54 protein-coding genes and 1 riboswitch (2 of these 55 cut by a window edge) are annotated in these 56299 nt (G+C 57.6%); of the genes, 22 read left to right on the forward strand and 32 right to left on the reverse strand.

Going from position 1 to position 56299, the window contains the following annotated elements:
- Positions 1-2907, forward strand: the 3' portion of a protein-coding gene (locus ACQQZ8_RS15165) for an ATP-binding protein (protein ID WP_431710633.1). Its footprint begins 471 nt before the window's first position; only the last 2907 of its 3378 coding nucleotides appear in the window; the start codon falls outside the window, past its left edge; its stop codon occupies positions 2905-2907.
- 18 nt (positions 2908-2925) lie between these two features.
- Positions 2926-4068 carry a DUF3322 domain-containing protein gene (locus tag ACQQZ8_RS15170; RefSeq protein WP_431710634.1) on the forward strand — a complete coding sequence of 381 codons (1143 nt, stop codon included), beginning with the start codon at positions 2926-2928 and terminating at the stop codon, positions 4066-4068.
- A 975-nt stretch (positions 4069-5043) separates the two neighbouring features.
- Here ACQQZ8_RS15170 and ACQQZ8_RS15175 read toward each other — a convergent pair.
- The 3 genes from ACQQZ8_RS15175 to ACQQZ8_RS15185 all read right to left on the reverse strand — a co-directional run bounded on the left by ACQQZ8_RS15175 (position 5044) and on the right by ACQQZ8_RS15185 (position 9374).
- On the reverse strand, positions 5044-6729 hold the full coding sequence (locus ACQQZ8_RS15175) for a formate--tetrahydrofolate ligase (protein WP_431710635.1): 1686 nt from the start codon (positions 6727-6729) through the stop codon (positions 5044-5046).
- A 135-nt stretch (positions 6730-6864) separates the two neighbouring features.
- On the reverse strand, positions 6865-8601 hold the full coding sequence (locus ACQQZ8_RS15180) for a hypothetical protein (protein WP_431710636.1): 1737 nt from the start codon (positions 8599-8601) through the stop codon (positions 6865-6867).
- Positions 8602-8663: 62 nt separating this feature from the next.
- Positions 8664-9374: a plasmid pRiA4b ORF-3 family protein gene (locus tag ACQQZ8_RS15185; protein ID WP_431710637.1), complete on the reverse strand. Its 711-nt coding sequence runs from the start codon at positions 9372-9374 to the stop codon at positions 8664-8666.
- Between the two features lie 144 nt (positions 9375-9518).
- Between ACQQZ8_RS15185 and ACQQZ8_RS15190 the strand changes: the two genes are divergently transcribed.
- A complete protein-coding gene (locus ACQQZ8_RS15190) occupies positions 9519-10754 on the forward strand; it encodes an integrase catalytic domain-containing protein (RefSeq protein ID WP_431710638.1) in 1236 nt (411 codons plus the stop codon).
- Between the two features lie 121 nt (positions 10755-10875).
- On the opposite strand, the gene ACQQZ8_RS15195 is transcribed toward ACQQZ8_RS15190, so the two are convergent.
- The 5 genes from ACQQZ8_RS15195 to ACQQZ8_RS15215 all read right to left on the reverse strand — a co-directional run bounded on the left by ACQQZ8_RS15195 (position 10876) and on the right by ACQQZ8_RS15215 (position 16525).
- Positions 10876-11007: a hypothetical protein gene (locus ACQQZ8_RS15195; protein ID WP_431710639.1), complete on the reverse strand. Its 132-nt coding sequence runs from the start codon at positions 11005-11007 to the stop codon at positions 10876-10878.
- Between the two features lie 375 nt (positions 11008-11382).
- Complete coding sequence (locus ACQQZ8_RS15200; protein WP_431710640.1) at positions 11383-12216, reverse strand: bifunctional allantoicase/(S)-ureidoglycine aminohydrolase; 834 nt, start codon at positions 12214-12216, stop codon at positions 11383-11385.
- 10 nt (positions 12217-12226) lie between these two features.
- Positions 12227-13480: a DUF6986 family protein gene (locus ACQQZ8_RS15205; protein WP_431710641.1), complete on the reverse strand. Its 1254-nt coding sequence runs from the start codon at positions 13478-13480 to the stop codon at positions 12227-12229.
- Between the two features lie 2 nt (positions 13481-13482).
- On the reverse strand, positions 13483-15105 hold the full coding sequence (gene aceB, locus ACQQZ8_RS15210) for a malate synthase A (RefSeq protein ID WP_431710642.1): 1623 nt from the start codon (positions 15103-15105) through the stop codon (positions 13483-13485).
- 34 nt (positions 15106-15139) lie between these two features.
- Positions 15140-16525, reverse strand: a complete 1386-nt coding sequence (locus ACQQZ8_RS15215) for an NAD-dependent malic enzyme (RefSeq protein WP_431710643.1) — start codon at positions 16523-16525, stop codon at positions 15140-15142.
- 234 nt (positions 16526-16759) lie between these two features.
- Here ACQQZ8_RS15215 and ACQQZ8_RS15220 point away from each other — a divergent pair, with 234 nt between their 5' ends.
- A complete protein-coding gene (locus ACQQZ8_RS15220; protein ID WP_431710644.1) occupies positions 16760-17530 on the forward strand; it encodes an IclR family transcriptional regulator in 771 nt (256 codons plus the stop codon).
- A gap of 45 nt (positions 17531-17575) precedes the next feature.
- On the opposite strand, the gene ACQQZ8_RS15225 is transcribed toward ACQQZ8_RS15220, so the two are convergent.
- Positions 17576-19429, reverse strand: coding sequence for an ABC transporter ATP-binding protein (locus tag ACQQZ8_RS15225; protein ID WP_431710645.1), 1854 nt, complete (start codon positions 19427-19429; stop codon positions 17576-17578).
- Between the two features lie 507 nt (positions 19430-19936).
- Between ACQQZ8_RS15225 and ACQQZ8_RS15230 the strand changes: the two genes are divergently transcribed.
- The 4 genes from ACQQZ8_RS15230 (at position 19937) to ACQQZ8_RS15245 (ending at position 24452) form a co-directional block, all read left to right on the forward strand.
- Positions 19937-20731 (forward strand): carbon-nitrogen hydrolase family protein, encoded by a 795-nt coding sequence (locus ACQQZ8_RS15230; protein ID WP_431710646.1) that lies wholly within the window; start codon positions 19937-19939, stop codon positions 20729-20731.
- 57 nt (positions 20732-20788) lie between these two features.
- Positions 20789-21484, forward strand: a complete 696-nt coding sequence (locus tag ACQQZ8_RS15235) for a response regulator transcription factor (RefSeq protein WP_431710647.1) — start codon at positions 20789-20791, stop codon at positions 21482-21484.
- A 92-nt stretch (positions 21485-21576) separates the two neighbouring features.
- A complete protein-coding gene (locus ACQQZ8_RS15240; protein ID WP_431710648.1) occupies positions 21577-23001 on the forward strand; it encodes a HAMP domain-containing sensor histidine kinase in 1425 nt (474 codons plus the stop codon).
- A gap of 92 nt (positions 23002-23093) precedes the next feature.
- Positions 23094-24452: a glycosyltransferase family 87 protein gene (locus ACQQZ8_RS15245; RefSeq protein ID WP_431710649.1), complete on the forward strand. Its 1359-nt coding sequence runs from the start codon at positions 23094-23096 to the stop codon at positions 24450-24452.
- Here ACQQZ8_RS15245 and ACQQZ8_RS15250 read toward each other — a convergent pair.
- Entirely contained in the window at positions 24351-25232 is an 882-nt protein-coding gene (locus ACQQZ8_RS15250; protein WP_431710650.1) for an alpha/beta hydrolase family protein, read from the reverse strand. The two genes, ACQQZ8_RS15245 and ACQQZ8_RS15250, sit on opposite strands and share 102 nt — an antisense overlap.
- 151 nt (positions 25233-25383) lie before the next feature.
- On the opposite strand from ACQQZ8_RS15250, the gene ACQQZ8_RS15255 reads away from it, so the two are divergent.
- Positions 25384-26433: a Gfo/Idh/MocA family protein gene (locus tag ACQQZ8_RS15255; RefSeq protein WP_431710651.1), complete on the forward strand. Its 1050-nt coding sequence runs from the start codon at positions 25384-25386 to the stop codon at positions 26431-26433.
- A gap of 91 nt (positions 26434-26524) precedes the next feature.
- On the opposite strand, the gene ACQQZ8_RS15260 is transcribed toward ACQQZ8_RS15255, so the two are convergent.
- The 4 genes from ACQQZ8_RS15260 to uraD form a co-directional block, all read right to left on the reverse strand.
- Complete coding sequence (locus ACQQZ8_RS15260; protein ID WP_431710652.1) at positions 26525-28072, reverse strand: nucleobase:cation symporter-2 family protein; 1548 nt, start codon at positions 28070-28072, stop codon at positions 26525-26527.
- A 78-nt stretch (positions 28073-28150) separates the two neighbouring features.
- Positions 28151-29074, reverse strand: a complete 924-nt coding sequence (pucL, locus tag ACQQZ8_RS15265) for a factor-independent urate hydroxylase (RefSeq protein WP_431710653.1) — start codon at positions 29072-29074, stop codon at positions 28151-28153.
- A 4-nt stretch (positions 29075-29078) separates the two neighbouring features.
- The gene (uraH, locus tag ACQQZ8_RS15270; protein WP_431710654.1) at positions 29079-29435 is read right to left on the reverse strand and encodes a hydroxyisourate hydrolase; all 357 of its coding nucleotides are present in this window, start codon (positions 29433-29435) and stop codon (positions 29079-29081) included.
- A gap of 32 nt (positions 29436-29467) precedes the next feature.
- Positions 29468-29971, reverse strand: a complete 504-nt coding sequence (gene uraD / locus ACQQZ8_RS15275; protein WP_431710655.1) for a 2-oxo-4-hydroxy-4-carboxy-5-ureidoimidazoline decarboxylase — start codon at positions 29969-29971, stop codon at positions 29468-29470.
- A gap of 321 nt (positions 29972-30292) precedes the next feature.
- On the opposite strand from uraD, the gene ACQQZ8_RS15280 reads away from it, so the two are divergent.
- Positions 30293-30475 carry a hypothetical protein gene (locus ACQQZ8_RS15280; protein ID WP_431710656.1) on the forward strand — a complete coding sequence of 61 codons (183 nt, stop codon included), beginning with the start codon at positions 30293-30295 and terminating at the stop codon, positions 30473-30475.
- A 137-nt stretch (positions 30476-30612) separates the two neighbouring features.
- Here the strand turns inward: ACQQZ8_RS15280 and ACQQZ8_RS15285 are convergent, their stop codons facing one another.
- The gene (locus tag ACQQZ8_RS15285; protein ID WP_431710657.1) at positions 30613-31614 is read right to left on the reverse strand and encodes an AEC family transporter; all 1002 of its coding nucleotides are present in this window, start codon (positions 31612-31614) and stop codon (positions 30613-30615) included.
- 166 nt (positions 31615-31780) lie between these two features.
- Complete coding sequence (gene aceE, locus ACQQZ8_RS15290; RefSeq protein ID WP_431710658.1) at positions 31781-34603, reverse strand: pyruvate dehydrogenase (acetyl-transferring), homodimeric type; 2823 nt, start codon at positions 34601-34603, stop codon at positions 31781-31783.
- A 210-nt stretch (positions 34604-34813) separates the two neighbouring features.
- Between aceE and ACQQZ8_RS15295 the strand changes: the two genes are divergently transcribed.
- Entirely contained in the window at positions 34814-35581 is a 768-nt protein-coding gene (locus tag ACQQZ8_RS15295) for an SDR family oxidoreductase (RefSeq protein WP_431710659.1), read from the forward strand.
- Between the two features lie 82 nt (positions 35582-35663).
- Positions 35664-36068: a nuclear transport factor 2 family protein gene (locus ACQQZ8_RS15300; RefSeq protein WP_431710660.1), complete on the forward strand. Its 405-nt coding sequence runs from the start codon at positions 35664-35666 to the stop codon at positions 36066-36068.
- Positions 36069-36080: 12 nt separating this feature from the next.
- On the opposite strand, the gene ACQQZ8_RS15305 is transcribed toward ACQQZ8_RS15300, so the two are convergent.
- The 3 genes from ACQQZ8_RS15305 to ACQQZ8_RS15315 form a co-directional block, all read right to left on the reverse strand.
- Positions 36081-36533, reverse strand: coding sequence for an SRPBCC family protein (locus tag ACQQZ8_RS15305; RefSeq protein WP_431710661.1), 453 nt, complete (start codon positions 36531-36533; stop codon positions 36081-36083).
- Positions 36534-36581: 48 nt separating this feature from the next.
- Positions 36582-36746: a hypothetical protein gene (locus ACQQZ8_RS15310; RefSeq protein WP_431710662.1), complete on the reverse strand. Its 165-nt coding sequence runs from the start codon at positions 36744-36746 to the stop codon at positions 36582-36584.
- Between the two features lie 164 nt (positions 36747-36910).
- On the reverse strand, positions 36911-37366 hold the full coding sequence (locus ACQQZ8_RS15315) for a MarR family winged helix-turn-helix transcriptional regulator (protein ID WP_431710663.1): 456 nt from the start codon (positions 37364-37366) through the stop codon (positions 36911-36913).
- Between the two features lie 174 nt (positions 37367-37540).
- On the opposite strand from ACQQZ8_RS15315, the gene ACQQZ8_RS15320 reads away from it, so the two are divergent.
- From ACQQZ8_RS15320 to ACQQZ8_RS15335, 4 genes are all read left to right on the forward strand, one after another.
- Positions 37541-38569, forward strand: coding sequence for a tellurite resistance/C4-dicarboxylate transporter family protein (locus ACQQZ8_RS15320; protein WP_431710664.1), 1029 nt, complete (start codon positions 37541-37543; stop codon positions 38567-38569).
- A gap of 9 nt (positions 38570-38578) precedes the next feature.
- Positions 38579-39583: a pirin family protein gene (locus ACQQZ8_RS15325; RefSeq protein ID WP_431710665.1), complete on the forward strand. Its 1005-nt coding sequence runs from the start codon at positions 38579-38581 to the stop codon at positions 39581-39583.
- 27 nt (positions 39584-39610) lie between these two features.
- The gene (locus ACQQZ8_RS15330) at positions 39611-39943 is read left to right on the forward strand and encodes a GNAT family N-acetyltransferase (protein WP_431710666.1); all 333 of its coding nucleotides are present in this window, start codon (positions 39611-39613) and stop codon (positions 39941-39943) included.
- A 151-nt stretch (positions 39944-40094) separates the two neighbouring features.
- Positions 40095-40229: a hypothetical protein gene (locus tag ACQQZ8_RS15335; RefSeq protein WP_431710667.1), complete on the forward strand. Its 135-nt coding sequence runs from the start codon at positions 40095-40097 to the stop codon at positions 40227-40229.
- A 1-nt stretch (position 40230) separates the two neighbouring features.
- On the opposite strand, the gene dnaB is transcribed toward ACQQZ8_RS15335, so the two are convergent.
- Positions 40231-41595 (reverse strand): replicative DNA helicase, encoded by a 1365-nt coding sequence (dnaB, locus tag ACQQZ8_RS15340; RefSeq protein WP_431710668.1) that lies wholly within the window; start codon positions 41593-41595, stop codon positions 40231-40233.
- A gap of 829 nt (positions 41596-42424) precedes the next feature.
- Positions 42425-42925, reverse strand: a complete 501-nt coding sequence (locus ACQQZ8_RS15345; protein WP_431710669.1) for a flavin reductase family protein — start codon at positions 42923-42925, stop codon at positions 42425-42427.
- Between the two features lie 105 nt (positions 42926-43030).
- A riboswitch (SAM riboswitch) is annotated at positions 43031-43146 on the reverse strand.
- Between the two features lie 221 nt (positions 43147-43367).
- Between ACQQZ8_RS15345 and ACQQZ8_RS15350 the strand changes: the two genes are divergently transcribed.
- Complete coding sequence (locus tag ACQQZ8_RS15350) at positions 43368-44495, forward strand: PQQ-dependent sugar dehydrogenase (protein WP_431712206.1); 1128 nt, start codon at positions 43368-43370, stop codon at positions 44493-44495.
- Positions 44496-44501: 6 nt separating this feature from the next.
- Here ACQQZ8_RS15350 and ACQQZ8_RS15355 read toward each other — a convergent pair whose 3' ends face one another.
- Together ACQQZ8_RS15355 and ACQQZ8_RS15360 are read right to left on the reverse strand one after the other, a co-directional pair.
- A complete protein-coding gene (locus ACQQZ8_RS15355; RefSeq protein ID WP_431710670.1) occupies positions 44502-45002 on the reverse strand; it encodes a hypothetical protein in 501 nt (166 codons plus the stop codon).
- A gap of 156 nt (positions 45003-45158) precedes the next feature.
- The gene (locus ACQQZ8_RS15360) at positions 45159-46634 is read right to left on the reverse strand and encodes an acetyl-CoA hydrolase/transferase family protein (RefSeq protein ID WP_431710671.1); all 1476 of its coding nucleotides are present in this window, start codon (positions 46632-46634) and stop codon (positions 45159-45161) included.
- A 269-nt stretch (positions 46635-46903) separates the two neighbouring features.
- Between ACQQZ8_RS15360 and ACQQZ8_RS15365 the strand changes: the two genes are divergently transcribed.
- From ACQQZ8_RS15365 to ACQQZ8_RS15375, 3 genes are all read left to right on the forward strand, one after another.
- Positions 46904-47329, forward strand: coding sequence for a PaaI family thioesterase (locus ACQQZ8_RS15365; protein WP_431710672.1), 426 nt, complete (start codon positions 46904-46906; stop codon positions 47327-47329).
- A gap of 118 nt (positions 47330-47447) precedes the next feature.
- Positions 47448-47750: a PadR family transcriptional regulator gene (locus ACQQZ8_RS15370; protein WP_431710673.1), complete on the forward strand. Its 303-nt coding sequence runs from the start codon at positions 47448-47450 to the stop codon at positions 47748-47750.
- Positions 47751-47758: 8 nt separating this feature from the next.
- Positions 47759-48142: a hypothetical protein gene (locus ACQQZ8_RS15375; RefSeq protein WP_431710674.1), complete on the forward strand. Its 384-nt coding sequence runs from the start codon at positions 47759-47761 to the stop codon at positions 48140-48142.
- Between the two features lie 33 nt (positions 48143-48175).
- Here the strand turns inward: ACQQZ8_RS15375 and ACQQZ8_RS15380 are convergent, their stop codons facing one another.
- Positions 48176-48607, reverse strand: coding sequence for a hypothetical protein (locus tag ACQQZ8_RS15380; protein ID WP_431710675.1), 432 nt, complete (start codon positions 48605-48607; stop codon positions 48176-48178).
- Between the two features lie 371 nt (positions 48608-48978).
- Here ACQQZ8_RS15380 and ACQQZ8_RS15385 point away from each other — a divergent pair.
- Positions 48979-50162, forward strand: a protein-coding gene (locus ACQQZ8_RS15385; RefSeq protein WP_431710676.1) for an IS3 family transposase whose coding sequence is annotated in 2 segments (ribosomal slippage) — positions 48979-49243 and positions 49243-50162 — 1185 coding nt in all. Because the reading frame shifts where the segments join, the coding sequence is not laid out codon by codon here.
- Between the two features lie 182 nt (positions 50163-50344).
- Here ACQQZ8_RS15385 and rplI read toward each other — a convergent pair.
- From rplI to ACQQZ8_RS15410, 5 genes are all read right to left on the reverse strand, one after another.
- Positions 50345-50803: a 50S ribosomal protein L9 gene (rplI, locus tag ACQQZ8_RS15390; protein WP_431710677.1), complete on the reverse strand. Its 459-nt coding sequence runs from the start codon at positions 50801-50803 to the stop codon at positions 50345-50347.
- Positions 50804-50820: 17 nt separating this feature from the next.
- Entirely contained in the window at positions 50821-51060 is a 240-nt protein-coding gene (rpsR, locus tag ACQQZ8_RS15395; protein ID WP_013350683.1) for a 30S ribosomal protein S18, read from the reverse strand.
- Positions 51061-51122: 62 nt separating this feature from the next.
- Entirely contained in the window at positions 51123-51689 is a 567-nt protein-coding gene (locus tag ACQQZ8_RS15400; protein ID WP_431710678.1) for a single-stranded DNA-binding protein, read from the reverse strand.
- Between the two features lie 55 nt (positions 51690-51744).
- Positions 51745-52041 carry a 30S ribosomal protein S6 gene (gene rpsF / locus ACQQZ8_RS15405; RefSeq protein ID WP_431710679.1) on the reverse strand — a complete coding sequence of 99 codons (297 nt, stop codon included), beginning with the start codon at positions 52039-52041 and terminating at the stop codon, positions 51745-51747.
- Between the two features lie 240 nt (positions 52042-52281).
- Positions 52282-53562 carry a M18 family aminopeptidase gene (locus ACQQZ8_RS15410; RefSeq protein WP_431710680.1) on the reverse strand — a complete coding sequence of 427 codons (1281 nt, stop codon included), beginning with the start codon at positions 53560-53562 and terminating at the stop codon, positions 52282-52284.
- Between the two features lie 192 nt (positions 53563-53754).
- Between ACQQZ8_RS15410 and ACQQZ8_RS15415 the strand changes: the two genes are divergently transcribed.
- Positions 53755-54051, forward strand: coding sequence for a DUF503 domain-containing protein (locus ACQQZ8_RS15415; protein ID WP_431712207.1), 297 nt, complete (start codon positions 53755-53757; stop codon positions 54049-54051).
- Between the two features lie 24 nt (positions 54052-54075).
- Here ACQQZ8_RS15415 and ACQQZ8_RS15420 read toward each other — a convergent pair whose 3' ends face one another.
- The 3 genes from ACQQZ8_RS15420 to ACQQZ8_RS15430 form a co-directional block, all read right to left on the reverse strand.
- Positions 54076-54774, reverse strand: a complete 699-nt coding sequence (locus ACQQZ8_RS15420; protein ID WP_431710681.1) for a response regulator — start codon at positions 54772-54774, stop codon at positions 54076-54078.
- A 5-nt stretch (positions 54775-54779) separates the two neighbouring features.
- Entirely contained in the window at positions 54780-56069 is a 1290-nt protein-coding gene (locus tag ACQQZ8_RS15425) for a sensor histidine kinase (protein ID WP_431710682.1), read from the reverse strand.
- Between the two features lie 94 nt (positions 56070-56163).
- On the reverse strand, positions 56164-56299 hold the final stretch of the coding sequence (locus ACQQZ8_RS15430) for a hypothetical protein (RefSeq protein ID WP_431710683.1). It continues 704 nt past the right edge of the window; only the last 136 of its 840 coding nucleotides appear in the window; its start codon lies beyond the right edge, outside the window — the gene reads right to left on this strand; the stop codon is at positions 56164-56166.

Raw genomic sequence — 56299 nt, forward strand, 5'->3', positions numbered from 1 at the left:
TCCGAACTGGAACCCTACGCCACCAACGGGTTGAAAGTGCGCGAACTCAAGGCCGCTTTCCCCGACGCCAATGTGGATACCGAGCATTCAAGATTTTCTCGCAAAGTCGCCCGCACTCTCGGTTTAGCCGGGGAACGGGCGGCGCTGTTGCTACACAAAACTCAGTCGGCCAAAAACCTCGGCTCCTTGGACGAACTCTTCCGCAAGTTCATGCTTGACGAACCGGCAACCTTCGCCAAGGCCGATGCCGCCGTTGAACAGTTTACCGAGTTGAATGCAGCCCACGAAGCGGTACTCCGCGCCCGCCGGCAAGTGGAACACCTGCAACCATTGCGCGCCCAGAGTAGCGACTACGACCAAGCCAACGATGAAGCCCAACAGGTTGAGGTGCTCCTTGAGAATCTGGAGGCCTTCACATATTTTCGGCGCCGCGAATTAACCCGCAGCGCCATCGATGATGCCCTCGCCCGGCAGACCACTCTCCGCCAAGAGCTCAACCGCGCGACCGAGGCCCATCAGGCCGCGGTGCAACGCAGTGAAAACTTCCGCGCTCAGGTAGAAAAACGTGGCGGGCACCAGCTGTCCGTGCTGGAAGCGAAGATGCACTCCGCCGAGACGGACCTGACCCGCACCGACGCTGACCGTAGCGAACTACAACGCAAACTCAAAGACGCGCAACTGCAGATGCCCGAAGATGCCGCGCAATACGCCGAATTAGCTAGGGAATGCGCTCGATTATTAGCCGAAGCAGAGACCGAAAAGCAGTCCCTGACCGAACGCTATGCGCAAGCCAGCAATGGATGCCACCAGGCTCAGTCCGAACTCCAAGAAATCGACCGAGACTTGACCGCATTGCGCAAAAACCGCTCGAATCTGCCGCGGGACCTACTCGCTGCCCGCCAACTGATCTGCCAAGACACCGGTTTAGACCCCTCCACGCTACGCTTTGCCGGCGAACTGTTACAGGTCAAAGAGGAATTCGCGCAGTGGACTGGAGCTATCGAGCGGGTACTGCGGCCCCTTTCCCTCGTCATGTTGGTCCCGGCGGTCCATGCTTTGGAGGTCTCTCGGGCCGTAAATGCCCGGCATCTGGGTACCTCGCTACGCTTTGAAAGTATTGGCCGACAAAGCCCCAAACCCACTCGCGCCACTGCCGCGCATACCCTCGTACACCGGGTGGAGGTGGGCCGATCCCCCATGCACGACTGGCTCCAGTCCCGGCTCGCCGACCGCTTCGACTACAGCTGCGTGGACAGTGTCGAAGAGCTTATGGAGGTACCCCGCGGCGTCACCCTCACCGGGCAGGTCAAACGCGGTCCACAGTCCTTCGAAAAGAACGACCGTCACGAGGTCACGGATCGCCGGCACTGGGTGTTGGGCTTTGACACTGATGCCAAATTGGAACAGCTGCAAGATGACCGCAATCACGCGGCCGCCGTACTCGAACGCGCACTCAACGCTGAGAAGCAGGCCAAAGCAGCCATGGACCTGCACGCAACCCGTGCTTTCGTGGCCGCGGATATGGTCCACCGCCAGTGGGAGTGCTATGACACCGAACGCATCAGGGCGCAGCTCCAAGAGCTGCACGCAGCCCGGGCCACCTTACTGGCCGACGACGGTGACTTGCGCACGGCCCAACACGAACTGGACCAGTCCAAGAAGCATGAGGCCGAGGCCAACGACATTCGGCTTCGCGCACAACATGATGAAATCTCCGCCTCGGCCCAACTTGAGGCATTGCGTTTAGCCCTGACCCGGCTAGACGAACAGCCACAGCCCGCCGTCGCTCCGGAAATCGCACAGCAACTGCGCAGCGAATTCGACGCGGTCAAAACCCAACGCATTACCACCCACGAATCGGTAGAGACCGAGGCTCGCAAGGCGCAAGCTGCCCTAGCCCGGCGCAAAGAAACACTGCGCACCACCATGACAGATCTGCACCAGCTCATGTCCAGGGTGATCTCAGGGTTCAAGCTCCGCTGGCCTGAGTCGGCCCAAGATCTCACCGATTCGGTGGCGGATCGATCCGGATATTTACAGGTTTTGGGGTCCTTGCAGGCCGACCGGTTGCCGGAATTCGAAGACCGGTTCTTCGATATGCTGCGTACCCAAACTCAGCAGAACATCGCCCAGCTGCGCGAGCTCATCCAGCGTGCTGTCCGGGAGATCCGGCAACGGATCGACCCGATCAACTCATCGCTATTGCGTAGCTTCTACTCACCGGGGCACTACCTGCAGATCCGGGTGGAGGATTCGCGGCCGGCCATGGCCACCGAGTTCCTGCGCGATCTGAACACTGTCACCACTGGGGCATTGGCCGTAGAGGAAGACCGTGCCGCAGCCGAGGAACGTTTTGCGGTGTTGGCTCAGATGATGACCCAGCTCGGTTCCTCCGAATCGGCTCACCGTTCTTGGCGTCAACAGGTGTTGGACGTACGCAACCATGTGCGCTTCACCGCGATCGAAGTGGACGCCGAGCACCATGTTATGGATGTCTACGATTCGGGGGCAGGACGTTCCGGTGGGCAGAAACAGAAACTAGTAGTGTTCTGCCTGGCCGCTGCCCTGCGTTACCAGTTGGCCGGGGACGCCAAGCTGCCCAGCTACGCCTCAATCGTCATGGATGAGGCCTTTGACAAGGCGGACACCAACTTCACCAAGACCGCGATGGACATCTTTGCAGAGTTCGGCTTCCACATGATTCTGGCTACCCCGATGAAACTGCTGCGCACCCTCGAAGATTACGTGGGTGGCGTGGCTTTGGTCAGCTGCCAGGATTCCAAGGCCTCGCATCTCTCCGAGGTACCCTTCGAACCGATGGATGATCCGGCACAGGCAGAGCACGAAGCTACACATGCCGAGAATAACCAGCCAGATACTGACCCCGTTGTTGAAGCTCTGTTCTGATCACATGGAAGGCCCACTATGCTCACCGTTGCTCAGGCCAAGGACCGGCTCGAGAAACTCTATCACCGTAAAAGTGCCACCTGGAGTGTAGCGCCCTTCCCGTCCACCGAGGCCGTAATCTTGGGCCTACAACCGCCCAATGACCGCCAGGCGGCCGCCGATATGGCCGCTGTTGCCCGCTGGATTCAGTTGTGGAGCCGGGTGCAGGGGCAAGATTTGCACGTTGATTGGGAGCTGCGTCGGTGGCCGAACACCGGAACCCAGAATGTCCCGGTGCGGCTATCGGTCAGCAGTCCGCAGGCGATGGCGCGATTCCTCGGATGCAGTACCCACTGGACCCGGCGCAGGGAACGCGCGCAACGTCTCATGCGCTTAGCGGGCGAGGATAGTCCCGAATTCGGGCAGGTCGTGGCCAAGATTCTTCCCAAACTCGACAACCTTCCCGAAGCGGACTTTGAACGCATCTTTGATGTGTTGGCTTGGCTCGCCGAACACCCGCATTCCGGGCTCTATCCCCGGCAATTACCGGTATCGGGGATCGATTCGAAATGGTTAGAGCGCCATGCCAGCATCGTGCGGCCCCTTCATGTTGCCTCCGGCGGGGAGTCTGACCTTGGCCTCGTGACACCACCGAAAATGTATCGGGCGAAATTCCTAGACCCGGCTCTGGCACCGGGCGGTTTGACCGATCTTAGTGCTCCGCTGTCCGTGCTGGCCGCGTTGTCCGCTCCGGTGCAGTACGTGCTGATCGTGGAAAACCTCCAAACCCTGTTATCACTACCCGTCATGGAAGGTGTAATCGCCCTACACGGTGCCGGCTATGACGTGCGCTGGTGCGCACAGTTGCCATGGGTGCGCAGGAGCCAGGTCGTTTATTGGGGTGATCTGGATACCGATGGACTGACGATTCTGGCGGAATTACGCGGAGTATTGCCGCAATCCCGCTCAGTGATGACAGACTCCGAAACTCTCCAGCAATTTATCGACTTCGCGGTGCCCGACCCCAATGGTCTTGGCAAACAGGCGCCTCAGGGCCTGAGTGATTCGGAACGCGAGCTGTTCGAGTTACTTGGTGAACTCGGTGGGTTACGGCTGGAACAAGAGCGCATTACCTGGTCTCACGCCCTGAACGAACTATTCTGGGTGCTTTCCGCGCCCTAGACAGAGTTAAGAACCAGGCTCGTTCTATTCCAGCCGCCTTTTACTGGTGTCATTTCTTTCGATAGGTCCGCTGCGGGCTGGTGGGCGACCCGATGGAAACTCGCCAACAGGCCTCAACAAGTCAGCTCAGGTAACGTCTAACTATATTGGGATGGAGACCCGTCCGTGACGCGATCGTTCGCCTATTAAGTTCTTCATACTCACGCCATCGACCGGTTGGAGAACATCTTTACGTTGCTTTCGATTGCTTTGAAGTGCGTAGACTCTAAACTCATTGAGCCTATGATCACCGTCGTGTAGCCGCCGATAACTTCCACTCCTGGGTCCTTTGTCGGAGGCGAAACAAGGTTTCTGCTGGGGCTCAAGTTCGCTCACTTCGATAATTACAACCCTGCCGCTTTCAAAGGGAGCAATGTTCACATCCAATACCGGAGTCGGCGTTAGTGAGCCGCTTTCTTCTTTGAGCCTTCGCGACCGACCGATATCCATTGCCGCGTTGGCAATTGCTCCAGGGGCAAAGCCCTCGGCAAGAGTGAATCCGCTTCTTTCTTCGAGCCCCACCAGAATCAGCCCACCCCAGTGCTTTTGCTCAACGCACTGACGGTTTCCCGAATCAATTTGGGGAATCCACCTGAGACCGCCTTAACCTCTACGAATCGTGAATCCGAGCCAGTCGCGCAATCTAACCACGAGCTCATCCAGCTCGCTTGGGCAGGTATTCGTGGAAAGACTTATCTCGCAGCCACCACTTAAACTACTCACACTTTAACTCTGACTAGCATCCCATACTTGCACTCCTACTTTCACAATTTTGTTGAAGTTACCCCACATATTGTGAAAGTAAGAGTCAAATTTGTGAAAGTCGATGGTGGAGTTAGGCACTCTGCAATCAGCCCGCTCATACACAGTCAAAAGATCTAGAGCGTCCCTGCGGTGAGATGATGCGGGGCTCAGCAGAACCGAGCCCACCACTTATTACGCCAAACCGACCGCGTTGCCCTGCTCATCAATGTCCATGCGCATCGCCGCAGGGTTTTTGGGCAGACCCGGCATAGTCATGATGGCCCCGGTCAATGCCACGACAAAACCGGCACCGGTTTTCGGAATGAGTTCGCGTACCTGCAGCGTGAAGTCCTGTGGTGCACCCAACAAAGTGGGGTCATCGGAGAACGAATACTGCGTTTTTGCCATACACACCGGCAGGTTATCCCACCCATTGTCGTGGATCTGCTCCAGCATTTGTTCGGCTTTAGCGGAGTAATCCACCTCCACCGCCCCGTAGACTTCCGTGGCCACGCGACGAATCTTGTCTTCGGTGCTTTGGGTCATCCCATACAGTGGGGCAAAGTTCTTCGGTTCTTCCAAGGCCCGCAGTACTGCCGCAGCCAGATCGCCGGTTCCCGCTCCGCCCTGGCCCCAGACGTCTGCCACCTCGCAATCGATTCCCTGAGAGTTCGCCCAGTCGATGACTACCCCGAGTTCTGCCGCGGTGTCCGTGGTGAAACGGTTTAGCGCGATCACTGGGCGGATCCCGAATTTGGAAACAATCTGCGCATGATGCGCCAAGTTCGCCAGTCCGGCGCGGACGGCAGCAACGTTTTCTTGCGCTAGCTCGCTCTTGGGAACCGACCCGTGCATTTTCAGTGCCCTGATGGTGGCAACGATAACCACCGCGTCTGGGGCGCAGTCTGCGTAGTGGGCCTTAATGTTCATGAACTTTTCCGCGCCCAGATCTGACCCGAAACCAGCTTCGGTCACCACCACATCGGCTAAGGCCCGCGCGGTGTTGGTAGCAATCGCCGAATTACAGCCGTGCGCAATATTCGCAAACGGTCCACCGTGAATCAGAGCAGGGGTGCCACCGATGCTTTGGACGAGATTGGGTTTGATCGCTTCCTTGAGCAGCAGTGCCATAGATCCAGCAGCGCCTAGATCATCGACGGTCACCGGGACCTTGTCATAGGTGTACCCCACGGTCATCCGGCCTAACCGGGCACGCAGATCCGCCAAATCCGTGGCAAGGCAAAAGACCGCCATCACCTCGGAAGCTGCGGTGATATCAAAGCCGGTTTCGCGCGGCATACCCTGCGCGGGACCGCCTAAACCAATGACGATATTGCGCAACGCCCGGTCATTCATGTCCATCACACGTTTGAAGGTAATGCGGCGCGGATCAATGCCCAGCGCGTTGCCCTGTTGCAGGTGGTTATCTAATAGTGCCATCAGTAGATTGTTTGCACTGGTGATGGCATGGAAATCTCCGGTGAAATGCAGGTTGATTTCATCCATGGGCAACACCTGGGAGTAGCCGCCGCCGGTGGCCCCGCCCTTCATTCCGAAACTCGGCCCGACCGACGGTTCACGCAAGGCCATCATGGTCCGGGTTCCCGTGGCAGCTAGTGCATCGGCCAGTCCCACCACTACCGTGGTCTTCCCCTCCCCTGCGGGTGTCGGAGACATGCCGGTGACCAGCACGACCTTGCCTAAACCAGTGCCCTGTGTGGTGATTTGGGATGGGTCGATCTTGGCTTTGTACTTGCCATAAAATTCAACCGCATCAGCCTCAATCCCCGCCGCCTCGGCGATAACGGAGATGGGTTTGAGTGTGGCTCGCGAGGCAATGCCAAGGTCGCTCATATCTGGTTCGTGCATCACTGTCATCGGGTAATCCCTATCCGGTGTCCGCTCACTGGGTGAGGACGGAAAACCAAGGTCTTCGATTCGGCTAAAGCTACCCTCAAGCTATCACTGGGTTGCCAGCAAGTGTAGCTCTAATCCTCGGTTCGCTTCATACCTTCAGCGGTTAGCCGCGTCCGGGTTGAGCACGTGGGAGCGCCGGCGAGAATCTACCAGTTCTTGGTGAAAGGCCCGGTGCCGCGGAAATTTAGCGGCAAGGGTTGCAACAAACTGCTCGGCTTCCTCCGGCTGCCCGTTCAGGTATCCCAATTCGGCGCGGCAGTAAATGAGATTTGCAGCAAGCTCGTAGCTTGACCGGTTCTGGCCACCAACAATCCGTTGTACCACTGCTTCGATCTGTGTTTCTGCCGTCCGAGCATGCTGCGCACGCTGCGTTTCGCTGAAGTTCTGCCCGGCTATCCGTTGCAACAACAGCGAGGCGAGCCGGACCTCACCGGACTCGTTAGATGGCGAAATTTGTCGGCCCAGATCCGCGCTACGCAGATCCAGCCCGACGTATTCTCCGCCATCAGTCCCGGAAAGCAACAAAGCTAACCAGCTTCCGCGCTGCGGCAGCGCTAACGGCTTGTCCAGCCCAGAGACCAGTAAATACGGGAGTAAAACCATCAGTGCCTGACCGGCCACGGTCCCTGCAGTAGACGAACCCAAACCGAGCTTCATCGCTGCTTGCACTTCACCGGCGAATAAAAGCATCACTAGCTGAGATATGAGTGGGATCTTAGGTGCTTGCGGGCTGTTACGGAAGAACTCAAGCTCTCGGCACATGGACAACGTTGGATCAGCAAACTGTTGTTCGGCATTATAAAGGCTGGTAAGTCGATGAAGTTTCGGGTCAGAGCGAAAGGCTTGCCGGCGAGCTTCCAGCGCCTCTTCCGGGGTAGCGACCAGCAGCTCCGCCAGCTCATCGGCGATGCGCGCCCGGGTGGTCCCCGGCTGGCTAAGTCTGCTTAGGGCTTCTCGGGCGACTGTAATCCCTTGTTCTTGGTCACCAATTTCTAGTACGGTCACCAACCAGTCGAGATACAGGTCGGCCTGAGCTGCTGTGGCATTGCGCGCCAACTCACCTAACGCCTCTACACCACCGTGGTAGAGGGTTGCTTCAACCAGCAATTCGCGTCCGCGAGACGTGAACTGTCGTTCTAGGCGAACCTGTAGCTCGTGGATCCATCCTGGGAGGAAGGCCTCAAAGTCAGGCATCTGCTCTGGCCGAGCTTCGTCGATCATTCGTAGGGACAATTGATCGCTGCACTCACTGAGCGAAAACCATGCTTGGACGAAATCCGTGGCCCGCTGATCTTGTGCGCTAAGTTCGTAGACGCAGCGCAGATAGCGGGCCTGACTTTCGGAAATATCCTGATCCAACATATCAACAGGTTCCTCAGCTCCGGTGAAAACCCCAACCTCATCACCAAGATCCAGAATGTCGAAGAGCTGCTCATAGGCAGTTCGGGCACCCTGCAAATCACCGCCCATGAATACTGCATCGGTGTCGCTGAAAAGTTCGCTTAGTTCATCGGCCCAGGAATCATCCCCGAAGGAGCGCTCGTCATAAATCTCGTCATCCCAGCCATAGCCCTGAAAATAGTCTCCTCGTTCCAGACGTTCATGAAGCTCGGCGATGCTAGTCAATAGTGATTCAACGTCGATCTGACGAATCAGCGACTGCTCGATCGGAGTATTGCCGGGGATGAAATGTGAAAGAAAAGTTGCGCGCTGGGCCGCGGGTAGATGCTGAGCCCATCCCAGCACCGCCCGTCGCAGCTCTTCGTCTGAAAGCTGGGAGATCTCATCGGACAAGGCTTCGATAAACCGTTGCAGGCTGAGCTGTTGCGTCATGAGAGCACTTTCTGTCAGAGACCATGGGGAAACAAGAACAAGCTACCGAAGGTTTCCGACAGTTACCTCAGCAGACGAGCGTATTCGTCATCAATCGTTCGCGCGTTAAAGTATTTGGGGTCGAAAACCTCACCGGGCGCCAGGCCCAGGAAGTTACGATAGCGCTGATAATCGGGGTGACGCGGGTCGGCCAGAATTTCCACGGCGTGCTCCCACCCGGGAATCCCACCAATATCGTCGACCGGCGAACGCATTCGCCCACCAGTGCAGCGCATCAGCTGGCCGGGCGGGGTATCCACGATTTTCTCGAGGACCAGCTTCAACCGCCAGCTGTCACCGTAGTCGTAGTTGTAGTGGAAGGAATCTTTGGGCTGGCGTGCAAGCTGCCCGACGCTGACCTGAAACTCATCTTCGGCCATGTCCTCTTCCATTTCACCGTTGGAGAAGCGCAGCACGTGTAGGCCATCGGCGCTGCGTTGTTCAAAGTCATGCAGGTGAGAGTTGTTCCATCCAAACGCCACCTGCAGCGCGGAGTGCAGGTCTGCGAGGTTCATGAATGCCGGCACCACGAGACGGCGCCAAATCGGTGGTTCGGCATATTCAAGATCCGCACGCAGTTGTAGCGATTTGCCTTCGAGTGCTGGAGCTAGAGCAGGCAACGGTGAGTCACTGTGCTCAGCGTAGAAATCGTCATTCATCCGCAGCCCTTGGGCCGCAGGCTCACCGGGTTGAACGGTGGTGAGCTCATCATGTGTCACGTACAACGAGAACATGTCCACACTTTCCATCAGCGCCAGGTCGACATCAAGCTGTCGTGTTGAATCATCTAAAGTGCTCGCGAAACAACCCACATGCCTCAAATGAGAAATGCTCGCGAAACGCTACCACCATGCAGGTGAAAACCGCATGCTGAATAGATGGGACACGAGCTAACCTTGGCAACACGACGAGACATCACCAAAAAAGAAGCGCAGTCCTACGCCAAAGCCAGCAAAAAGGAAAAAGGCGTCATCCTGGACCGCATGACCACCGAAATCGGATGGTCCCGAGCCAATGCCCGACGCCAACTCCAGCACGCGCTCCAACGCCGCGGACCAGCCACCAGCATCCTGCGCAAACCACGCGGCAACAAATACACCTACGACGCCAGACTCGTCCTCCAGCACGTGTATCTCACCGCTGGTAAACCCTGCGGCAAATACTTGTCAGCCGCCATGCGCACCATTCTGGACAACCTAGAAAGGCACGTAGCTTCCGGATCCCTGGGCAAGGTCAGAACCCGCTACACACCACAGGTCCGCGATGAGCTGCTGCGCATGAGCCCAGCAACCATCGACCGATACCTGGCCCCCTTCAAGGACCGCCTGCATCCCGACGCGAAAGCGGCCACCCGAACCTCGAAGAACCGGTTCAAAGACATCATCCCGATCATGACGCACATCAAACCGATCGATCATCAGCCAGGGATCGTCATGGCCGACACTGTCGCCCACTGCGGACACACGCTCAAAGGCGAATTTGCTTTCACCTTGACCGTCACCGACCCGTTCACCGGACGGACCATCAACACCGCAGTGAAGAATAAAGCGTCCAAATGGATTGCTGAAGCACTTGAGGAAACCAAGGGTCTTTTCCCCTATGAGGTGGATAGAATCCATACAGACAACGGGTCTGAATTCTTGAACGCCTCAGTTCAGAGCTGGGTGAAAAGCACCAATCTCCGAGCGACTCGTTCACGTCCCAGGCATTCGAATGACAACCCGTTCGTAGAGCAGAAGAACGGCGATATCGTCCGTAAGGACGCGTTCTACTACCGGTATGACACGCCCCGGGAATTGGCCGTGTTGAAGGCTTTGTGGCCGCTGGTGAACCTGCGGAAGAACTTGTTCACCCCGACGACCAAGGCCGTGGGATACAAGGTCAGTCGCTCAGGACGGCAGGTGCGTAGCTACGATGCCCCGCGCACACCGGCGGACCGGGTCAAGTCCACCGGGGTGATGCTACCGCCTGAACGGGACGCGTTGGAACAGTTGTATCGGGAAACGAATCTCGCTGAACTGACTCGTCGGATCCATCAGCTGCAGTTAGAGTTGATTCGTCTTGCCGAGGCGAAGACCCAGGCGCAGGTGCGGAAGCAGGTGAAGGCATCCTAATGATTACGCGAGCACTTTAGCTGAGGCATGGGACTGACTTTTCGCGAGCATATTGACATGAGGCACTACGGAGTGCGGATTATCTTTCAAACTACATCTCAACGGAATCCGGCTGTTGGTTCTAGCCTTCGTAGGTAATCTTCACTGTGGGGCTCAGAGCCGTGGCCTGGCAGGCCACGTTACTGATCTTACTGTCCAGTTCCACCTCGCCCTCGGCGATTTCCCCGCCGGCATCCACAGCCAGCGGAACCACCGGGGCGGCGCCCAGATTCTGCTCATCGCGGTTCGCGTAGATTCAGGGTGATCGAACCACTGTCGAAGAGCAGCGCGGACTTAAGGCTGGAGAGCACTTGGGTGATACCCCTGCCCGCGGCGAACCGCAGAAAATCGGTGTCTAGGGTCGAAGGCACGACGGTGCCCGGCTTCGACGTTGTCGTCCCACGCAAAGACTCCAGCATTGTCGAGGACTTCTGACAGGGAGTCGGGTTGAAGGGCACCGGCCCCGGAAGGCATCTGCTTGCTTCCTGCCGCGAAAATAATTCTCTGTGGACTCTTCGACGCTTCCCTTCAGTAACTCAGAAGGGCTGCGGAACCATCTAGTTCCGCAGCCCTTGTGCGTTACATCCGTTTAGAGCTGGATCTGGCGGTTCTGATCCTTGTACAGCAGGTAGCGGAAGTTTGACGGGCCGCCGGCATAGCAGGCTTGCGGGCAGAAGGCGCGCAGGGCCATGTAATCCCCGGCTTCCACCTCAACCCAGTCATCATTCAGCCGGTACACGGCCTTACCTTCAAGGACGTAGAGCCCATGCTCCATGACGTGCGTTTCGGCAAACGGAATCGAAGCCCCAGGTTCGAAGGTCACGATGTTCACCCCGAAGTCGAAGGCCACATCATCCGGATCGAGCATCCGGGTGGTGCGCCATTTGCCGTCAGTGTCCGGCATGGCGCCTGGTTCAATATCGTGTTCGTTGCCTACCACCGGTCCCGGAGCAGCAACACCTTCCAGCGGCTCATAGCGTTTACGGATCCAGTGGAAGGTCGCCACCTCGGCGGTGTTGTTGTTAGCGCTCCACTGAGCACCGGCAGGAAGGTAGGCGAACCCACCCTCGCTCAGAAGGTGCTCCTCCCCCTCGATGGTTAGCGCTAGCTCACCGGCCACCACGAAGATGAAACCGGAGACTTCCTGCTGTGGTTCTGGCTTGGTTGAACCGCCACCGGGACCTACCTCGACGATGGACTGCGCGAAGGTGGTGGGGCCGCCGGCCACCGGACGGTTTAGCACCCAGGCGCGGGTGTTGCTCCATTCCGGGAAGACGCTGGTCACAATATCGCGCAGCACACCACGCGGGATGACGGTGTAGGCTTCGGTGACGATCGCCCGGTCAGTGAGCAGATCGGTCTGTGGCGGGTGTCCACCGTAGGTGGTGTAGTACGGGTTCTTGGCATTGGCTGGTGCGGTCATCGCGGGGTCCTTAGGCATGGGAACGGTTCAGGGCAAGTGCTTCGAGTTCAGCAAGGGAAATCTGTGCCATGGCGGTAACTTCTTCCTCTTCCATGGCTCCGCAGGCTAGACCACGGTGAATGTAGCGGGCCAGGGCGCGGGCGGTGGCTGGTTCGTCCATAATGGCCGACTCGATCTGATGGACATAGTTACGTAGCCGGGTGGTGGCCGCGGCGAGATTTTCCCGGAAGAAGGAGAAGGTGGCGAGGTATCGGGTGACTAGCTGGTTTTCGTGCAAATCCCAGCCTTGGTAGATCCCGCGCTCCAGGTGGCGGCGGACCAACCGGGCGTGCAGCGCCCAGGCTTCGGCCATATTCTCCGGATCGCCGGCAGGCAGAATGTTGGTGGATCCGTCTGAGAGTTCCACCCCGGTACCGGCCACCGCTACCTGCAACACATCCTTGGCGAAGTCGGCCACTGGATGCTCCATGGACTGGTAGGCCGCGGCCACTCCGAGAGAAGCCGAGTAGTCATAGGTACCGTAATGCAAGGAGGAGACGCGCCCGGCACCGGCTTGAATCAGTTGGGCCGCTGGCAGGCTGCCATTGGCGGCAATGATTACCTGCGGGGTTTCGATCTGCACCTCAAAGCGCAGCGAACCTTCGGCAAGTCCGTGCGCCTGTTCCAGCTTTTCGGCCAGCAGTACCATTGCCTCGACCTGAGCCACGGTGACCACCATCGGTAGGGTTAGCCGGAGCCCCTGCGGTAAAGATCCATGGCTTACCAGCCGGGAGATGAACAGGTCCAGTGTGCGGATACCGCGGGCCCGGGTGGCCGCATCAAAGCTCTTGAAGCGGATCCCGATAAAGGCCGGGGCTTTGCCCGCGGCAACGGCTTCAGCCACTGCGTCCGCGGCGCTGAGTGCCGCCGCATCTTCTTCGGCATCCGAACGGTTCCCGTAACCGTCTTCAAAATCAAGTCGAAGGTCTTCGATCGGCTCCCCGCGCAGCTTAGCGGCGACCAGTGCACCGAGGCGCTCGGGTTCACGCAGTCCCAGTGTTGCAGCGATTTCGGCCAGCCCTTCAGTGCCACCAGCGGCTGCCAGCGCATTGGCTCCCCAACGGGCAGGTAACTGTTGGGTGTAGCGGTCGGCGGAAATGTAGACGGTGTGTACCGGTTGGCGCGCCCCGGTATCACCGGCGTAGCTGGTAGACATCAGCTGGTCAGTGTGCGCCAGCTGGGCCTCCACCGCGGCGAGGGTCGCCTGATCGAAGACTGAGTTCATGCTTAGCTCACGTATTCCTTATCCAACAGTTCGTAGGCGGGCAAGGTCAGGAAGTCCTCGAAGTCTTCGTCCTTGCCGCTGGTCAGTTTGGCAATCAAGTCGGCCGCCGGCTGGTAGTAGGCGGTGAAGCGTGCCTCGTCGTTGACCTCACCGCGAAGCTTTTCCACTTCCTCGGCCAAGATCTCGGAGACCATCTGCGCGGTAATGGTGTTGCCGGTGTCGGCAGCGACCACTTGGTTGCGGATCTGCTGCCAGATCTGCGAGCGCGAGATCTCTGCGGTCGCCGCGTCTTCCATCAAGTTGTGAATCGCTACTGCACCATTGCCCGAGAGCCAGACGGCGGTATAGGCCACAGCCACATACAGGTTCAGCCGCACCCCAGCTTCGGTCACCTGGCCCGGAGCACTGGCCACATCCAGCAGTTGTTCGGCAGTGACTTCTACCTCTGGACGCTGCTTATCCAGCTGGTTTGGCTTGTCTCCCAAGACTGAATCGAAGATTTCTTGGCATAGTCCCACCAAGTCCGGGTGGGCAACCCAGGATCCGTCGAAGCCATCGTTGGCTTCGCGGGTCTTGTCATCGCGCACCTTGGCGAAGGCGGCTTCAGTGACTTCAGGTTCGCGGCGGTTAGGGATGAAGGCGGCCATGCCACCCATGGCAAAGGCCCCGCGCTTGTGGCAGGTCTTGACCAACAGTTCGGTGTAGGCACGCATCATCGGGGCGGTCATCGCAACGTCTGCACGGTCCGGCATGATGAAGTCGCTGCCGGCTTCGCGGAAGGTCTTGATAATCGAGAATAGGTAGTCCCAGCGTCCGGCGTTCAGGCCCGAAACGTGGTCGCGCAATTCGTAGAGGAATTCTTCCATCTGGAAGGCGGCCGGGATGGTTTCGATGAGCATGGTGGCGCGCACGGTACCGTAGTCGATCCCCAGCTGTTCCTGGGCGAAAGTGAAGATCTCATTCCACAGACGCACCTCGAGGTAGTGCTCCATCTTGGGCAGGTAGTAGAACGGGCCCTGCCCGGCCGCGGCCAGTACCTTGGCGTTGTGGAAGAAGTGCAGCCCAAAGTCCACGAGCGCACCCACGGCGGGTTTGCCGTTGATCAGCACGTTGTTCTCGTTCAGGTGCCAACCGCGTGGGCGAACGACCACCACGGAGAGTGGGGCATCATCACGCAGCGCATAGGTTTTCCCTTCGGGCGAGGTGAAGGACAGCTCTCCACGGGCTGCGGCCGTCAGGTTGGCCACCGCATCGATGACGTTTTCCCAGCTCGGGGTGGAGGCATCTTCTAAGTCAGCCAACCAAACCTTGGCGCCGGAGTTCAGCGCGTTGATGGCCATCTTGGCGGGGGAGGCCGGGCCGGTGATTTCCACGCGGCGATCGCGCAGCGCGGCCGGAGCCGGGGCAACCTTCCAGTCCCCGGTGCGCACCTGCTCGGTGGCCGGGTCAAAATCGATGCGCTTGGCCTTGGAGTACTCGCTGCGCCGCTCGGTGCGTGCAGCAAGCAAGTCATCGCGGGTCCCGGCAAAACGCACGTGTAGCTGTTCAATGAACGCCAGCGCCTCATCCGAAAGAATGTTCTGGGCGTTGGGCACATCGGGGATACGTGAGATGGAGATGGTCATGGTGCTCCTCATACCTTTACTGTTGTGATTGCTCTCAATGTTTGTTCGCTGCGCGGACCACGGCGGCGGCCACGTCGCTGGCCACCTTCGGGTCGAACACCGAGGGGATGATGAATCCCGGATTGAGTTCTTCCTCGCCTACCCGCGCCGCAATGGCATCCGCGGCGGCTAGCAGCATGGCGTCGGTAATGTCCGATACCCCCGCATCCAGCAGCCCACGGAAGAAGCCCGGGAAGGCCAAGACGTTGTTAATTTGGTTCGGGAAGTCACTGCGTCCGGTGGCAACCACCGCGGCGTGCTTCCCGGCAATGTTTGGGTCTACTTCTGGATCCGGGTTGGCCATGGCAAAGACGATGGCGTTGGCGTTCATGGCCGCGATATCCGCTTCGTCCAGCACATTTGGTGCGGAGACACCGATGAACAAGTCGGCACCGACGACGGCTTCTTTTAAGGAGCCGGCGAAGTTCTCGGGGTTGGTGTGCTGTGCCAACCATTGTCGGTGGGCGTCCTGGTAGTTTCCGGCACGGTTGATGGCTCCTTCACGGCCGCAGGCGATGATGTTCGCTGCCCCGCGAGCGGTCAGCAGCTGGATGATCGCGTTACCGGCCGCACCCACCCCGGAGACCACGATACGCACCTCGGACAAGGATTTGCCGACCACTAGTAGCGCGTTCTGTAGGGCCGCGAGCGTGACGATGGCAGTTCCGTGCTGGTCGTCGTGGAAGACCGGGATGTCCAGCTCTTCGCGCAGCCGGGCTTCAATTTCAAAGCAGCGCGGGGCCGCGATGTCTTCGAGGTTCACTCCGCCATATACCGGGGCCAATGCCTTGACGATCATGACGATCTCATCGCTATCCTGGGTGTCGAGACAGACCGGCCAGGCATCCACACCGGCGAACTGTTTGAAAAGGGCGGCCTTGCCTTCCATCACCGGCAGTGCGGCAGCCGGACCAATATTTCCCAATCCGAGCACCGCCGAACCGTCGGTAACCACCGCGATGGTGTTTCGCTTAACGGTCAGATTACGCGCGTCGGCTGGATTTTCGGCAATGGCCTGGCAGACACGAGCCACCCCAGGGGTGTAGGCACGCGATAGGTCATCGCGGTTGCGCAGGGCCACCTTCGGGACCACCTCCAGCTTTCCACCTAAGTGCATCAGGAAGGTACGGTCCGAGACGTTACGAACATCTACCCCGTCTAGGCCTTCCAGCTCATCGCGAACCCGCTGACCATGTTCCACATCGGTGGTATTGCAGCTGACATCTACCACCATGTAGGCGTGATGCGATTCGGTGACATCCAGCGCGGTGATATCTCCCCCGGCGCGGCTCACGGCTGCAGCAAGTTCGCTAGTGGCCGTGATCGATGCAGGCGTCTGAACCCGCAGGGTGAGTGAATACCCCGGACTTGGTGCTGGCATGATCTCTCCTCAACATCTAAAAAGTTTCCGTATAGTGGATATTAGTATCTGTAAAATGAAAAGACAAGGGCTCAGGTGCACTAGCTCACACTTTTATTGGGCGAATGTTTTCGGATCGTGGAATTTTCTGAAGTTCTTCCGGTATTCTTACGAGCAAGAACCCACTAAACAGTGCCACTTTTCTCTCTAGATGCAGTGGCAAGGCTGCACCGGCAGTCAGGCAAGGAGCAGACCATGACCGAGGTTAAGGCCAAGGCCAGCGGCGGCGTCCAATCGGTTGAACGCGCCTTTGAATTACTAGAAGTTATCGCCCGTGCGGGCGGCGAGGCGGCCTTAAGCGAACTGGCAGCCGATACGCCGCTGCCGCTGCCGACCATTCACCGGCTTCTGCGCACGCTAGTAGGTGTGGGTTATGTGCGACAGCTTCCAAACCGCCGGTACTCCTTAGGTCCACGGCTGATCCGATTGGGTGAAGTAGCCAACCGGCAGCTGGGCGCCCTGGCCACTCCGAAGCTGAAGGAACTAGTCGAACGTCTAGGCGAGAGCGCCAATATCGCGGTGCTCGACGGAGACATGGTCACCTATATCGCTCAGGTACAGTCAAACCATTCCATGCGCATGGTTACCGAGGTGGGCCGCCGGGCCATGCTGCATTACTCGGGCGTGGGCAAGGCGATCTTGTCCGTGCTGGATGATGAACGGGTGCAGCGGCTCGTGGCTCAGGCCGGAATGCCGGCGCGGACACCGAAGACCATCACTACCTTGGGCAAGCTGTTTACCGAAATTGAGGCGGTCCGCGAGCGCGGCTATGCGGTGGACGAGGAAGAGCAGGAGCTGGGCGTGCGCTGCTTCGCCGTACCGGTACCCGGCGCTCCGACCCCAATGGCGGTCTCCGTTTCCGGACCGGTTACCCGCGTGGATGCCGACTTTGCCAAGCGTGCCGTGCCCGAACTACAGGCTGCGGCCGCAGAGTTAGGCCGCCAACTGGTGGCCGCGACCGACTAGCCAGCCGCGCGGTAACCCCAATTCAACACCCTTGCAAGGGACGGGTTACTGCGCGAACTGGGTTTCGTATAGTTCGGTGTAGCGCCCACCGAGGCTCAGTAACTGCTGATGCGTGCCACGTTCGAGGATCTTGCCCTCTTCAATTACCAGGATCAGATCCGCCGAACGGATGGTGGAGAGCCGGTGCGCGATAATCAAAGCGGTCCGGTTCTCTAGCGCCTCACTCAACGCCGCCTGTACCGCGGCCTCATTGGCCGAATCCAAAGCCGCCGTCGCCTCATCCAGAATCACCACTTGTGGCGCCGCCAGCAGCAACCGGGCAATGGTCATCCGCTGACGCTCACCACCGGAAAGCCGGTAGCCGCGCTCCCCCACGACGGTGTCTAGGCCCTCAGGGAGTGCTTGGATGGTGGGTTTCAGACGGGCCCGCTCCAACGCCTGCCAGATCTGCTCGTCACTGGCCTCGGGACGCGCCAACCGCAGATTCGCGCGGATCGTTTCATGGAAAAGGTGTCCGTCTTGGGTCACCATTGACACAACGGACCGTAGCGACTGCATTTTTAGCTGGCGGATATCGGTTCCGGCCAATTCGACACTCCCCGAGTCCACATCGTAGAGCCGCGCCAGCAGCGAGGCGATCGTCGACTTACCAGCTCCCGAGGAACCGACCAGTGCGACGGTGGCACCGGCCGGGATCTCAAAGTCGATTCCGTGCAAGACCTGCTGCCCACCCCGAGTATCTAAAACGGCAACCTCCTCCAGAGAAGCCAGCGAAACCTTATCGGCACTGGGGTAGGCGAAATCCACCTCTTTGAATTTCACCGAGACCGGGCCCGGCGAAAGTTCGGTGGCATCGGGCGCATCCACGATCAGCGGCTGAAGGTCTAAGATTTCAAAGACCCGGTCAAAGCTCACCAGTGCGCTGGTGATCTCCACGCGGGCGTTGGCCAACGCGGTCAACGGCGCATACAAGCGGGTCAGCAGCATTCCTAGGACCACCACATCACCGGCGGCCAGATCGCCACGGGCCGCGTACACGCCACCGAGGCCATAAACCAGCGCTAACGCCAGGGCGGCAACCAGCGTCAGGGCTGCTACGAAATAGAACTGGCGCATGGTGGTTTTTACGCCGATATCCCGCACGCGTCGTGCCCGCAGCGCGAACTGTTCCGATTCATCAGCCGGCCGCCCGAAAAGTTTGATCAGTGTGGCACCCGGGGCTGAGAATCGCTCGGTCATTTGGGTACCCATGGACGCGTTGAGCTCTGCGGATTCGCGGCGCAAAAGCGCCACGGTGCGCCCAAAGTGACGGGCCGGAAGCAGGAAAATGGGCAGCAGGATCAGTGCCAGCACAGTCACCTGCCAGGAAGTGGAAAACATAACACCGGCGGTCAGCAACAGGGCAACGGTGTTTGATACCAATCCCGACAGGGTGCCGGCAAACGCCGCTTGCGCGCCGATGACATCATTGTTCAGCCGGCTGACCAATGCGCCGGTGCGAGTGCGGGCGAAAAAGGCCACGGGCATCTTTTGCACGTGGTCAAATACCGCGGTCCGCAGATCGTAAATGATCCCCTCACCGAGCTTCGCAGAGAACCAACGCACCACCACCGACACTGCCGCATCCAGCACGGCGACCAGTGCAATGATCAACGCGAGGTTGATGATGATTTCGGTACCGCTACCGGCCACGATCTCATCAACCACCCGGCCAGCGAGCACCGGGGTGATGACCGCTAAGACCGCGGCGCAAATGGAGAAGAGCACAAAGACGAACAGGCGGCTCTTGTACCCGGCAGCGAAGGCCAGTACTCTGCGTGGGGTTGTCGGTGCGTAGGCTTTGCCCTGTTCACCGGATAATTTCCACAGCGAATGCCAAGCCGCATTTTCCATGCTCATTTATCGGTGCTCTCAATCCTTCAGAAGGTCTCTGGCGGGAACCGCCAGCATCCATCATCTCCAGCAGGAGGCCCTCGCGGCTACGTAGGGTTAGCTTACGTCCGAGCTTCACCGCGTGGAACCCGTGACCAGTGAAACACCCGTCACTGCATCATCAGTGTAGAAAGTGACGCCATCAGTGTAGATACTGTTGCCTTCAGTGTAGAAAGTGACCGCATCAGTGTAGAAAGTGACGCCATCAGTGACTGCATTGAAAATACCTATGCTGAGATAGTTCCCACTGTTAGGTATAGGTGGCTAGACGAGGTGTTCGTAAATCAATAGAGGTTTGCTTACAACGTCACCGAGGTACCTCTAGCTAATCCCATGGATGACGCCGGTGGTTACATCGTGACCTAAATTCGCTTATGTCGCGGCCCACTGGCTGTGGACCCGCTATTTCCGTAAAGTCGGAAACAACCGCCTGTTCACGTCCGAGCCGCTTTGCGAGAGGAAACCTGGGAACCAATGAAGATCGCCATGGCACAGGTGCTCAGCACCAATGATCCTCAACTAAATCTGGACATTATCCGTGAGTACGCAACTCAAGCCTCCAGCGCCGGTGCCCGCCTCGTGGTTTTCCCCGAGGCGATGCACATTGCCATGGGTAATTCGCTGCTCGATGCGGCCGAGCCGCTGGACGGGCCCTGGGCTCAGGCGGTTCGACAACTCGCCGAGGAACTACAGATCACGATCTTGGCAGGGATGTTTACTCCCGGTGAGGGTGCACGGGTTCGAAACACCTTGCTCATTACCGGTTCTGGCATAGACACGCACTACGACAAGATTCACCTCTACGATGCCTTTGGTTTCGCCGAGTCCGATTCGGTCACCCCCGGCGAGCGCCCCGTTCACTTCGACATCGATGGGGTGAAGTTCGCAGTGGCGATCTGTTATGACCTACGGTTCCCGAAACTTTTCACCCACCACGCCCAGCACGGTGTGCTGATCAACCTCGTATCTGCTTCTTGGGGCGCAGGAGAGGGTAAGGCCGAGCAGTGGACCACCCTAGCCAAGGCACGCGCCTTGGACACCACCACCTTTGTCATTGCGGTGGATCAGGCGGACCCGGAATCAGCCGGTGAAACCGTGAGTGGGACGGCGCCACGGGGCGTGGGGCGCTCCATTGCGGTGGATCCGCTGGGACGGGTACTGCATGAATCCGGGCAAGGGGTTGAATTAGCCATTCTCGATTTGGATCTGGAAGCGATCACCGAGGCACGGGAAAAACTACCGGTGCTTGCCAACGCCCGGGAGATCTAGCCAAGCCTGCCCTGCGCGGCAACTAGCTCGACGATTTCATCCACCCAGTAGGCTGAGATGGTGTGGATTTTGATCGTCGAGGATGAAGTAGCTCTGGCCGAGGCATTGCGCCGCGGGCTAACAGCCGAGGGCTATTCCGTAGAGGTCTGCCACGATGGGCCGACCGGTTACGAATTTGCGCGGCGCGGTGATTTTTCTGCCATCATCCTTGATCTGATGTTGCCTGGGATGAACGGCTATAAAATCCTTCAATCGCTGCGTCAAGAGGAAATCACCACCCCGGTCTTAGTGCTCACTGCCAAGTCCGGGCAGTACGACCAGATTGATGCCCTAGATCTGGGTGCGGATGAGTATCTGGTCAAACCGTTTTCCTTCCCCATTCTGTTGGCACGACTGCGCGCCTTGATTCGCCGAGCTTCCCCTAAAGAGAGCACGGAGTTACACATTGATCAGCTGCAACTTCACCGCATGAAGCGGCGCGCCTGGATCAATCAGGACGACCTGCACTTAACCGAGATCGAATTCGGGATTCTTGAAATCCTCGCCTTACATGTCGAAGAGCCCGTCAGCCGTGAAACCATCGTTGCTCATGCCTGGGTCGACGGGAGTGGAACGGGCAACTCTCTGGAAGTACGGGTTGCTTCGCTGCGGCGGAAGCTTGCTGATCCCAACCCCCGGCTGGCGATCGAAACAGTGCGCGGCACCGGCTATCGGCTAGTGCGGCAGCGGGCCACCGGCCTCATGGGGGCCTAGTGATGGCCGCGAGCCCATCCCCGCTGCCGAATCGCCGGCTCGCACCTTTGCGGTTTCTTCGCTCGACGCGGGCCAGAATCACACTGACCACGGTGCTCGCCACCGGCCTTCTGCTGTCATTGTTGGCCTTGGGTGCTTACAGTTTCTTGCAGACCGTTCAACATAGTTCGTTGCGCAATGAAGGCATCCAGAAGTTATACGGCCTGCAGTTAGATCTGGAGCAAGGCAAATTGCCTGAGGTCAACCAATCCGTCGAACGCCTACCGGTCGAAATTTCTGTGGGTAACCAAATTCTGTATAGCGATCCGTTGCTCGCTTCCTTGAAGTGGGCCGAGACCTTAAACGAACGCTTACCCGATTCATGGATCGGGCGCGGTGATCAGGTCGCGTCCGGCACGGTGGAACGGTTTCCCTTCAACACTTCCGAGTCGTGGCACCCGTGGGCCAACACCACCTTAGACGTGCTGTACACCGATATCCCGGTGGATCTGGTGCCCCTAGATCTGCCAGAGAACCAGCAAGTGGTCCGAATCAGCCTAGTGGTTTTTGATTTTACTCACGAGTCCCTGATGGAGTTCCTGCCACGGGGCCTAAGCATCGCGGTGCTGGGCACCACCCTAATTATTGCCGCGGTGTCCTATGCCGCAGTGACTTGGTCTTTGCGTCCCGTAGACAAAATCCGGCGCAAGCTTCGCCAGCTCTCGGCCGAAAACCTCACTGAGCGACTCTGGGTGCCACAGACCGGGGATGAGATCCAAGCCCTAGCGGAGGAAGGCAACGCCGCACTTGAACGCCTCGAAGCCGCCGATCGTCGGCAACAGCAGTTCATTGCCAATGCTGCTCATGATTTGCGCAGCCCACTGGCCTCACTATATTCGACACTGGAGATTGCCCGGCTATATCCCAACTCCCAACCTGCCGAGCAGACGTTAGCCCAGGCTGAAACCCAGGTGAAGCGCTTGGTTGCACTGTCCGAACAGCTTCTGGAGCTAGAGCAGCTGAAAGCCGCACCAGAGCGCAGCCATTACGATATCGAGATTCGTCAACTACTCACCCAGGCGCTGGAGCTGCACCCCACACCTTGGCACGTCAGCGTCGACATCACCGACACAGTGCCGCGGCAGGTGCGACTACGGGCGAACCAGCAGCATGTCACTTCGGCGATCGGCAATGTACTTGCCAATGCGCAACGCCACGCCGCATCCCTGGTCACCCTCACAGCCCGGTACGAGCAAGTTGCCGCAGCGTCCCCCGGGTCGGCACCTGTTCAGCTTGTCATTACTATTGCCAATGACGGTGCCGAGATCCCTTCGGCGGATCGCCAGCGCATCTTCGAACGCTTCACGCGCTTAGATGAGTCCCGCACTACCAGTACGGGAGGTAGCGGCCTGGGGTTGGCCATCGCCGCCCAGATTATGGATTCGGCCGGCGGCAGTATTGGCACCGACCGCGAGGCTGGCCTGACAAAATTTGTACTCACCTTCCCGGTCAGCGAAGCTCCGCCGCAGACAACCTGACTGTCCTGTCAGGTGAAGTCAGGTTCCCGACGTGGGCAGGAGGAAGAGTAGCTTGCATCGTTACTTTTCAGTCCAGGGCGGGAGACCTCTTGATGACACTTGTCCGTGCACTGCACCCGGGCGTGCGAAAAACTTTCCGTGAGCTGCGCTGGCTACTGCTCACAGCGGCTGTCATCGCTATCGCGTTGTTCCTACAGTTGCGGGTCATTTCGACGGTGAATCCCGTGGATTTTCTGGTTTACCGTTATGCCGCGGGCGAGGCCTTGAGCGGGGTGAACCTTTACACCTCCAATGTTTTCGGACCGATGATGCCCGAAGGCGGGTTGCCCTACACGTACACTCCTTTTGGCCTACTCGCACTGTGGCCGAGCACCTTGTTCAGTAGCGGAAGCAGCTTCTTGCTGTGGTCGGCGTTGAGCCTAGTGACCGTCATCTGGTGTATCTGGCGCATCCTTCCGCAGCACCGTCGAAGCCTGTGGATACTCCCGGTGATCGCTACCGGTGCCGGCTTTACTAGTGTGATGGCACATCACCTAGCCTTTGGGCAGATCAATGTTTTTCTGATGGCCTTGGTGATTTTGGATCTTACCCGAACGCACGCCGCTGACCGGAAGCGCTTTCTACCGCGCGGCGCGCTGGTGGGCGTTGCCGCCGCCATCAAGCTAACCCCCGGGTTGTTCATTCTTTTCTTCTTGGTGACCCGTCAGTGGCGGTTGTTTTGGGCCTCGGCGATTTCCGGTGCCCTATGCACGCTGGGAGCCGGACTGATCTTTCCACAAATGACTTGGGGTTTCTTCAGCGAAACCTTATGGAGTTTGGGCTCGCGGGTCAGTTTGACCGGGGACTTGGGCACATCCGGGAACAACTCCATCACCGGCTTACTCACCGCTGTGGGCACCAATCCCGAGATGCTCATCAGCATGGTGGTCGTACTCAGTGCCGTAGGCTTACTGGCTCTGGCCGCCCGCACCCAGGCGCGGGCGCTGAGCATTCAGGCATGGCTGATAATCGGCTTGAGCGCACCCTTACTTTCACCGGTGAGTTGGATCCATCATTGGGTTTATCTGCTTCCGGCCCTGTGTTTGGTGCTCGCCAGCGGAAGAGTGACACGTGCTCGAATAGCCCTGCTGAGCCTATGCCTACTTTTGCTGGTGGTCGGACCGCAAGGCGGTGAATGGTTGTTAGAGAACACCGCAGCGTGGCTGTGGCCGATTGCTTGGATCTTCCGGCAAAGCCTGATGCTCGCCTCGGTGATCCTGATCTTCTGCTTAGCTAGCCACCAACCGGCCGGCCCGGCAGAATCCGCACACCAGCTGCCGGCTCGCACCGAGCCGAGGCCAGAAATGCACTCAGTGCTCCCCGGTGCGCAACCAGTGCAGGATTTCATCCCAGACCGGTTCACCGATTCCGCGGCGCATCAACCCGTGGTGTCCGATAGCCGTTGCCCCTAATTCTTGCGGGCTCACGGTCCGTCTGAGCACCGGCGCATTAACCAGTTTCGAAGCGAACCGGTCCATTTGCGCGGCGCTAGCCCAGGGGTCATCACTACTTCCGGCCAAGAGCAACGGGGTGGTAACTCGTGTACACCGTTGAGCAGCATTCATGCTTGGATCATCAAAAAAGTACTCTGGTTTAAGGTTCCAGCGGCCCCATTCAAACATCGCCGCCGCGGGTATATTCTCCCCCAGACCGAGGCGTTGACCTGGCATATAACCCAGAACCCGGCTCATAACTGGGCCGAGCCAGTGCAATACCGCTCTGACACGCAGCCGCTCCCAAAAGTCTTCAATGCTGCCGATATTGGCTAGGTGACTGGAGATAATTACGGCCCGGGTCAGTTGGTCTGTTCCGTAGTCTAGGGCCACCCCATGGCCACCTACGCTGTGCCCCAGCGCGTACTGGGGAAGCTGCGGGTAGGTGTGGTTCACCCATTGGCTCACGGTGGGAATGTCCTGCTGAATCCAGTCGCGCATTCTGATCTGAGCGTTGGAGCGGGCCTCTCCGGAGAGCCCGGTTCCCCGATAGTCATAGGTCACCACGAGCAACCCAGTGGCCGCGGCGTACTGGGCAAAACCTCGGTAGAAGCCTTGGGGTGTCGCGGTTGCCGAATGAACGATCAGCACACCGACCGGGTCGACGCTTGGCTTGTAAATCGTGGCTATGACCCCATCGCGAACGGTGACGGGGATGCGAATCTGCTCGCGCATCCCCGAGGTTGTGAGCTGTTCCATAATTTCATGCTACCGATAAGTTACTCATGAGTACATAGTGCATTGGCCGCTCGTTGAGATTAGTCTCCGAGCATGACGCACCAACCGCCGCGCAAAGTTTCGACTGCAAAATATTCGCACCCGTTCATAACTAGCTATCCGGAATAGAGTCATGAATCCTGCCTTGTCACTCCCCTCCGCGCCGGTCCCCGAGCCCCGGCAGACTCCGCCACTGAACTGGGCAATTTTGGGTCCGGGATATATTGCCGCACAGTTCGCCCAGTCCTTGAAACAAACGCGGCATCGCGTGGCCGCGGTGGCTTCGCGGGACCGAGGGCGGTCGGCTAGGTTCGCACAAACCTACGGGGACTCGAACACCCAAGCCTTTGGGCAATACGGTCAACTATTGCAGCAGGCCGAATTCGATATCGCCTATATCGCGGTTCCACATAGCGCCCATTTCGAGCTGGCTCGACAAGCGATCAAGGCCGGAAAACATGTACTTGTGGAAAAGCCCTTCACCCTGAATGCCAAGCAGTCCACCACACTGGCCGAACTAGCGCGCAGCGCCGGGGTCTTCGCCATGGAAGGGGTGTGGTCCCGTTGCATCCCCTCCGGACGGGTGATCCGCGAGCTACTTGCCATAGGAACGCTAGGCAGGATCACTTCCTTCACCGCCTCCTTGGGTGATCATTTCCCTTACTCTCCGACGAGCCGCCTGCACGATCCGGCACTGGGTGGTGGGGCCCTCTTGGATTTGGGGATCTACCCACTGGCACTGTCCGCCCTCATTGCAGAGCCGCGCGAACTGCTGCATGCTTCCGGACAACTTTCCACTAACGGAGTAGATAATTATTCAACTATGGTCCTAACCAACACCGATGGCTCGCTGTCGACCCTGCACAGCAGCATCAAATCACGCTTACCCAATAACGGTTGGCTTGTTGGGGAGCATGGGATTCTGGAAGTTTGCGCCCCGCTTTATGCGCCGTCGAAGCTGATCCTGCGCCAGCTTGATGGGACGGTGGCCGACGAGCAGGAGTTTGCCGAAACCTCACCGGCGCTCGGTTTAGCATGGGAGGCTGCCCATGTGGCCGAGTGTCTCGCGGCGCAGAAACTCGAATCCGAGCTGATGCCTTTAGCGCAGACCGTACACCTTGCCGGACTGCTCGATCAGGCGGCCACCAGGATGCGCGAAGCGGCGCGACCAAGCCAACTCTGATCCGGCACACCAAAGCACCCCGCAGGCGGGGCGCTTTGGTGTGCCGTCATGAAGTACTTACTTATCGGGCGGGTCTTCCTCGGTCTCGGATTCAGTGTCCGCCCCTTTTGGAATGTCCGTTACGCTCCAATTCCACCAAATCGATTTGTCCGGTCATGATTTGTTCAAACTCTTCACTAGTAACCACCGGGATTTCCGCCCCGTCCTTGTCGATGAGCTTGCCATCTTCAAAGTGGTCCCCCTCGATCAATCCGCAAACTTCTTCGCGCTTCACCAGGCGCGGTGGGGCCGCCGCGAAGACCGAGCCATCCTTGCCCGGCGAGCCCTTCCGGAATTCGTTGAACAGCAGGTTCAGCAGGACAGCCATGATGGCTGCCGAGGAAATCCCGGAGTGGAAGATGGTTTCAAACCAGGCAGGGAAGTTTGCGTAGAAATCGCCCTTGACGATCGGCAAGCAACCAAAGGCAATGGATGCGGCAACAATGACCAGGTTCGGGCCGTCGTACTTGACCTTGGACAGGGTACGAATTCCCGAGGCGGCCACGGTGCCAAAGAGCACGATTCCCGCTCCGCCCAGCACCGGCATTGGCACGGCGGCAACCACGCGTCCCAACACTGGCAGCAGACCCAGCACCACCAGGATGCCGCCACCGGCAGCAACCACGAACCGACTGGTCACACCAGTAATGGCAACCAGACCAACATTCTGTGCGAAGGCCGACTGGGTGAACGTGTTGAAAAACGGGGCAAGGATCGAGGAAGCCATATCGGCGCGCAACCCGTCGGCAATACGCTTGGAATCGACCTTAGTCTTCGCGATCTCACCCACAGCTAGGATATCTGCGGTGGTTTCGGTCAGGATGACCAGTACCACGATGGTCATGGAGATAATCCCGCCAATCTCAAAGATTGGCCAGCCGAAGGCCAACGGCTGCGGGAAAGCGAAAAACGCGCCTTGGCCCACCTTCGAGAAGTCAGCCATACCCAGCACTGCCGCAACGATGGTACCAATCACGATGGCCAAGAGGATCGAGAGTCGCGAAATGGCCGCACTACCCACCTTGGACAGCAACAAAACGATTAACAGGGTGCCGGCTGCCAAACCAATATTGGCCAACGAGCCATAATCCTCGGACTGGGCATTGCCGCCCATAGCCCAGTTCGCGGCCACCGGGGTCAACGAGACACCAATCATCGTGATCACCACACCGGTAACCACCGGCGGGAAGAACCGAATGATCCGTGCGAAGAACGGTGCGATCAGAAAACCAATGACTGAGGCGACAAGCACCGCCCCAAAAACCGCCCGGATCCCGCCTCCGCCATTAACGATCGCCACCATGGTGGCCACCGCGGCGAAGGAGGTGCCCTGCACCAGGGGTAGCTGTGCACCGAAGAAGGGAATACCGATGGTCTGCAGGATCGTGGCGACACCACCGACGAACAGACAACAGGCGACCAGTAGACCAATGTCCGTAGCATTCAAACCGGCCGCCCCGCCGATAATCAGCGGTGGAGCGATGATCCCGCCGTACATGGTCAGCACATGCTGCAGACCATAGGCGATGGTCTTCCCGAACGGTAATCTCTCGTCTTCGGGTCGGCGAGGTTTGATAGATTTTGAATGCGCAGCACTCATGGCTGACCTCCTAGTAGTCAGTCGCTGCCGGAGTGTGCCCGTGTAGCACCACGGGCACACACCAACCATTGAGATGGATTAGATGAAGGCTGGAATATTGGTCCAGATAGGATGCGAAGCTTCGGTTTCCGCCCGGGTGACGGTGGCTTCAATCAAACCGTAAGGTCGGTCAGCGGCGAAGAACACTTCATTCGGGTTATCCTGGCCGAATGGTTCCAGATCCACCAAGAAGTGGTGCTTATTAGGCAGTGACATCTTGATTTCGGCAATCTCTGGATGCGCTTCCAAAACATCCTTACCCATCTCAAACATGGTTTGCTGCAGGGCGTAGGAATGCGTGTTCGCAAAAGCGGTCAGTAGCAGTGCACGCACCGAGGTGTACACGGCATCGAAGTCGATACCGGACTTGATGGCCTCGGCGTCGTAGCGCCAACGCGCGGTGACATCGGTAGCCAGGATGCGGTCACTGGTTTCCTTCAGCGTGGTGTAACGATCCTTCGGGAAACCATGGAATTCACTGCCAGTGGACTTCAGCACGGTCAAATCTTCCAAACCGGCCACAATGCTCTTCTCACCGTTGGCGGCAATTTCTAGCACCGCGGTGCGAACTTCGGACTTGTTCTGCGAGAAGGCGTGGTCGTGATCGTTGATGCGGTCCCAGAAGAACTGCTGAGCTGCCCAGCGTCCGCCGGTGATCCATTCGAACTCACCGGTGAAGTGCTCACCCAAGCTGATGAGGAATTCTTCGATGGCACCCACGCCGTGACGGGCCAAACCGTAAACGGTGTTTTTCTGGGTGTCGGTGGGTACCACAAGGCCGTTGTCACCATTGGCATGGGCTTCGGTGAAGTCGCCGTGGAGCTGGCTGGTCACGTTCAGGTCTTGGATCTGGTGGCGGTCGGTGTCGCGGGTGATTTTCACTAGACGAACTTCGGCCTTGCCGTACTGGTTCTGGCCTAGCACGATCTTGGTATTGGTTGGTGCGGTTGCTGCGGTGGTCATTTCTCTAGCTCCCTCGGTACGTGGAATATGCAAACGGGCTGATAAGAAGGGGTACGTGGTAATGCTCATCGACGTTGTTGACGTAGAAGTCGATGCTTACCGCGGGGAAGAAGCTTTCCGTTCCCTGCTTCCCGAAGTAGTCACCGGTTTCGAAGGAAACCCGGTAGTGGCCTACTTCAACCTGTATCGGTCCGAGGTTCTTGATGCGGCCATCCGCATCGGTCGTACCGGATCCGATTTCTTGCCAGCCGGTTGCCTGCTTGGCTTCCAGCGTGGCCTTGACACCGGAGGCAGGCCTCCCGGTCCCGGTGTCGAGTACATGGGTGGTGATGTGGCTGCGTTGAGCCTGGTCATCTGCCATTAGTCACTCCTAAATAAAGGGGTCTAAGGTCATTAGTTGCTTGGTGCGTCGACCGCTTGCGACAGTCGAAGCACCGCGATAGCGCGCAATTGCTCGGAGACTTCACGCAGTTCGGTGATGTCGTCATTGCCGAGCCGACGCTGGCATTCACTGAGAATTTCTTCGCTGCTACGGCCGGCGGCACGGATGAGGAAGACCCGAGAGAACCGCTCTTCGTAGGCACGGTTGGCTTCGGCTAAGCGGGCATTGATATCCGCGTCGAGATTCAACGCGGCTTGTTCATTGCGTGAGAGTTTTGCTTCCTGGCTCTCTCCGCTGGCTCGCTCGCCGATGCGAGGATGGTGCGCCAGTGCAGCGTCCAGCTCGGCATCAGTGAAGGGGTTGGCGCTGCTTTCGCCGGCCCGCAAAAGTTCGTCGTGGGACGCGAAAGGCCGGGAGTCTACGATCTGCGAAATCCACCGGTCGATATCGATGCAGGGACGCAAGACCTCAGCCGCCTGCTCGCCGTCGAGGGAGTTAAATTCCGCCAGTTTCATGGGTGATCAGCTCTTTCGAAAAGTCGTACCTCCACAACCCGATGCGCTGACACCCTTACAACCGGCTGGCTTACCGGCTTCGACTCGATGTTTTTGGATCGTGGAATCTTTGTTCCACTACTGTAAGCCAGATCACATAGCTCGAGTCAACCCCTTAGCCGCACATTTTTCTCAAGTCATACTTACTCAATTCACCTGGCGTTCACGCGGCCACAAACTTTCCCAAAACCCTTGCGCTGACCAGAAACAGGCGGCATACTAGTTTCACATCACAAAAAGATGTTTCCGCATTGCGGAATAATTTCTTAGAAGGAGGGTCGCATGACCACCACGGCACATCCCACAAGTACCTCGAAGGAAAGCCCGGTCCTTGCGGCCACCGAAGCACTGAAAACTGGACTATTCCAGCCGATCTCTTGCTCGGATCCCGATCTGAGCAGTCAAGTACGGATTCAAGGCGCACCGCTCACCGCTTGGATCCGGATGTTCCCGCGAAAGCGGTAATCCTTCTTCGCCGATGTTCGGCGGATGACCACAAAGCTGCGTGAAGACCACATTTCTGAGGCGTTAATGTGGTCTTCACGTTTTTAACTGCCGCCAGGACCCAGCTGCGGCGCAATGTTTACCCTTCTTTCGAGGGCTTACTGCATAAAAAGTTGCGCCAAAAGCGGCAGAGTCAAAAGGGACAGCGCGCAGGTGATCACTATGGCTAGCGCCGTCGGCTCCCCATCCCCGGTATCGGTTTGCGCCATAATGTACGCGGTAGCCGAGGTGGGAACCGCTGCCATCAGCACGGCAGCGTTAAACCACACGGCATCCAGTTGTGGAGCGAACAGCCGTAGCACGCCCACCGTAAGCAGCGGAAGAACCAGCAGTTTGCCCAGCACCATGATCAGCATGGCGCTGGACGCACCGCGTTGCCCTTCTCCCGAATCCGGCACAACCCGGGTCCTGCTCAGCCTTTGCACGGTACGACGCAAGGACAGGCCAATAGTGAACAGTGCCCCGGGCGCCGCAGCGGCGGCCAGCATGTCAACGGTGGCGTCCACGGGAGAGGGTAAATGGATTTGCCAGGTCACCACGGCGCCTCCGGCAAGCATGGCCCAGGTCACCGGGTTGTAGAGCAACGCCGCGCGAATCGTGCGCAGAATCCGCCCAAAGTTGGGGCGCTGTCCGCTGGCCTGCGTGGCCGGCAGCGCGATCTGCGCCAGCACCGGAAAACCGACCATGAAAATCACGTTGTGCACTAGCTGACCCATCCCGGCCGCAAATCCAGCCTGTGGGCCCAGGACACCCAGAATTACCGGGATCCCCAGGTAGGAGACATTACCGAAACTGGCGGTGAGCATGCCCGCCAAACTTCGGGCGCGACCCAACCGAATCAGATACCGAAAGATTGCCCAGAACAGGACGGCACTGAGTAAAGCCGCGCCAGCACTCCCCCAGAGGAATTCGCTGGGGACACCACCACTGATATCGGCGCGAGCAACCACCTGATAGAGCAGCGCGGGTAAGGCAGCATAGAAAACAAAAACGTTCAGGGCCGGTTCTACGCTGGCGAAGCGTTTGGAATAGCTGGCTCCGTATCCCGCCAACATCAAGAAGAACAGCGGGAGAACGCCGAACAATACGTCAACGAACACGGAACAGCCCTACTTATCGATGAAACCCAAACAACCAGTCCACCCTACAGGTTCACCGCGGGCTGAGCCGGTATCACCATATTTTGCTCGCGTCATGCGGCTTCGCATAGCGGTAGCGAGCACCGTCCCTAGATAAAGGGTCGGTGCTCGCTACTTCTGCTGTCCTTTAGGCGTCGCCTCCGGCGTTACCCGAGGAACCCGCGTTCGGGTTGTTCAGGTCATACTTCTGATGCGCTGTGACCGGGGTCTCGGCCGGGATCTCTCCCCGCTTCGCGAGGGTCTGCAGGGTTTTCACCACCAAGGAATGCGCGTCGATCTTGAAGTAGCGGCGGGCCGCGGCCCGGGTATCACTAAACCCGAACCCGTCCGCGCCCAGGGTATGGAACTCACCAGGCACATACGGGCGTACCTGCTCCAACACCGCGCGCTGGTAATCACTGGTCGCGATCACCGGACCGGTCACTGACTCCAGTTGCTGGGTCAGGTACGGTACCGGTGGCTGGGCGGCCGGGTCATCAAGCCCGGCCCGGTCACAGGTCTGTCCTTCGCGGGCCAGTTCGTTCCACGAAGTCACGGACCACACATCAGCAGACACCCCCCACTCGGTAGCCAGGATTTGTTGGGCTTCTAACGCCCACGGCACCGCGACCCCCGAAGCCAGCAGTTGCGCCCGAGGCCCGTCAATACTCGCTTCCTTCAACAGGTAGATCCCTTTCAGGATCCCGTCCACGTTCACGTTTTCGGGTTCAGCGGGCTGACTGATCGGCTCGTTATACACCGTCAGGTAGTACATCACGTTCGGATCTGGGTGCTGCCCCCCGTACATGCGTTCAATCCCGGCCCGCATAATATGCCCGATCTCATACCCATACGCCGGGTCATAGGTGACCACGGCCGGGTTCGTGAGCGCTAACAGCGGGGAATGCCCATCCGCGTGCTGTAGCCCTTCACCGGTCAGGGTGGTGCGGCCAGCGGTCGCACCAATAATGAACCCGCGAGTCATTTGATCCGCGGCCGCCCAGAACGCGTCCCCGGTACGTTGGAACCCGAACATCGAGTAGAACACATAGATCGGGATCAACGCTTCGCCGTGGGTGGCGTACGAGGTCCCGGCGGCGGTGAACGCTGCGACCGCGCCGGCTTCGTTAATACCGGGGTGGATCAGCTGGCCCTGCGGGGATTCCTTATACGCCAACACCAGGTCCCGGTCCACCGAGAGGTAGTTCTGCCCGGCCGGGTTATAAATCTTCGCGGTCGGGAAGAAGGAATCCATGCCGAAGGTGCGGGACTCATCGGGCACGATCGGCACGATGCGGTGACCGAAGTCTTTATCCCGCATCAAGTCCTTGAGTAGACGCACGAACGCCATCGTGGTCGCGGCTAACTGTTTCCCTGACCCGCGTTGCGCGATCGCGTAAGACTTCGCCGCGGGCAGGCTGATCTGCTTCTGTTGGTGGGTCCGACGCTCCGGGATCGCCCCACCCAGCTCAGCCCGCCGGGCCATCAGATACTGATGCTCTGGCGAGGACGCCTCGGGCCGGTAGTAAGGGGGCAGGTACGGGTCAGCTTCTAACTGCTCATCAGTGATCGGGATCCGTAAATGATCCCGGAACCCCTTCAAATCCTCCAAGGTGAGTTTCTTCATCTGGTGGGTCGCGTTACGGGCCTCGAAATGCGGCCCTAACCCGTAACCCTTCACGGTCTTCGCCAGGATCACCGTGGGTTTGCCCTTGAACTCGGTCGCGGCCTGATACGCGGCATACACCTTGTGGTAATCATGCCCGCCACGCTTCAGATTCCAGATCTGATCATCACTGAGGTGATTGACCATTTCCTTAGTTTCCGGGCGTTGACCGAAGAAGTGTTCACGCACGAACGCACCAGACTCGGCCTTATAGGTCTGATAATCCCCATCCGGGGTCTGGTTCATCACCTCAACCAGAGCATTGCCCTGCTCGGATTCGAGCAGGGTGTCCCATTCGCGGCCCCACACGACCTTGATCACGTTCCACCCGGCACCGCGGAAGAACGCTTCGAGTTCCTGCATGATTTTCCCGTTACCGCGCACCGGCCCGTCCAGGCGTTGCAGGTTACAGTTCACCACGAACGTCAGGTTATCCAGACGTTCATTCGCTGCCAGCTGTAAAAAGCCGCGCGATTCTGGTTCGTCCATTTCCCCGTCGCCGAGGAACGCCCACACGTGTTGATCGCTGGTGTCTTTAATCCCCCGGTTATGCAGGTACCGGTTCAGTTGGGCCTGGTAGATCGCGTTAGCTGGGCCTAGCCCCATGGACACGGTCGGGAATTGCCAGAACTCGGGCATGGACCGCGGGTGCGGGTAAGACGGTAAGGCGTGGCCTTCTTTAGACTTTTCTTGCCGGAACCCGTCCAGGTCTTCTTCGGTGAGGCGTCCTTCCAGGAACGCGCGAGCGTACATGCCCGGGGAAGCGTGGCCTTGGAAGAAGATTTGATCCCCGCCCCCGGGGTGGTCTTGACCGCGGAAGAAGTGGTTAAACCCGACCTCGTACAAAGTCGCGGCCCCCGCGTAGGTGGAGATATGGCCTCCGACCCCGATCTCGGGGTGTTGCCCACGGTGGACCATGATCGCTGCGTTCCAACGCATAAAGGCCCGGTAGCGGCGTTCGATTTGCTCATCACCAGGGAATTCGGGTTCTTGATCGACCGGGATCGTGTTCACGTAATCGGTGGTGGTGACCATCGGGACCCCCACGGACTTCGCTCCCGCGCGTTGCAGCAGCGAGCGGATGATGAACTGAGCGCGTTCGGTTCCTTGCGACTCGACCAGTGAATCGAAAGAGTCTAACCATTCCTGGGTCTCTTCCGGGTCTTGATCGGATAACTGATACGTCAGACCACTACGAATCTGAGAAATATGCTCCGGCAGACCGCGGGTTTGCCCTGCGGTGCGAATCGGCTCCGATTTCGCCTCGGCCCGCGTTACGCTCGGTGATTCTTCAACAACAGTCATCAATGAAATCCTTTTCGATCTGTCGAACCCTTCAGCGGAAATCAAACTATCCAATTTCTTCCGCTTTATGGAAACTTCCTATCGCATACTAAGATTAAGTGAGCCTACTCACAACCCTAGTGGCAAAAACTACGCTTCACACCACGCCGCATGACACGCTTTGCCTAACGGCGAGGCTACCGACCCGGCCCGCAAACACTGGAGGTCATCATGAATCCCCCCAACGGCTCGTCCCGCGAACTCGCTCGGACCATCGTCATAACCGGAGCCGGCTCTGGCATCGGCAAAGCTACCGCCGAGCTACTCCTGTCACAAGGTTGGAATGTTGCCTTGGCTGGGCGCAGTTCCCATGCCCTCGAAAAGGTTTCCAACGGTCATGAGCGCGCCCTGGTGGTACCCACCGATGTCACGCAAAGTTCTCAAGTCGAAGATCTCTTCACCCAAACCGCTGAGCGCTTTGGCCGGATCACCACGCTATTTAATAACGCCGGAAGCTTTGGGCCGGCGGTGCATATTGGCGAGCTGACCGATATGCAGTGGCAAGCACTATGCGCAGTCAATCTCACCGGGGCCATCAACTGTGCACGCACAGCGTTCAATCACATGAAGGAGGAAGGTGGGGGGCGGATCATCAACAATGGCTCCATCTCCGCCCAAGTACCCCGCCCCCTCTCGGCCGCCTACACGGTGACCAAACACGCGATCACCGGGCTGACGAAATCCATTGAACTTGACGGACGTCCTTGGGCGATCAGTGCATCGCAGATCGACATTGGGAATACGGCCAGCGCCATCATGAATCAGTTGGGCACCACCACCGGAGCACTACAAGCCGATGGGTCACGCAAGGTGGAACCCACCTTCCCGCTTGAGGAGGCGGCCGCAGCGGTAGCCTTTATCGCCAACGCGCCGGCGAGCGCCTCAATCAATCAGCTAACACTGACCGCGGCAGGGATGCCGTTTATTGGTCGCGGCTAACCTACCTCGCTGCGCGTTACCGTAGCTCAAGCGCGTAGAGTGATGCCTAACGTCACATCTAGCCTACGCGGAGGTCGCAACCATGACGGATAGCACCGTACAGTCGCTAGAAATCCGAGAGCCCGAGGGAGGGTGCGGTAACGCACCACGGGCGCAGATTGTTCGAGACTTGATCGTCGCCATACAAAGCAAAGACTTGGAGCATCTTCACCAATGGTTGAGCCCGGATGTTCAGTGGGAGGTCGTGGGATTCCAGAAACTCGACGGCCTAAACGAGGTCTCCGACTGGGTGACCGGGGCTCGGGACAACATCAGTCTGAGTTTCAACAGCATCCTGACACATGGTCGAGAGGCATGCGTCGATGGTCAGGTCACCAATATTCGCCAAGTGTCGGTCGCATTTAGCTACGTTTTCCGCTTCGCCAGTACAGCGAAAACCGCCAAAGTCGACGCAGTGCGCGCCTACTTGGTATCAAAGCCGGTGTAGTTTCCGAGCGGGCTAAGCGAAGAACTGTCCGAGTAAGGCATCCAACTTATCGAGCGCGGATTCCCAAGCCTGCTGGCTGGTAGTGAGCACTTCAAAAGGAATCGGTCCCTGAGTCAACGTGATTATTGTGCGTCCAGCGAACTCATTGAAGTCAACGCGCGTCTGAATCACTAGGTCCAAGGTCATTTCGTGCGGACCATCGGCACTAGCAAAGCACTTGTACTCATCGAATTCGGTGATGGTTGCCTTCAGTGGCACCTGTTGCGTTTTGTCGGCTTGCTGAACCATCAGCAATTCGTGCCGCCCACCGACCTTGGGTTCCAAAACGACCGAAGAATCCTGAACATCCCAACCGGCCGGACCCCACCACTGGGCGATGATTTCCGGTTCGCAAAATGCGGCCCAGACAGCGGTACGCGGGGCAGAAAATTGGCGAGTGAGTACTAGTTCGGTCATGTCCTTCATAGTTTGAAGATTACCGTGAACTGTAACTGCAGGTCGACTTGAAACAGCTTAGCGCGGTTCCATCCGTGCGGCGGTCTGCACGGTTTGCTCATCGGGTTCCGTCCCGGCAGCCTGGTGGGCACGCAGCACCCTCATGGCCCGTTCCCACTTATGGCGTTCGCGTGGGCTGGAGTGGATGGAGCGCTCGGCTGGCCCGAAAATCATCAGTGCCATGAATTTTAGTCTCCACAGAAAGCGGTACCCCCGACTCAGTCCGGTGGTATCGGAAACAATCGGTAGCGGTGACTCGTTCATCATTCCCCTAGCGGTCGGCAGCAATCTTCATGAGACTTAATTATCATTGTACGCCAATTGTTGGTGCACCAACTAAAAACCGGCTAACCGCGCGACTTACTGGCGGCCGTGGCAAGTTTCCCCATGAGCCGCTGAATGTCACGCACGTCCTGCTCATCTAGTTCTAAGCGTTGCATCATTTGAACCGGCACCTGTAAAGCCTGTTCACGCAGCTTGGCGCCGTCTGCGGTTAATTCGATCAAGATGGCCCGCTCATCCTCCGGGTTCTTGCGACGAGTCACCAATTCCCGACTCTCTAAGCGCTTGAGTAAAGGACTAAGCGTTCCGGGATCCAAGTGTAGAAGTGAGCTTAATTCCCGTGCCCCAATAGGAGCGTGCTCCCACAGTGCGAGCATCACCAAGTACTGCGGATGAGTTAGCCCTAATGGTTCAAGCACCGGACGGTAGGCCGAAATCACCTCACGTGAGGCCACGGCAACCCCGAAGCACACCTGACTTTCCAGCTTGAGCAATTCGTCCGGATTCTTAACCGGCCCCATTCATTTCCGCCTTTCGAAAGTGGGACGCTAACTAGGTGTCCCACAGTAGCTGAGCTACCTTCAAGTCTAGGCCGATACGACCAGCGCTCCGAGTGAAGTACTTTAGAAAGTGCGCCACGTGCGATTCGGGGCAAGTAAGGGCGAGTAAGCAAGATGATCAGGTGATCGGTGAACGTGACTACAGAGACCAACTCCCCCAGTATTTCCAATTGGATTGCTAGGCTCCCACCTTCCGTCTTTGCCTCGGTGATGGCCACGGGCATCGTAGGATACGGTCTGGGATTGGCTGGCCACCGTGGGCTGGGGCAGATTTTCTCGTGGACTGGGCTGGTACTGCTGCTACTTCTGCTCGGCGCGCTAATTGTGCGCATCATCCGCTACCGTTCCGCGCTGCTCAATGATCTGCGAAACCCCACGACATCTTTCGGTTTCTTCACCATTGTCGCCGCAGCCACCGTGGTGTCCCTCGACTTGGGAACATTGGGATACACCCGGATCTCATTGGCTGTAGCCATCACCGGAGGGGTGCTGTGGGTGGGAATGTGTTACCTCCTCCCAGCCCTTTTGGTGCTCATTGAGCGGCCCGAACCCGGGCTAGCTCACGCGCATGGAACCTGGTTCCTGTGGCCCGTGGCGACCCAAGCCGTGGCCAGCACCTTCGCTTTCCACCCCACCACCATTTTTAGTTTGGGCAATATTGCTGCACTAGCCATCTGGTTATTCGGTTGCATGCTGTATCTGATGATTGCCACCTTGGTGACCGTGCGGATGCTGCGCTACCCCAATCGCCCAGAAACACTCTCCCCCACCTACTGGATTTTCATGGGTGCCACGGCAATCACCGTAATGACCGGTTCGCAATTACTGCACCTCACCCGGGAGGGCACACTTGAGTCCTGGCTCTTCCCCACCATCGCCTTCACCTGTTTCGCTCTCCTATCGGTGGGTGTCTGGTTCATTCCATTGCTCGTCATTTTCGGGTTCTGGCGCCATCTGGTGCACCGTGTTCCGCTGAAGTATGAGACCGGACTGTGGGCTATTGTCTTCCCTCTGGGGATGCTAGCTAGCTGTTGCCAGTTCCTCGGGGAACAAACCGACTTCCCTGCCCTGCAACTCTTTGGGCAAGGTTTCATCTGGGTTGCGGTGGCCGCATGGTGTGGAACCGTGTTGCTATGGCTAGGAATGCTGGTGCGAAAATCCTAAGCTGGACTCATGAGCAACCTTGAGCAAGCTCCGGCAGAAATTGACTGCGCCAATAGTGGAACCGATAAGCCTGTCGAAGTGTTAGAGCCCCGCCCAGTCCCACTGGGCGGGGCTCGTGCGATGACGGTGTACCGAACTCTCCCACAGAAGCAGCGCAGTCTGATTGGCGCTTGGTGTTTCGTAGACCACTACGGACCAGACGATGTCCGGCACACCCCGAGCATGCAAGTTCCCCGGCACCCACACACCGGCCTGCAGACCGTTTCATGGTTGTTTACCGGAGCCATCGATCATCTGGACTCCGCGGGCTTTGAAGCCACGGTTGTACCTGGCGAAGTGAACCTCATGACCGCTGGACACGGGATCACCCACTCGGAATTTTCCACCGCGGATACAACCGTCCTCCACGGCGCTCAGCTCTGGATTGCGTTACCTGAGCACGCCCGGCACATGCCACCAACCTTTGAAAACTACCGTCCCGAACCGCTTCTCGGTGATGGCTGGACGCTTTCGGTGTTCCTGGGCACACTGGGTACCAAAACGCAGTGGTCGACCGCACCAGTACGCACGCATAGCGCCATCACCGGCGCCGAACTCACTCTCAAACCACACACCGAGGTGGTTCTACAAGTGCCGACGGACCACGAGCACGGGGTCATGGTCGATTTAGGGCAGCCAACGATTAACGGGCGGGGTCTTGCACACCGCGAACTTGGATTCATTAGTCGCGGCCATAGCGAACTCACCATCCGGGCAGGGGCCGAGCCAGTACGTGTCCTGATCATCGGCGGCGAACCGTTGAATGAAGAAATCCTGATGTGGTGGAACTTCGTGGGCCGCAGTCACGAGGAGGTGGTCAGTTTCCGTCAGCAGTATCAAGCCGAAATCGGCGCAGAACCAGGCGACGCCTCGGAAAACCGTTTTGGACCCTTCCCCGAAGGAACACCGGCTGCATTACCTGCCCCAGCGCTTCCCACCGTCCGCTTGCGGCCGCGACACAACCCACCGGCCTAATCCACCTCGACCAGTTCTAGGAGCATCATGAGCCAGATCCAACCGGCAGCCCTTCCCGACAAACAACGCTACGTGCTCGACGACGCCGGTAAACATATCGGCCGAGCACATTACCGCGACTACCAAAGCAGCGCTGGGGTGGAACGGATTTTCTTCCACACCGCGGTTGATGAGGAATACGGCGGGCAGGGGTTGGCCGGAAAGCTCGTGACCTTCGCACTGCAGGACACTATCGCCGCGGGAATCAAGATCGTTGCAGTCTGCCCCTACGTCAAAGCCTTTGTTCGCAAACACGAGGAATACGAGCCGCATCTCGTCTCCACAGCACCGCACCATATCGACTTGCTTCCGAAGCAGTAGTCCATCACCCGCGTTCCCGGGGTATAGCACAGCCGCCGATCCATCAAGGGATCGGCGGCTGGTTGCTTTGGTGCGTAGGATAGCTTCGGAGCATTCATCCAGTAGAAGGGGCTTTAACCCAGTGACTCCGGAGCAATCCAAAAAATGGTTTTTGAAGACCACCGTTGTTTTATTGGCGATCATTTTTGCCGTGACTTCCGTCTTGGCCTCAGGCCTTCCCGCCCTCTTGCTGGATTCCGGGGATGAAGTTGGTTTCGGGGTTCTCACCCCTGAACTGTGGCGTTAGCCTACCCCTCGTTCTGCATGTTGTTAAACCGTGAGTAGTGTCCCTGGAATGCCACGGTGATCGTCTTCGTCGGGCCATTACGGTGTTTGGCGACGATGACATCGGCTTCGCCCGGGCGGTTTTCCTTGTCGTACACATCTTCACGGTGCAACAAGATCACCATGTCCGCGTCCTGCTCAATCGAACCGGATTCACGCAGATCGGAGACCATCGGTTTCTTGTCAGTGCGCTGCTCCGAACCACGGTTCAGCTGCGACAAGGCAATCAGCGGCACGTCCAATTCCTTGGCCAGCAATTTCAAATTACGCGAAAACTCGGAAACTTCTTGCTGACGAGATTCCACACGCTTGCCCGAGCTCATCAGCTGAAGATAGTCCAAGATAATCATCTTCAGTTCATTGCGCTGCTTCAGGCGGCGGCACTTGGCACGAATCTCCATCATCGACATATTCGGTGAATCGTCGATAAACAACGGCGCTTCATTCAACCGCCCCATGGTGGTGGCAATCTTGGTCCACTGCGCGTCTTCGACGGAACCCTTACGCAAATCTTGCAATTGAATGGAGGCTTCAGCCGAGAGCAAGCGCATGGCGATTTCGTTGCGGCCCATTTCCAAGGAGAAAAATACGGTGGCCATATTGTTCTTGATCGCCGCCGAACGCGCGAAGTCCAAGGCAAAGGTTGATTTACCCACTGCCGGACGAGCAGCGATAATAATCATCTGCCCGCCTTGGAGCCCCTGAGTCAGCTCATCAAGCTCATAGAACCCGGTGGGAACACCGGTAATGCCATCACCGGCGTTGGCCGCGTTTTCGATTTCGTCAACGGTGCCTTCGATGATTTCGCTCAGGCGCACGTAGTCTTCGCTCGAACGGTTCTCGGCGACCTTGTACACCTCGGCCTGCGCCTCGTTGACAATCGCGTCAACTTCTCCATCCGGAGAGTAACCCATCTGTACAATCCGGGTGCCAGCATCAACCAAACGGCGTAAGACTGCGCGCTCGCGCACAATCTCGGCATAATATCCAGCGTTAGCCGCCGTCGGGACCGACTGAATCAGATTGTGCAGGTAGGCGGCTCCACCAACCCGAACAATTTCGCCGCGTTTAGTCAACAGGTCCGAAACGGTCACAGCATCCGCAGGCTCACCGCGTCCGTAGAGGTCGATAATCGCCTCATAGATCGACTCATGAGCCGGGCGATAAAAGTCGGCTCCACGCACAACCTCAATCACATCGGCAATCGCGTCTTTGGACAGCATCATGCCGCCCAATACAGACATTTCTGCGGCAATATCCTGTGGCGGTGTACGCCCGACATCGGAGTCGCGATTTTCGTAGGATGGCTCAGCGTTAGCAACAGACATTTATTATCCCCTTCTACCCACCGGGAACGCGGTGAAAGATTCACCGTGAAACATGCACCATCTCATCGAGTACCGACGGTTCGGATTTGTGGATTGCTGTGGATATTTCAGTTCCAAGGCCAACCTTAGGCCGGTTTTTATTAGCCGTAAACCTCATTATCCACAGCTTTTGTGGACAAGATGGGGATAACCAGAGATACCTTGTGCAGTACTTGGGGAGAATCCTGTGGATTTCCATACTTAACATCGATATATATCAATCTGACTTGGACTTTTATGTTTTCACAACTGTGGATAAAAACTTAATTTCTAATCACAAGAACACCGCGGACCAACCTTATCAACAAGAAAAAACGCGTCGCCACTGGGATATCTCGCTGTTTCCCACACTAATCAACACACCTTCCACAGCCCTGTGGAAGAATCTGTGGATAATCATCCGGAGGGGTGTGCATAAACACAGTAAATTCTCTAGAGAGTTCTACTTTTCATCCTAAACAGTCAGTTGAGTAGGAAACAGTTAGATCCCTTTTGTTGTCAATCCGCATCTAAATTCATTTGATGACAGCATCGTGGTGTGACTTTCGCCCAACCCCAACAGAGAGCTCTCCTAGATCTCGGCGCTGAAATGCCGTGCAGCGTTCCTGTGCACCCATCAGCCTGTGTAAAAGTCCGTCGCACAATGTCGACATAGCAAGAGCCCGATACGTTCAGGCAGGGTGGGACCCCGGTTGATTGCGGTTTTGCGTTAAACGGGTTCGGGGCTGTTGTGGCGGTAAGCCACAACAGCCCCGAACCCGTCGGCTCAGCGCAGACTTTAAATTGGAAGTTACACGAGCGCCGGGACGCGGAGCGTGTGGAAGCTGGACCCGTAGAAGATGGACGGTGAGTTGTTCAAAAGACGGTGTCCGTGGACCTGAAGTAGCACCACCCAGTGATCTCCGGCTTCAACCTCGTTGTAAATCGTCGTATCTATCCAGAGAGTTGATTCCTCGATAAACAGTGCAGCTTGCTCTGTGACATGGGTGTCTAAACCGGCGAAACGATCGCCCTTCTTGGATGCGATCTGTGCACAGACCCCATCGTTTTGCTCGCTGAGCACGGAGACGCCGATGCGACCGGCTTCGCGAAGCTTGGGCCAGGTGTTGGAGGATTTTTGTACCGCGAACATCACCAAGGCCGGTTCAAGGGATACGCCAACGGTAAATGAGGAGGCGACGATTCCGGTTTTGATTCCATCGAGTTCGGCGCAGAGGGCCGCGACTCCACTAGGGTGCTGGGCAAAGACTTGTCGTAGGGTCAAGGTGTCGAGTTCGTGATTCAAGGTCATTTGACATTTCCTTCGCTATCAAGCGCACCGGAGCGAGACCCAGAACCTCGGATGGTAGCGTCATAAACGCTGCCGCATACTGGATTGTTTGGGTTGTGTCCCGGCGTGCGGTACTTGCCCCATGGGGTTGGCATGGAACCGAATCCTCACCTAGAGCACCCCACTACCGTTTAGAGGGTTGCCGGTCAGCAAGCTAGGGCTTATCGCTGACGCTCTTGATTCCACTTAAGACACTATGACGCGTTACACGCGGTGGTCAAACAATCGGGTTCAATAGTTGAAATATATGACACAAAATTCAACATTGTGGACAAAACCGCGGCACTGGCAGACCATTTGTTCGCCATTCCTTGGCATTGGAACTTTCTTCAGGTCCTGTTTTCTTAGCTGTGCCGTTGTTAGTCTGATAACCCGCCCATGGGTCGTTTGAAGGGTTCAAGTGATGAAACCAGATGGCCGATCAAAGCGTTATGCCGGACTGTTAGCTTTCATGCTGATCATGACGGCGTGCAGTTCGCCTCCCGATACCCCTCCGGAACCGACGAAAAATACCGCCACTGAGAGCACAGTTCCGCACTCCCCCGACACACAACTGGTTAATAGCCCGATTAGTACCGACCTAGATGCCCCGTGGTCAATCACCTTCGCCGGCGAGGTTGCCTTGGTTAGTGAGCGCGATAGCGGAAAGATTCTCGAGCTGGATGCCACTGGTATGCACCGAACCATAGGCGAGATCGGTGACCTTCGAAGCGAAGGAGAAGGCGGGCTGTTAGGCCTAGCATTCAACGAACCTGACCAATTGTTCGTCTACTCCAGCGGTCAGGACGGCAACCGCATCCAGCGCTTCAGGCTCGAGGGAGAGCCCGGAAATTTCCGTCTCTCCGAGCCGGTCACCCTCATTGATTCATTGCCAGTATCTTCCATCCACAATGGTGGGCGGATCGCGCTGGGCCCAGATGGCATGTTGTACGTGGGAGTCGGTGATGCAGCGAACCCTTCGCTGGCCCAGGATTTGGGCAGTCTCGGCGGAAAAATCTTGCGGATGACGCCTACCGGGCGTGTTCCAACTGATAACCCCTTTGATGGGTCATTGGTGTACAGCTATGGTCATCGCAATGTGCAGGGGTTAGCGTGGGATTCGACAGGAAATCTCTACGCCAGCGAATTCGGGCAAAACACGTGGGACGAACTGAACCTCATTGTTCCTGGTGGTAACTATGGATGGCCCGAAGCCGAAGGGCAGAGCGAAGATCAACAGAAATTTACCGACCCGATCGTTCAGTGGTCGCCGGCCGAAGCCAGTCCCAGCGGGATCGCCGTAAAGGACGACACTTTATACATTGCAAATCTCAGGGGTCAGCGGCTGCGTAGCGTAGACCTTGCCGATCCACAGCAACAGGAAGAGCTCTGGGTGGGAGAATACGGGCGGTTTCGCGATATCGTTCTCACTCCGACCGGGCAGCTCTGGGCCCTGACAAACAACACGGATGGGCGCGGTAGCGCGGGTGTCAGCGATGATCAGATTTTGCTCGTTAATCCCGAGGACTTCGGAGGTTCTACCTCTAGGTAAGGTGGCCTAGCGTCCGCGGACCACATCAAGTGCGTTCAGAATTCGTTGCCGTATCCCCACAGGTTCTGGTTCAGGAACGGTGCGCAGTAGATGAAACGCTGCGATGCCTAGAACCCCGGCTAGGGGCGCATGAACTTCGACCCATTCGGTCACGGTCGCAATGGGGATAAGCCAGAAGACGGCCTCCCACCCCGGGTCTGGTCCCGCCAAAGAAGTCCAGCGCGGAATCGCATAAAGTATCCCGGAGCCCAAAAATACTGCGGCATAGATTTTCGCCGGAGACTCGGGACTTGGCAAGCGAGCTAGCGTGAAAACCCAGAGGATCGCCATCAAGCTGCTGAGCAATCTCAGCGGATCAAGGATCATTCCAGCTAACGTATCCGCAGTATTTGTCGGGCCTGTCCCAGCCGTGGTGCCCAGTTCGTTAATGAAGTACCCCGGAACCGGCGGTAATGCCAGCAGCACTACTAGGAGTCCAGCGGCAATCAACCAAGTTCTTAAGCTCATGACCCCAGTATGGCGTGAACCGGTACGACTTCCCGAAGAGCAACCCAGCAACCTCGCCGGGTAGTGGCTTTGGGGTTCAGCCATCCACTGCTATTCCCCAAAGCCACCGTGCAACCGTTGGCACACACCACGTTGCCCTTCGAGCCTCGCTTCGTCCTAAGTAGCTGGACGCATATCGCCGGTCTCGACATAACGTTGATGCCAGCTCAACGCTTCACCCAAGAGGTGCGGGGTGTGCTTGGCATAGCTATCGCGTTGTGCCCGGTCAACGTAATCCTGCAGCATCGGACGGAAGTCCGGGTGGGCGCAATTGTCGATCACTATTTGGGCGCGTTGCTTAGGCGACTTGCCACGCAGGTCCGCCAGCCCCTGCTCGGTAATCAGGATCATCGTGTCATGTTCGGTGTGGTCCACATGGCTGGCCATCGGCACGATACCTGAAATCTTCCCACCCTTGGCGGTGGAAGGAGACATGAACACCGACAGGTAGCCGTTGCGGGCGAAGTCACCGGATCCGCCAATACCGTTCATGACATGAGACCCCACAACATTTGTGGAGTTCACGTTTCCATAGATATCTGCTTCGATCATTCCGTTCAGGGCAATGCACCCTAGTCGGCGAATGATTTCCGGGTGGTTCGAGATTTCCTGTGGACGGAGCAGGATTCGCTCGCGATAGAACTCGACGTTTCGGTTAAACTCGGCAATGCCCTCTTCGGACAGTGAGAAGCTCGTGGCCGAGGCGAACTCCAAAGTTCCGTCCTTGATCAGCTCCAGCATCCCATCCTGGATGACCTCGGTATAGGACTGCAATCCGCGGTATCCACCGCGAGAAAGTCCGGCCAGTACCGCGTTAGCAATATTTCCGACACCGGACTGGATGGGCAACAGCTTTTCGTTAAGTCGACCCGCACGAATTTCGTGATCTAAGAAGCCCAGTAAATGATCGGCGATTTTTTCACTGGTCTCGTCCACCGGGGCAAAAGGCGAGAGACGGTCTTGTCCTTTGGTTTCCACCACCGCAATGACTTTAGAGATATCGACGTCGAGATACGGTTGCCCAATGCGTTGATTGGCATTGGTCAGCTGAATCGGCTTACGGTGCGGAGGCAGGGCGGTGCCGTAGTAAATATCGTGCATCCCCTCCATAGCCGCTGACTGGTCCTCATTGACCTCAATGATGATCTTGTCCGCCATCTCCAGCCAGGTTTTATTGTTACCCACGGACGAAGACGGGATCAGCTGACCGTCGGAGGTAATCCCCACAACCTCGACAATGGCCAGATCAATCTTTCCGTAGAATCCAAACCACGCGTGCTGCGCCACATGCGAGAGATGTATGTCCATGTATTCCATGTCCCCGGAGTTGATCCGGCGACGCAAATCTGGGTCCGACATATACGGCAGGCGTAAGTTCATACCATCGGCACGAGCCAGCACACCATCTAATTCCGGTGCCGTAGATGCCCCGGTGAGCACGTTGATCTTGTAATCCTGCCCCGCATCGTGCGCCTTTTGCATATGGGCCGCCAACGCTCCGGGCACTGCCTTCGGGTAACCAGCACCGGTAAAACCACTCATCGCCACGGTCATACCGGGTTGTACTAGGGCGGCGGCCTGCTCGGCGCTCATCAATCGATCGGTGAACGCACGATGGTGAATTCTGGGGTGCACGTCTGGCCTCTCTGCTCAGTGTGGTGAACCTAGCTCTCAGGTTCTTCCGTTTCACTGTAGCCGCGCCAGATCACTGCCCGATACTTATGAATCGCGCGACGCTCAAATGATTCCTCAGCGGTCGGTAAGCTGTAGTTAATCCACGATAACCGGGGATGAAAGACAAAACATGACATGCGTTGTGCAATTCAGCGCACCAGTACTCACAGCATTCGGGAGATCCTGCCTTGAACAATACCGCTGCCAGCGCGGCTGCTTCGCTGCCCAGAAACTTCTCGGTATTTAGCAAGGCCACTGGCCTTGTCATTGATACGGTCAACGCCACGGAAGTCACCGCACACGCGGACCTTGGCATTGACCATCACACCCCCTGGGGTGTGATTCACGGTGGCGTCTATACGTCATTGATCGAAAGTGTCGGAAGCGTCGGGGCCAGCTACGCCGTGCTGGAACGGAAACAGTATGCCGTTGGGGTGCATAACGCCACGGATTTTCTCCGTCCAAGCAAAAAAGCCCTGGTTAGCATCAAGGGGACCGCGCTTTTTCAGGGACGTACCCAGCAACTGTGGGAAGTGGTTATCACCGATCAGGCCACCGGCAAGGAGCTAGCTCGCGGACAATTGAGGACCCAGAATATTCCCATGCCCAACTAGTCCCAATCGGCGCACATACTCAAATCTTTGTAGGTTTCTTCTTAGCCACCATCTAATTTTATTTCTTCAAGCAAAGTGATATTTGCTTTTCTACATATGTATGTTTCATACTTAATCCATGAATCATACAAAGCTCGTGGGCCAACTTAAACGAGCCTTGTTGCCATACGTAATTCTGCGGCGGCTCCGCGAAGGACCCACCCATGGATATTCGATCCTGCTTCGCCTGGAGCGGATCGGATTACCCTCAGTGAAAAGTGGAACCCTGTATCCGCTGCTTCGCTCCATGGAGGAAGCCGGAGAGGTGACCGCACACTGGGAAACCCCCGAACAAGGGCCGGCCAGAAAGAAATTCGAGATCACCGAGCAGGGTCTGAAATCCCTACAGGATCTCGAAACATGGATAGACGAGATTGTTTAGGAGCGAATATGCGATCCATTGACTCATACACCGAGGAACTTCGCACCAGCCTGACACTGCGAAATCTCGACACCTCCACGATTCAGGACATCATCCGCGAGGTCAGTTCCGAGTGCTCAAGCTACGAGCAGGCCATGACACAATTTGGGACTCCCGACGCCTATGCCCAGAACTACGAAGAGCGTCAGGCTCCTCGCGGTGGAACAATTTTTACGGTAATTTCAGTGATCGCTGCGATCATCTGGATAGTAGTCATGCACATTGTTCGTGACTCCGAAACGAATATCCTGGCTAACTTGGCAGTCACCTACCTTCCCGCGTTAAGCCTTATGGTTTTGGGAATCATCGTGGACTTCTCACGCTTCCAAGCCAGAGTGCGTCGCACACGCTAAAGCGGGCGGGCCCAGTGGCCCACCCGCTCGAACTTAGAAGCCTAGGATCCAGGTGATTACGTCGTAGATCGCAGCGGCCGAAATCCCGGTCAGGACCGCTGGCACATTCGGCTTGATGTTCTTGTCATACCACTTCACGAACGCTTTCTTGCCCAAACCGACCTTGGAGACGATCTTATTGTAGAGCTTCTTATTGGTCCGCTTCAGGGTTTCCAAGGCAGCCTTGACCGCAATACGCTGCCAGAATGCCGATTCAGAAGTGGTCGGCCCGGTGGCATTGCCGCCCAGCGTGGTCGACTGTAGCGATCCGTTGTTCGATGGCAGCGGGGCTGGTGCACTCAAGGAGATCGCGGTGCGCTCCACGGTGGTCGGAGCCGTGGCAGCCATCGCTGGCGCGCCAACTCCCAGGGACAGGCTCAGGCACAGGGCGGCTGCGGCGGTCGTACGGGTGATGCGTCGGGACATTCTTCCTCCTACGTATGATGTAACGGATATGGTGAACCAGTTCTGATTATTTATAAACACGAATTGATAAACCAAGTATCACCATACGATGCATAAACTCATGTTGGAATCATACTTTTGTAGGAAGCGCAGCTTTGGTCCCACATGCGAGACTTTGTTTTCGACCCACTAATTTCAACCCGCCCAGCACCTACGCCAACTGCGGCACTCCCGTCTGCCCTTCCGCCGTTGTCACTCAGAGCCAGACAAGATGCTGGTCATATAAAATCCTTTCGGATGCGCGTTACCCCATCAGCTCACTGGTGAGCCTAGAGATTTCGGACAGTGAACCCTCCTAAAATGGGAGGACTACTGAAAGAGAGATCAGCAGTATGTCTGCATCCCGCCGTACATTTACCAAAGAGTTCAAAGACAGCCTCTGCGAGGAAGTCATCAATGATTCCAAGCCAGTGGTCGAAGTCGCCAAATCCTACGGCGTCGGAGCCGAGACCCTGCGCCGCTGGCTGATCAAATACCGGGAAACCCATGCCGGAACCCAGGCCGTGGCAACCAGCGCCGAAGCCGCTCGCTTGAAAGCCCTGGAGAAGGAAAACCAGGAGCTGCGCGCCGAGGTTTCATTCTTGAAAAAAGCAAGTGCTTACTTCGCGAGGGAGCAGCGGTAGTGAGCAATTATGAATTCATTGATTCCCAACGAACCAGCCCATCCAACACCAATCCGGTGACCAAGATGTGCCGCTGGCTTGCCGTGTCCACTTCCGGTTTCTACCACTGGCTCACCCGACCGAAATCAGCGACAGCCGCCCGCCGCGACGAGCTGGCGGTGCGGATCAAGAACTACTTCAAGGAAAGTGACCAGACCTACGGATACCGGCGGATCCACGCGGATCTGGTGGCCGAGGAAACAGAGTGTTCCCCGGAGCTGGTGCGGCAGATCATGCGGGTCGAGGGCCTGGTTCCGTGCCAGCCGCGCCCGTTCAGGATCACCACCGAGGCGGATGCCGAAGCGGCCGCGAGGATCCCGGATCTGGTGAAACGGGACTTCACCGCCACCGAGCCCGGGGTCAAGTTCGTCGGCGATATCACGTACCTTCACACGTGGCAGGGCTTCATCTATCTGGCCACCGTCATCGATTGCTTTTCGAAGAAAGTCGTCGGCTGGGCCATCTCTGATCATATGCGCGCAGAACTCGTGGAGGAAGCGCTGCGCAATGCCGCTGCAACGACCCGAATCGCCCCTGGCGCCGTGACGCACTCAGACCGGGGCAGTCAGTACACCTCCAGCTCCTACAGAGCGCTGGTGGAGCGTCTGGGTATGCGCTCATCCATGGGGAGAACCGGGGTGTCCTGGGATAATAGTCAGGCCGAAACTTTCTTCTCGGCCCTGAAAAACGAGCGTGTCTACCGCACGGTCTACGCGACCAAAGAGCGGGCCAAGAGTGATGTCATCCAATACATCGAGGGCTTTTACAACAGTCGGAGACGGCATTCGGGATTGGATTACCGCCGGCCCAACGAAGTGCACTACTGTTATCAGCAGCCTGACATGGCAGCGTAAGAGAAAACACTAACTCCGCTGTCCGAAATTCACGAAGCAGCCCACACACCCTGTCCGGTTAGGGCTGGTTTACGCCCTATCACATGGCCACCTAGAGCCATTCCCTGCCATTAAACGCCAATGGGTGGCACACTCCCCGGAAGGAATGTGCCACCCATTGATCTGAAGTGGTCTAAGAAGACTTACTTCTTGGCAGCAGCCACAACCTGCAGGCGCAGGTTGGCGACAACGTCCTCGTGTACACGCACGGTGGCGGTGTAGTTGCCGGTCGACTTGATGTTCTCGGCCAGCTGGATGTTGCGCTTGTCAATGCGGCCAAGGCCTGCGGCCTCGACAGCGTTGGCAATGTCGACGCTCTTCACGGTGCCGAACAGGCGGCCGTTAGCGCCAGCCTTGACGGTCACCTTGACCGGCTGCGACTTCAGCGAAGCAGCCAGAGCCTGAGCATCTTCAAGGTTTGCAACTGCGCGAGCAGCACGTGCAGCCTTGATCGACTCCACCTGCTTCTCACCGCCCTTGGTCCACACGATTGCGTGGCCGCGTGGCAGCAGGTAGTTGCGAGCGTAGCCGTTCTTGACCTCGACGATATCGCCAGCGGTACCAAGACCGGATACTTCATTAGTCAGAATGATCTTTGCCATGGTGGTATCCCTCTTCCTTAACCGCGGCCAGCGCCGGAGTAAGGCAGCAGAGCAACTTCGCGGGCGTTCTTGATTGCCTGGGCGATCTTGCGCTGTTCCTGCACGGAAACACCGGTCACGCGACGAGCGCGAATCTTGCCGCGGTCCGAGATGAACTTGCGCAGCAGTGCGGTGTCCTTGTAGTCGATGACAGTGATGTCAGCGGCCTTCAAGGGGTTGGACTTTGGTTTGGGCTTACGGATTTCAGCCTTAGCCATCGTGGAGCTCCTTTAGTTTGGGAGCCCGCAGATTGTTCTGCGGGATGGTGGATAAATATTTGTTAGAAAGGCGGTTCGTCGTTGCCTGGGTTACCCCAGCCACCGTTGCCGCCGCTGCTTGAGCCACCGGTGCTCCACGGGTCGGAAGATGGAGCATTCCATCCGCCACCCTGCTGCGGCTGTTGCTGCTGCTGTGGGGCACTTTGCTGTGGTGCGTTGGAAAAACCTCCGCCACCACCGAAGCCGCCGCCACCACCGCCGGAGCGCTGGGTGCGGGTGACCTTGGCCGAAGCGAACCGTAGGGATGGGCCGATTTCGTCGACTTCCAATTCCATGACGGTGCGGCGTTCGCCTTCCTTCGTGTCATAAGAACGGGAACGCAGTCGACCCTGGGCTATGACTCGCATGCCCTTGGTCAGCGTCTCGGCGACGTTCTCCGCAGCCTCACGCCATACTGATGCGCGCAAGAACAGGGCTTCCCCGTCCTTCCACTCATTGGACTGGCGGTCAAAGGTGCGCGGAGTCGAAGCGATCGTGAAGTTCGCTACGGCTGATCCAGACGGCGTGAAACGCAGCTCCGGGTCGGCGGTCAAGTTTCCGATCACGGTAATTACAGTCTCGCCTGCCATGCTCTCTCCTTAGATTGTTCGACCGAAGTTCTTATGCTGAAGATTGTGCGCGTAATTAAACGCGAGCCTCTTCTGGGCGGGTAACCTTGTGGCGCAGGATCTGCTCGTTGATCTTCAGCTGGCGCTCAAGCTCAGCGGAAGCAGCAGGCTCCGACTTGTAGTTGACCACAACGTAGATGGCTTCGGACTTCTTCTGGATTTCGTAAGCCATCTTGCGACGGCCCCAGATGTCCACGTTGTCAATCGAGCCACCGGCGGAACGGATGACCTCGAGGTACTTCTCGATGGTCGGTTCCACGGTACGGTCGTCGACCTCTGGGTCGATGAGGACCATGAGTTCATAAGCACGCATGTGAACCCACCTCCTTTGGGCTAAACGGTCACGGTATTTCCGCAACAGGAGGTTCTTTGCGTTATCTGGCCTCACATATCCGCTTTTTGGACACGCTGCAGCACAGACTTATCAATCTTACCCGATCCCAGCGCAACACCGGGACAGATCGTGGCGCAGATCATGGACGGAGAACTCCAATTCCAAATGAACTCAAAATTTTGTTTTGACTTTGAGTTCATTTGGAATTGGGCACACAAACTATGCGCCGAAGAACTCTTTAGAGACCTTCGTCAGGTACCAAGGGTCATCCACACCGCACATTTCACGGGCCGAATGCATGGACAACAACGGAATGCCCACATCTACGGTGCGAATTCCAATACGGGTTGCGGTCAGCGGCCCAATGGTCGAGCCGCAAGGCACCCGGTTATTCGAGACAAATTCTTGATACGGCACCCCGGCTGCTTCGCACCACCCGGCGAAGGCCGCCGCGCCAATAGCATCGGTAGCGTAACGCTGATTAGCGTTAATCTTCAGCAGCGGACCAGCGTTCAGCTGCGGGCGGTTCGCTGGATCATGACGCTCAGGGTAGTTCGGGTGAACCGCATGTCCGGCATCTGCCGAAAGGCACACCGAGTTCGACAGTGCCCGAGCCGTCTGATCGGTGGTGGCATTGAAGGAGGACTGGATGCGGAAAATCAATTCCTCTAAAAATGGTCCGGCGGCACCGGAGCGAGATTCGGAGCCTAATTCTTCATGATCAAAGGCTGCCAACATGGCAATGTGGCTGCCGTGTGGTTTCCGGGCATAGTCGATCAGGGCAATCAACCCGGCGTGCACACTGGAAAGGTTATCTAGTCGACTTGAGGCGAAGAAGTTCTTACCGTGGCCAAACACCTCACCACGCTGCGCCGGAGCGGTGAGCACATCGTATCCGGCGATCTGTGCGGCATCCACCCCCGCTGCGGCAGCTAGCTCACCGAGGATGTCGGCATCAGCAAGATCGCCCGCACCAAAGATGGGGTTGGTGTGAACTTGTTTATCTAGCGTCAATCCGTCATTGACCTGACGATCTAAATGGATGGCCAGCTGTGGGATGCGAAGCAGTGGTTCGGTCTGTGTCAGGTGCACCGATCCGTCACGCAAGACCACTCGGCCGGCTAACACCAATTCCCGATCCAGCCAGGAGTTCAGGAGTGGACCACCATATACCTCCACTCCGGCTTGCCACCAGCCATGAGATCCGGTGGTCGGTTTTGGCTTGAGCTTGAATCCCGGGGAGTCGGTATGGGCCCCAAGAATGTGAAAACCGCTCGTCGCGGTGACCGATTCCGGTTGCACCCAAGCGATCACCGCGCCATCGCGCACCACATAGTAGGCCCCAGCGTTTAAATGCCATTCTGCGGTTTCATCCAATGCAACGAATCCCGCTGCATCCAAACGTTTCGCGGCGCTAGCTGCCGCGTGGTAGCTGGAGGGTGAAGTGGCCACGTACTCGGCTAGATCGGCGATATGGGCCATTGCGGCGGCTTGAGCCATGGAGGATACTCACTTCTTTCACAAGGTGATACTGCTAAACGCTAACGTCACTCACCACACTAATCTGAAACAGACCTTCAGGCATCCCGCGGGAGGTAATCAAGGTGCGCCCGGTGAGAAAGACAAGCGCAACGGCCAGCCAAGGTGCGCCCACTAGCCGAAAAGCACTCGATCCCACATGCTTGGAACATGATGTGGATCGGTTGGCTAGAAATAGACCTACTTTTAGGCGATGTGCACTCACTCAAGCAAAAACGGTCGGTCGTTCGTCCGATCGTTTCTGAACTGCGACGAAAGTTTGAGATCTCGGTGGCAGAAACCGGTCAGCAGCACCTCTATCGGCGCGCCGGCATCGGGGTGGCCGTTGTAAGCGGGGACGCGGGCACTGCACAGCAAGTCCTGGATCGGGTCGAACGTTTAGTTGCCGAACGCCCTGAAGTTCAGTTGCTTAGTACGCGCCGGGGGTTAAGCTCCAGCGATGATCAATAACCGCAGCCAAAACCACTTAACTATTTAGAAATCCAGTCCTTGAGATGGAATCACGAGTCCGGTTTCGTAGGCATAGACCACAGCCTGCACCCGGTCACGCAGGTGCAGCTTGGTCAGAATACGACGCACATGAGTTTTCACGGTGGCCTCCGAGAGGAAGAACTTATGCGCAATCTCAGCGTTGGATAACCCTTCGGCGAGCGCCCGCAGCACTTCTAGTTCGCGCGGGGTCAGATCATCCAGCAAGGGGTCACGTTCCGGTTCAGCGGATGGCGCGGGCGACCGCACGGCCCCGGCACGCACATAGGTTTCCAACAGGCGCGCGGTGACGCGTGGCGCAACCACCGCATCTCCGCTGGCTACGAGCCGCACCGCGTGAACCAGTTCCTCTGGAGCCACGTCCTTGAGCAGGAAGGCGCTCGCTCCGGCTTGCAGTCCAGCGAACGCGTACTCATCAAGATCAAAGGTGGTCAGGATGATTATTTTGGTTTCCGGATGCGCCTTAACGATTTTCTCGGTGGCCTCAATCCCATCCATACGCGGCATGCGCACGTCCATGAGCACCACATCCGGCGTGAGAGCCCGAGCCTGCGTGAGCGCATCAATCCCATCGGCGGCTTCGCCGACGATCTGCATGTCGTCCTCACCTTCGAGGATGAGCCTAAAGCCCATCCGCAAGAGCGGCTGGTCATCGACCAAGAGCACCTTAACCGGCGTTTCCATGTTCTCTACTCCTTGGTGCTTCGTTGATCGCATTGCGTGCTTTCGGGCAGTTCAAGGCTAACTTTGACGATCCACCCTCCGTGGGCGGCTGGCCCCACATCGACCGTGCCGCCATACAGTGCGGCACGCTCACGCATGCCCCGCAGGCCTTGCCCGGATCCGGAACTGGGTCCCGGGCTCCCCTGACCATTATCGACCACTTCAATGCGTAACCTGCATTCTTCACGCACTAGTCGCACAGACACGGAACTAACATTTCGCGCGTACCGCAAGGAGTTGGTCAATGATTCTTGAACGATCCGGTAAACGGTGAGCTTGAAGGTGGCATCCTGCGGCAAAGGCTCGCCCACATAGGTGTATTCCAGTGGTAATCCAGCGATCCGGAAGCCTTCCAAGAGCTGTTCCATGGATCCTTCGGTAGGTTGGGGCGCTAACTCGCCGCCTTCCCTATTGCGTAATACTCCCAGCATCCGTCGCATATCCGCCAACGCTGCTCGACCGGTGGACGAGAGCTCACTGAGCACCTCTTCGGCGCGAGCTGAGTCTCGGCGTCCTACTACCCGCGCCCCATCAGACAGGGCGATCATCACAGATAGCGAGTGAGCTACCACATCATGCATCTCGCGGGCGATACGGTTTCGTTCCTGAACCTGAGCCAGAGAGGAGACTTGGGAGGCCCAGTGATTGAGTTCTGCCTCATGAATCCGCGCATTACGCACATTCAACCCAATGATGGTCGCCGTCAAATAGGTGGTCACCATCATCGCACCAGTAATACCGATAATGACCGGGCGACCGCCCATATCCTCTAATGAGGTTCCGTCTTCAAAGATCACGCCTTCGGCATCCGGGAATCCCATCACCACTAACAACAGGACTTGAAACGCGGCAGCCAGAATCGCCAGCGGAATTGTACGTCGCCCCGAATAGTTGGTGCCCACCGAGTACAAGGCGATTATCATGCCGATGCCCGCATAGTTACTGTTCGCCCCGTCGATTAACATGCCGATGCTGTCTAGGACGAAGATCAGGATCAAGACCGTCATCGGCGCCTTGTTCCTAGCTAGCAATACCCCGGCGACGGTGACGGTGATCAGCAGCATCGGGATAGCGGCAAATCCCGGAAGGAGAGTTGAAGGCAGGAAAGAGAATAGCGAAAAGAACAGGTATACGGCTGAGGTGCCCACCGCCACGAAGCGTGGGTGCTGACGCAAGTAGCGGCGAATCTTGCCGCGACGCTTCGAGGTGATCTCATCAAAGGAGAGCACCGGCTCGTTCTTCCCTAGCTGGCTCATATGTCCTAAATATAGTTTCGTTTCGCGCTGTTAATGCTCCGCTGGCGGCAGCTACCCGGTGGGCTGACATCCCACCGGGTAGCATCAGGCATTCTTAGATATCACGCACTTTGAGCATCCAAGCTCCAATCAGCAACGGAATCAGTGCCCACCCAGCGATCCCCAGCAGCTGTTGCCACAGCTCCAAATCTGTCGCGTAGGTTATCGGTAAGGCCGGTCCCAGCCCGACC

Origin of the sequence: Glutamicibacter uratoxydans (genome assembly GCF_050753455.1) — a bacterium.
GTDB lineage: Bacteria > Actinomycetota > Actinomycetes > Actinomycetales > Micrococcaceae > Glutamicibacter > Glutamicibacter uratoxydans_A.

Excerpts from the sequence above, each read along its gene's own strand:
- ACQQZ8_RS15350 (WP_431712206.1), top strand. The coding sequence starts at position 43,368 with ATGAAACCAGATGGCCGATCAAAGCGTTATGCCGGACTGTTAGCTTTC.
- ACQQZ8_RS15180 (WP_431710636.1), bottom strand. The coding sequence starts at position 8,601 with ATGACGCAACAGCTCAGCCTGCAACGGTTTATCGAAGCCTTGTCCGAT.
- ACQQZ8_RS15355 (WP_431710670.1), bottom strand. The coding sequence starts at position 45,002 with ATGAGCTTAAGAACTTGGTTGATTGCCGCTGGACTCCTAGTAGTGCTG.
- rpsR (WP_013350683.1), bottom strand. The coding sequence starts at position 51,060 with ATGGCTAAGGCTGAAATCCGTAAGCCCAAACCAAAGTCCAACCCCTTG.
- ACQQZ8_RS15200 (WP_431710640.1), bottom strand. The coding sequence starts at position 12,216 with ATGACCGCACCAGCCAATGCCAAGAACCCGTACTACACCACCTACGGT.
- ACQQZ8_RS15295 (WP_431710659.1), top strand. The coding sequence starts at position 34,814 with ATGAATCCCCCCAACGGCTCGTCCCGCGAACTCGCTCGGACCATCGTC.
- ACQQZ8_RS15375 (WP_431710674.1), top strand. The coding sequence starts at position 47,759 with ATGCGATCCATTGACTCATACACCGAGGAACTTCGCACCAGCCTGACA.
- ACQQZ8_RS15345 (WP_431710669.1), bottom strand. The coding sequence starts at position 42,925 with ATGACCTTGAATCACGAACTCGACACCTTGACCCTACGACAAGTCTTT.
- ACQQZ8_RS15310 (WP_431710662.1), bottom strand. The coding sequence starts at position 36,746 with ATGGCACTGATGATTTTCGGGCCAGCCGAGCGCTCCATCCACTCCAGC.
- ACQQZ8_RS15330 (WP_431710666.1), top strand. The coding sequence starts at position 39,611 with ATGAGCCAGATCCAACCGGCAGCCCTTCCCGACAAACAACGCTACGTG.
- ACQQZ8_RS15420 (WP_431710681.1), bottom strand. The coding sequence starts at position 54,774 with ATGGAAACGCCGGTTAAGGTGCTCTTGGTCGATGACCAGCCGCTCTTG.
- aceE (WP_431710658.1), bottom strand. The coding sequence starts at position 34,603 with ATGACTGTTGTTGAAGAATCACCGAGCGTAACGCGGGCCGAGGCGAAA.
- ACQQZ8_RS15415 (WP_431712207.1), top strand. The coding sequence starts at position 53,755 with ATGTGGATCGGTTGGCTAGAAATAGACCTACTTTTAGGCGATGTGCAC.
- ACQQZ8_RS15255 (WP_431710651.1), top strand. The coding sequence starts at position 25,384 with ATGAATCCTGCCTTGTCACTCCCCTCCGCGCCGGTCCCCGAGCCCCGG.
- ACQQZ8_RS15250 (WP_431710650.1), bottom strand. The coding sequence starts at position 25,232 with ATGGAACAGCTCACAACCTCGGGGATGCGCGAGCAGATTCGCATCCCC.
- ACQQZ8_RS15170 (WP_431710634.1), top strand. The coding sequence starts at position 2,926 with ATGCTCACCGTTGCTCAGGCCAAGGACCGGCTCGAGAAACTCTATCAC.
- ACQQZ8_RS15245 (WP_431710649.1), top strand. The coding sequence starts at position 23,094 with ATGACACTTGTCCGTGCACTGCACCCGGGCGTGCGAAAAACTTTCCGT.
- ACQQZ8_RS15175 (WP_431710635.1), bottom strand. The coding sequence starts at position 6,729 with ATGACAGTGATGCACGAACCAGATATGAGCGACCTTGGCATTGCCTCG.
- ACQQZ8_RS15400 (WP_431710678.1), bottom strand. The coding sequence starts at position 51,689 with ATGGCAGGCGAGACTGTAATTACCGTGATCGGAAACTTGACCGCCGAC.
- ACQQZ8_RS15380 (WP_431710675.1), bottom strand. The coding sequence starts at position 48,607 with ATGTCCCGACGCATCACCCGTACGACCGCCGCAGCCGCCCTGTGCCTG.
- ACQQZ8_RS15205 (WP_431710641.1), bottom strand. The coding sequence starts at position 13,480 with ATGAACTCAGTCTTCGATCAGGCGACCCTCGCCGCGGTGGAGGCCCAG.
- ACQQZ8_RS15230 (WP_431710646.1), top strand. The coding sequence starts at position 19,937 with ATGAAGATCGCCATGGCACAGGTGCTCAGCACCAATGATCCTCAACTA.
- pucL (WP_431710653.1), bottom strand. The coding sequence starts at position 29,074 with ATGACCACCGCAGCAACCGCACCAACCAATACCAAGATCGTGCTAGGC.
- ACQQZ8_RS15360 (WP_431710671.1), bottom strand. The coding sequence starts at position 46,634 with ATGAGCGCCGAGCAGGCCGCCGCCCTAGTACAACCCGGTATGACCGTG.
- ACQQZ8_RS15225 (WP_431710645.1), bottom strand. The coding sequence starts at position 19,429 with ATGAGCATGGAAAATGCGGCTTGGCATTCGCTGTGGAAATTATCCGGT.
- ACQQZ8_RS15315 (WP_431710663.1), bottom strand. The coding sequence starts at position 37,366 with ATGGGGCCGGTTAAGAATCCGGACGAATTGCTCAAGCTGGAAAGTCAG.
- ACQQZ8_RS15305 (WP_431710661.1), bottom strand. The coding sequence starts at position 36,533 with ATGAAGGACATGACCGAACTAGTACTCACTCGCCAATTTTCTGCCCCG.
- ACQQZ8_RS15410 (WP_431710680.1), bottom strand. The coding sequence starts at position 53,562 with ATGGCTCAAGCCGCCGCAATGGCCCATATCGCCGATCTAGCCGAGTAC.
- ACQQZ8_RS15300 (WP_431710660.1), top strand. The coding sequence starts at position 35,664 with ATGACGGATAGCACCGTACAGTCGCTAGAAATCCGAGAGCCCGAGGGA.
- uraD (WP_431710655.1), bottom strand. The coding sequence starts at position 29,971 with ATGAAACTGGCGGAATTTAACTCCCTCGACGGCGAGCAGGCGGCTGAG.
- ACQQZ8_RS15280 (WP_431710656.1), top strand. The coding sequence starts at position 30,293 with ATGACCACCACGGCACATCCCACAAGTACCTCGAAGGAAAGCCCGGTC.
- ACQQZ8_RS15190 (WP_431710638.1), top strand. The coding sequence starts at position 9,519 with ATGGGACACGAGCTAACCTTGGCAACACGACGAGACATCACCAAAAAA.
- ACQQZ8_RS15425 (WP_431710682.1), bottom strand. The coding sequence starts at position 56,069 with ATGAGCCAGCTAGGGAAGAACGAGCCGGTGCTCTCCTTTGATGAGATC.
- rplI (WP_431710677.1), bottom strand. The coding sequence starts at position 50,803 with ATGGCAAAGATCATTCTGACTAATGAAGTATCCGGTCTTGGTACCGCT.
- ACQQZ8_RS15325 (WP_431710665.1), top strand. The coding sequence starts at position 38,579 with ATGAGCAACCTTGAGCAAGCTCCGGCAGAAATTGACTGCGCCAATAGT.
- ACQQZ8_RS15185 (WP_431710637.1), bottom strand. The coding sequence starts at position 9,374 with ATGTTCTCGTTGTACGTGACACATGATGAGCTCACCACCGTTCAACCC.
- dnaB (WP_431710668.1), bottom strand. The coding sequence starts at position 41,595 with ATGTCTGTTGCTAACGCTGAGCCATCCTACGAAAATCGCGACTCCGAT.
- ACQQZ8_RS15260 (WP_431710652.1), bottom strand. The coding sequence starts at position 28,072 with ATGAGTGCTGCGCATTCAAAATCTATCAAACCTCGCCGACCCGAAGAC.
- uraH (WP_431710654.1), bottom strand. The coding sequence starts at position 29,435 with ATGGCAGATGACCAGGCTCAACGCAGCCACATCACCACCCATGTACTC.
- ACQQZ8_RS15370 (WP_431710673.1), top strand. The coding sequence starts at position 47,448 with ATGAATCATACAAAGCTCGTGGGCCAACTTAAACGAGCCTTGTTGCCA.
- ACQQZ8_RS15220 (WP_431710644.1), top strand. The coding sequence starts at position 16,760 with ATGACCGAGGTTAAGGCCAAGGCCAGCGGCGGCGTCCAATCGGTTGAA.
- rpsF (WP_431710679.1), bottom strand. The coding sequence starts at position 52,041 with ATGCGTGCTTATGAACTCATGGTCCTCATCGACCCAGAGGTCGACGAC.
- aceB (WP_431710642.1), bottom strand. The coding sequence starts at position 15,105 with ATGACCATCTCCATCTCACGTATCCCCGATGTGCCCAACGCCCAGAAC.
- ACQQZ8_RS15215 (WP_431710643.1), bottom strand. The coding sequence starts at position 16,525 with ATGCCAGCACCAAGTCCGGGGTATTCACTCACCCTGCGGGTTCAGACG.
- ACQQZ8_RS15235 (WP_431710647.1), top strand. The coding sequence starts at position 20,789 with ATGGTGTGGATTTTGATCGTCGAGGATGAAGTAGCTCTGGCCGAGGCA.